We start from the raw sequence: 57,671 nt of genomic DNA on the forward strand, positions 1-57,671 counted from the left end.
GAGGAGGCAACACCATGGGGAACCAACCGGCATCAGAACAATTCTTTATTGAAAAGCTGGCGGAGTCGAAAGTTCATTTTGAACGTGCCCTGGATTGTAAACATACGGAATTCGATGACCTTTATCCCTATATGATTGAACATCCTCAATTTTTCTGGTACAAACGCTATGTTGCCTGGTCAGAGTTGCTGACAATTGTAGGCTTGTGCGAAGAGTTGTCCTTCTCTTGGAAAGAACAATTTACACCGCATCAAGTGGAGTACCTTGAAGAACGTGTGATGTCCGCCAAAGTGCTTGATTTTTGGTTCGAGAAGAACGACAGCAAAGAGCACGCGCAGCGGTAACTTTCAGTCGGGACATTTTTCGAATGACATGACAGTCCAATACAGTCACGTGAGACCTAAATGACTTTTCATTTAGGTCTCTTTTTGTAAATAAATTTGGAACATAGGAGCCATAGACATGATTAGTGATGCAGAATTGGATGCACTGCGCTTATCGGGTGAAAAAGTAAGAGTGATACGGGACGGGCTGGAATCCAACGATGTAACCGGGATTGTCGTTGCCTGGGATGGGGAACAGGTGCTCATCCGCCGCCAGAACAGACGCGTGGTCAAGTTGGATCGTAACTATCGTTATCAGCTCTTTAGCGAACCGCGTCAAAGCCCGCTCAGTGAATAAAAGAGACCCGGTCCGATGCATGGAATTACCATGGATGTTTTGGCATAATTGCACCACTCGGGAGAGAAGATAGGTACAGCGAGAAGGTAACATATCAGCTGAGAGGATGTGCAATAGCCATGACATTGATGAATGATAAGGTTCATGCTTATAAGGATCAGATTGGAGAATTAAGCAACGCGTTGCCTGGGGTGGTGAAATCGTACCATGAGTTTACCGGGGAATGCTTTCAGTCAGGTGCCATTGATGCCAAAACCAAGCAGCTGATTGCTCTCGGAATCGGATTGTTTGCCAATAACGAGGTATGTACGTTTTACCATGTGGAAGAGGCCCGTGCAAAGGGTGCAACCGACCAGGAAATTATGGAGACGGTAGCGGTAGCAGGAGCCGTTGGTGGCGGTCACGCGCTGTCACAAGGCGCAATGCGTGTACAAAAAGCATTGCACTAGGTTCTCCTTGAGAATGAGTAAGCATAGCAAGACAGAAAAACAGGCCCTGGATTGATCCGGAGCCTGTTTTTTGTCCAACTTATATTTTTCCGAGCATCTTGTTATACATAAATTGTCCAGTTACCCGGCGTGCGGTAACGTAACGTGTGTTAAAATACGGATTTGATAATTTGGTAATGCTGACACCTTTGCTGCTGGAGGCATGAGCGAACTGTCCGCCACCAATGTATACGCCTGTGTGTGAAATGCCTTTGCCTGAAGTGTTGAAAAACACCAGATCACCTGTCCGCAGATTCGCTTTGGATACCGGAGTACCTGCTTTGGCTTGCTGTTGTGATGTACGTGGTAATTCAATACTATATTTTTCAAAAATATATCTCATAAACCCAGAGCAATCAAAACCGGCCAGCGTCGTGCCGCCCCACTTGTAAGGTATGCCAGTCATGCTGTTAACGACGGTGTTGATACTGCTTGCCTCAGTGCTTGCTGCACCGGATGTAAATAGAATGGCTGCTCCAAAAATAGAAATGATAAGCTTTTTCAAAATCAATGTTCTCCCTTCGATGCCTACGGAGTTAGCTAAGGGTTCGGTAGAAGGTTCCCTATATTTCCTATGTATAAGAATAATTCACCCAAAATGGTTCCCCCGTTTTCAAACATGAAACTCGGCAATTGAATAATTAAGTTTTTGTAACCTTTTGAAACTATATTGCATAAATGCGTAATTGTCAAACGTTTCTTCCTCCTTCAATGTTAACGGAATTCAAGACTTTTTGCAGAATAGAGTAGTTCCGAATGATTATTTATGATGACAAAAAAGTAATTTGTGTTTCAACAGGGGAGAATTTGGACAAATATTTTGATTGGAGTAAAAAGAGAAGAGACGATTCGTTTCCGACATGTAAAGTGAGGTCATTCTGACTTCAGCGCTCTATATATGCCTTTGTGATATATCCATTTATTTTAAGTGTTGACACTATGAATTCCACATGATATATTATTTATTGTCGCCGCGATAGATTATCCCGGAGATATACCATATGCGGTCGTGGCGGAATTGGCAGACGCGCACGGTTCAGGTCCGTGTGGGCTAACCCCCCGTGGAGGTTCGAGTCCTCTCGACCGCATCATAAGAAAAGAAAAGGTTTCTCGTTAGGCTAACGCCTGCGAGAGACCTTTTTTTATGTCTTTTTTGAGGAACGGAACTCCCAACTCTATTGAGGATTTGCCACTTGATTGAGGCGTAACAAAAGATAATTCATTTTGGTCTATACCTGAGGTAAAAGGAAAAATGTCTGTTCTATGGCTGATTTGCCCCCGTAATCAAGGTGAAATGTACGCAAAATGCCGAATTGTACCTATCCCGGAAATAGTACATCCACTATTCTCTTCTCGTAAGGAAAGCGCTATCATGAATGGCTTGAATTCACATTTCAGAGGGGGTAGGGATGATTTGAAACGAATAGGGAAAAGGATGGCGATGGTTCTTCTGGTGTTCATCATGGCAGCAGTACAGTTTGGTTTTACAGGAACAAAAGATCACGTAGCCGAAGCGGCGGATGCAGCATTTGCCGAGAAACCGTATATGGGCTGGAGCAGTTACAGTATGCAGGTGTATGACCCTTCAGTGAAATGGATATCCGCAGAGAGCATTAAGAAGCAGTCGGATGCCATGCGCGAGAAGCTGCAGGCCCATGGCTATGAGTATATCAACATTGATGCGGGATGGAATGGAGACAATGACGAATACGGAAGACCGATCCCTAACGAAGCGCTGTATCCGAACGGATTCCAGGAGGTGATTGACTATGTTCATAACAATGGTCAGAAGATCGGGATCTATCTGATTCCTGGACTATCCATTGATGCGTACAATAAAAATTTGGAGATCTACGGGACGGGTGGAGCATGCCGGATGCAGGACATCGCATACCAGCCGCTCACGGTGATGGATGCCTGGAATGCCTATACCTATAAGATTGATTTCTCGAATCCGTGTGCTCAGAAATACATCGATTCCATCGCCGATCTTCTGGGCGAGTGGGGTATTAACTTTGTCAAATTCGACAGTGTGACCCCAGGTTCGGGAATCAACAATTTGAGCCGGGATGCACGAGGAGATGTGGAGGCCTGGTCCAAGGCTTTGGCAAGACATAATATCTGGTTCGAGCTTTCATGGGCACTGGACCACAACTACGTGGATTTCTGGAAAAAACACGCCAACGGCTGGCGTATCGACTGGGATGTCGAAGCATACGACAGTAATGTGGGTTTGACGCAGTGGGCTAATATTGCACGCCTGTTTCCAATCGCAGCGCTTTGGTGGCGGGATGCAGGCCCCGGCGGATGGAACGACTTTGATTCGTTAAACATTGGTAATGGCTCCATGGATGGGCTCACCAAGGATGAGCGGAAGACAGCGATGACGTTCTGGGCGATCTCTTCTGCACCCTTATATACAGGAAATGACATGACCAGACTGGACAGCTACGGACTGGAACTGCTGACGAACGATGAAGTGATTGCCGTTAATCAGGCTGGACGTCCGGCTCATCCGGTCTCGATCGATACGAAGCAGCAGGTATGGTATGCCAATAATGGAGATGGGACCTACAGTGTAGCCTTGTTTAATCTGGGCAACCGAAGTGTTGAGGTCAATGTCAACTGGAGTGATATTGGCCTGGAAGGTCCCGCATCGGTCCGTGATCTGTGGAGCCACTCTGAACTGGGTACATTTAACGAGGAATTCAGCAGCGGTTTATTGGAGCCTCATGCTTCACGGATGCTGAAAGTAACAGCGCTGAGTGGAACATCAACTGTGAATGACGATGATACGGGCATGCGCTATAACGGGGATTGGAAGCGCAATGGAGGCAAGGAACAATTAGAAGGTGCACAGGATTTGAGTATAGTCATTCAGGATTCTACGGGCACGGAACCCACGAATCCGGGTACGGCGAGCGATTCGAATGCTGCAGATGAACCAGCTGCGTCTTCCGTCTCCGGGAACAATGCCACGGTTACCGATGTGGTCTACGTTAACGATGACGACAGTGAGATCCAATACACGGGTTCATGGAACTCGAATTCCGGCAGAGGTTTTGGGGACTACAATGACGATGTGCATTATACGGAACAAGACGGGGATTATTTGGAGTACACGTTTACAGGTACAGGCATTGAGCTGCTGACAGAGAAACATGGAGAGCAGGGAGATATGAGCATCATTCTTGATAATGGAACGGCAGAACAAGTAAGTGCTTATACCGATGGAGAAAGGGAAGTTCAGCAGGTGCTGTACAGCAAAACGGATCTGCCCAGTGGCACACATACATTGAAGGTAGTTAAGGATTCGGGCCAGTACATGCTTTTGGATGCGCTCAAGGTATCGAAGGAGAAAGAGGCTGGAGGGCAGAACAGTACGATTAGTCCAACTACAGCAGACTTCGACAAGGTAACGGAGCAACAAGCGGATCTGAAAATCACGTTAAACTTGAACGGCAATGTATTGACAGGCTTGGAACAAGACGGGGTTCTTCTCGATGAGAATGACTACGAGGTCGTTGACAACACGTTAACGATCAAGAAGCAATACCTCGCGCAGCTGCCAGTGGGAACAACAGAGCTAAGTGTGGTATTTAGCTCGGCTGATCTGCAGACGCTGACAATCAAGGTGAGCGATACTTCAGGAATCCGGTTCGCGATGATCAATAACGACGATCCCGCCATCAAGTACAGCGGCAACTGGTCACGCAGTACGGGAAGAGCATTCGGTGACTATCAGGATGACGTGCATTACGCCGAGCAGAACGGCGATTATTTTGAGTATGAATTCCGCGGAACGGGCATCCAATTTTATACGGAAGTCGACCCTTCACAGGGAGATATGGATATCTACGTGGATGGTGAATTCAAGGAAACGGTAAGTGCTTACCGTGAAGGACGATTGGCACAGCAAAAGGTGTACAGTATTTCTGGACTACCGGATGGACAGCACACACTAAGAGCTGTGAAAAAGTCCGGACGGTTCATGCTGCTGGACTTTCTAAAAGTGGAAATCCCCAATATCATTCAGCCGGTGAGCGCCATTTTTGACAAAGCTGAATCTGCGCAGGCAGATATTGAAGTGAAGCTTTTACAGGAGCCGGAAAGTTTCAGCAAAATCATGAACGGATCACAAGAACTGGTTGTGGGGACCGATTATGAGGCAGCAGGTGATCGGGTAACATTGAAAAAGTCGTATCTTGCCCAGCAGCCGCTTGGCACGCTGAAACTTAGCTTTGTCTTTGACGGCGACTACCTCAACGATATTCATTATTCGACCGTAGATGGTGATTCATTTGAGTATGTCTTCAAAGGAACCGGCATAAGCATGATTTCACCTACCGGGCCGCAGCAGGGGGAAGTAGACATCTATATCGACGGAAACCTGGTCCAGACGGTAGACACATACAGCCAAGGTCGTAAAAATCAGCAGGAGATATACAGCATCTCGGGAATGACAAGTGGTGTACACACGCTGAAAGCCGTTAAGAAGTCTGGAGAACTTATGCTCACCGATCAACTGAAATTTACAATCGCTGCCGGGAACGGTGGGCCAACGAATCCGACAAATCCACCAGGACCGTCCGTACCTTCCAATCCAGGGGCACCATCAGCTCCCGTCACACAGCCTCCGGTAACTCCTTCGGAAGCTCCTGAAACAGGAACGGGAGAGGAACCTTCGGAAAACACGGATGATAAGACGATGCGGCATGAGGCCTACATTAACGGATATAAGGGCGGTTTGTTCAAACCGAATAACAAGATCACGCGTGCAGAAATGGCAACCATTTTAGCCCAGGTATATGAAAAAGATGCAGTACAATCGGATGTAACATACAGAGATGTGGATTCATCCCATTGGGGAGCAGAGGCCATTGACAAGGTAGCGAAGATGGGACTTATGAAAGGTTACAAGGATGGCACATTTAAACCAAACCAATCATTAACCCGTGCAGAGATGGCAAGTCTTGCAGTGAGTCTAAATCCGGATCCCGCCACAACGGGCAGCGGATTTAGCGATATCGGCAGGCATTGGGCAAAGGATGCAATTCTGAGAGCACAAAGCTTGGGAATCCTGACGGGTTACCGTGACGGCACTTTCCGGCCGAATGCGGAGTTGACACGGGCAGAAGCCGTTGTCGTCATTAACCGAGCGTTCAGCAGAGGCCCGCTTACAGGTGTTTCGCAGCCGAAGTGGAAAGATGTCTTACCTTCGCATTGGGCTTTTGGAGATATTGAAGAAGCTTCTGCTGATCATGTTTCGAAGCCTGCTGCAAATGGCGGGGAACAATGGGTGGAATAGTGTGGAAATAGCTTCAGTGAGAAGGGGACCCAAGTGGTCCCCTTCTTTATAATGATACGGAATAATCAAGAGAGAGGATGTTGGTGGTGAAAAAAACGAATACAGCTGCTGCATGACCAAGAAAACATTTGACTAAGTTAAAAAATGAGATAATCTGTGAGTATGATAGCGCTGCCAATATCTCGGTAAGGGAGGGGGTTACCCATTAAAAATTCCAGTGTTTTTCGGAAATTTCTCATTTCGTATGTGATCATTTTGGTTATACCCAGCATTGGTGGTTATATGTCTTATCTCACTTCGATTTCCGTAACACAGTCCATTTCCATTGAGAATGGGATTACCCAGCTTGAGAAGGGACAAGAAATATTGGAGCGCCGCATGGCTGAAGTCGAAGGTTTCACGAGACAGCTTGCCGTTAGTCAGGAACTGAACGTTCTTATGAATGAAAGGGATAACGAAACGAATGTATATGGCATATGGCGAGCCATGGAGAATGTACTGACGTTTGGACAGACAAATGATTTCCTGCAAAATTATTATATTTATCTGGCCAATTATGATTTGATCCTCACCCCGGGCTCTTCCTACAGGCCGAATCATTATTACACCGATTTTCATTATACCGATCTGTCACTGGAGGAGTGGATGAAGGAAGTATTAGATCAAACGCACCGGAGTGAGATCAAGCCGCTCAGTTCCTATGTCAGCAGAGGTCAGCAAACTTCGGTCATTACGTATATGCAGTCATTGCCTTTGGACAGCTTCAATAATTCTTCACCAGCGGTCGCCGTCGTTGTCATTGACGAGAAAATGATTGTTGGACTGCTGTCCAGTCTGACGGATCGATATGGTGGATGGGTTCATATCAGTGATGCGCAGGGAAACACCATCGCGCTGAAGGGCAGCGGAGTATCAGAGATGGCCAAGATGACATCCGATCCGGGTTTTGATCAGAGCAAGGTCAGTCAGTTTTATGAGAATGATCTAGTCATCACAACTCGATCCGATACGAATGGCTGGGTTTACCAGGCAGGGATTCCCAGGGATCTCCTTTTGGAAAATGCAAACAAGATCAAGAAGATGAGTATGCTCATTACAGGTGGTACATTGTTGATCGGCCTGGTTGTTGGACTTATATTGGCCTATCGCCACAGCGCACCGATTAATCGGCTGCTTAGTGTGATGAAGGAGCAGTTTGGGAGAGATGAGGGAGCTTCCAGGAACGAGTTTGATTTTCTTAGCGGGAATATCGCGGATATGATTACCAAGAATAAGCTGCTGGAATCGGAGCTGAATCGGCAGCTTCCACTCGTGAGAGATGCGTTTTTGAAACGACTGATCTCTGGTGAATTCAAATCGCGGGACGAAATTCATTCCGCTGCTGAACAGGCGGATATCCGTTTGCATCAGGGGACGGGGTATGCAGGCATCGTTCAGATTAACGGTTATGGCAGCATGGACAACGTTGAAGTCCTGAATGAGCTGAACGCTTCCCGGCTGCTGCTGAAGCAGGCTCTGAGTGATGTAGGTGTTGATATACTGATGACCGATTGGGGATCGGATAAAGTGGCTACGTTGTTTTTCTCCACGGAGGAGGAGGCTGGCAGTGACCAAACAGTAGAAGATATTACACAGACCATGGAGAATTTGGCACAGGTTATGTTTAATGAATACCGGATCACCATCCAGTCGGGATTTGGCAATTACTTCACTTCCGTGACGGAAGTCAGTCATTCCTTTGACCAAGCCAATCAGGCGCTGGAATACGCCATTTATACGAACCAAAGAGGCGTGATGTGGAATAGTGAAACCCAGATTGAAAATACGACCTATTATTATCCGCTCGACTCAGAGCAGCGCCTGATAACGACGATCCGGGCCGGAGAGCTTGAAGAAGCCAAGCGAATTGTCGAATCGATCATGATTCAGAACATGGAGCAGCGGGAGCTGTCCATGGAGATGAAGCATCAACTTATCGGCGAAATGAAGGGTACCTTTATCAAGCTGCTTGATCAGAAAGCATTTACGGAATACGATGCCATTGAAAATGTCAAACGGCGGGTCATCGAGATTGGATCTGCAGAGCCTCTGGAATCCGTCAAGTCTGATTTGTACGAAATCATGGAAGAACTGTGCGGACTCATTGCTAACAAGAAGAAGGATATCCATAGCCAGATCATTAAGCAAATCAAAGAATATACCGCGGAGATGTATTCGGATACCGAGCTTACGCTGTATCGTGTTGCCGAACAGGTTGAGCGGCCCGAGAAATACATTTCTCAACTGTTCAAGGAATATACCGGCGTTAATTTCTCCGATCATCTGATTAAGGTCCGAATGGATCAGGCGATAATTCTGCTAAAGAACAGTAATTATACGGTCGATGAAATTGCGACAAGAGTCGGTTACAACAGTTCGCATTCCTTCCGGCGCGCCTTTAAGCGATTGAACGGTATTTCTCCCAGCGTGTACAGACAATCGGACTACGAATAAATCATCCAGGTCCTGCGACCGTGTTGTCCCTACCGGAACAATGCGGTCTTTTTGTGTTTTATAGCGTTTCAAATGGAGAAATGGCCGTTCTGATGCTGGTTTGTTCCCTCCCAAAAGGGATAACTGTACGCTTTATCGCTCAAGTGTACCTGTTAAGTGGACAGCCAAATCCGCTATGATCAACTTGCAGAAAGCGCTATCATTCATTGCACATCACAGACTGTAGTCAGGGGGGGTTGTTCTGGAGAAAGAAGTTGTTGTGAATCACAGGTCATTGCCACAGAGAAAAGGAACGAGCATCTGGAGCAATGCCGGCAAGAAAATGAAGAAGCACTGGCAATTGCATCTGCTCGTTATTCCGCCATTGCTGTTTTTTCTCATTTTCAAGTATTACCCGATGATCAATGCGGTCCTTGCTTTTAAGGATTATAACGTCATTAAGGGAATATGGGGAAGTCCTTGGGTCGGTTTGCAAAACTTCCGTTTATTCTTTGAGAATCCATTATTCTGGACACTGGTCAAGAACACGATCATATTGAGCGGATATTTGCTGCTGGCGGGATTCCCGATTCCAATTATATTGGCACTTATGATTAATGAGGTTCGGAGCACAAAGTTCAAAAAATTCGTCCAGCTCGTATCCTTCGCACCCTATTTCATCTCGACGGTCGTAATGGTATCCATCATCATGCTGTTTCTGGCACCGCGGCTTGGCTTTGCGAACATTGCCCTTAACTTCTTTGGGCTTGAATCGGTCAATTTTCTGGGTGAACCAGGGATGTTCCGATCGATCTATGTCTGGTCGGATATATGGCAGACTGCGGGGTACAGTTCGGTCATTTATTTGGCAGCACTCGCTGGTATAGATCCGACGCTCTATGAAGCGGCCAAAGTGGACGGAGCTTCCCGCTTTCAGAAGATCAGGCATGTTGACCTGCCAGGCCTTGTGCCAACCATCGTTATCATTCTGATTCTCAATGTAGGGAATGTCATGGCCATCGGCTTTGAGAAGGTCTACCTGCTTCAGAATCCGCTCAACCTCGCCAACTCGGAAATCATTGCAACCTATGTTTATAGCATCGGCCTGCTGAATGCCAACTACAGCTTTGCGACGGCGGTCGGGCTTTTCAACTCGTTAATCAATCTCGTTTTATTGGTTACCGTGAACGGGTTGGCGAAACGAGTGACCAACAACAGTATCTGGTAGGAAAGGAGTGTCTTAAGTGGCAGCAACTATACAAAAAAGGATCAAGGAATCTGCCGCCGACAGAGCGTTCCTGATCACCATCTATGTTGTGCTCAGTCTCGTTGTGCTTGCGGTCATCTATCCTTTGATTTTTATTATCAGCAGCTCGTTAAGCAGTCCGGCAGCCGTCACTTCGGGCCGTGTATGGCTCTGGCCGGTAGATATTTCATTTAGTGGTTACAAGGCATTATTCAATACCCCTGAGATTCTAACAGGCTACGGTAACTCCATCTTTTATACAGTGGCTGGTACGCTCATCAGTGTGGTCCTGACCATCATGATCGCCTATCCGTTATCACGCAAAAGCTTTTTTGGCCGGAATGCCTTAATGATGATCATTACCTTTACGATGATATTCAGCGGGGGGTTAATTCCCACGTATATGGTGGTGAAGCAGCTTCACCTGATCGACACCCGGTGGGCTCTGCTGATTCCTAATGCCATTTGGGTCTGGCAGGTCATCATTGCTCGTTCATTCTTCAAATCCTCCATTCCCGAGGAATTGCTGGAAGCCAGTGAGATGGACGGATGCAGTGACATGCGGTTTATCTGGAGCATTGTCCTTCCTTTATCCAAGCCGATTATCGCCGTGCTGGTACTCATGTATGCGGTTGGACAATGGAATGCCTATTTCGATGCCCTTATTTATCTGAAATCGGCCGACTTGTTCCCATTGCAGCTGATCCTGCGCAGCATTATTATTCAGAACAACAGCGGAGGAGCGATGGATGCGGCGAAAATGGTGGAGAGACAGCAGCTTGCCGAGCTGCTAAAATATTCCTTGATTGTGGTCGCTACATTACCTGTACTTGTGATATATCCGTTTGTACAGCGCCATTTCGTACAGGGAATGCTGGTTGGTTCCATCAAGGGCTAATTCTCATCTTTGCACGTACAGAATCATTTTCTTACCCGGCAAACTACTAAAGGGAGTGATCCGATTTGAAGAAAAGCCTGATAACCATACTCATGCTGCTTATGGCGTTCACGATTGTAATGAGCGGATGTTCGAGCGACACCTCGTCCAGCCAGGAATCAGGAAACCCGGCTACAGGGGACAATCCAGTGAACATCAGCGTGTTTTCCGTACAGGAATCGGGGATTGATATCCCCACCAACCAATTCACCAAATTTGTGGAAGACAAGTTCAACATCAAATTCAACTGGCAGATCAATCCGTCAGATGGGGCCAAGGAAAAGCGCCAAATCTCGCTGGCGAGTGGTGACTATCCCGATGCCTACCTGCTTACTCATTACATTGATCAATTTTCACAAGCGGATCTGTTGAAATATGGCAAACAGGGCGTTCTCATGCCCCTGAATGATCTGATTGATCAATATGCTCCCAACATCAAAGCAGCCATGGAAAAGAATTCTAACTTGAAAACGCTTAACACGGCACCTGATGGCAATATTTATGGCCTGGTTGCCTATACGGAATGTTTCCATTGTTCGTACCCGAGCAAGATGTGGATGAATACCGAATGGTTGAAAAAGCTCAATCTGGAGATGCCAACCACGACAGAAGAGTTCAAAAATGTGCTGCAAGCATTCAAAACACAGGACCCGAACGGGAACGGCAAAGCCGATGAAGTCCCGCTCAGCGGCTCCATCGAGGAGTTCGGTGTGAGAATCATTCCTTTTCTAATGAATGCATTCGTGTATGACGATGACCGCAACTACCTGCAGATGGTTGGAGGAAAGGTTCAATCGGCAGCCATTACGCCGGAGTGGAAGGAAGGATTGACCTACATCAAGTCGTTGTTTGATGCGGGTCTGATTGATCCAGGAGCTTTTACACAGAACGCAGAAGCCTTCAAGAAAATTGGGGAAAACGCGGATGCGGAAATTCTCGGCGTCGGTGCTGGCATGCACCCGGCCATCTTCGTAAATATTGATCCTGGGAATACTCGCTCGGCACATTATAACCCTGTACCTCCAATTTCCGGACCGAGCGGAATATCCTATGCGACACATGACGGAGGCGGCGTATCTCCAGGAGCCAAATTCGTTATTACCAACAAAGCAAGCGAAGAGGCGCAAATCGCCCTGATCAAAATGGTTGACTACATGTTTACTGCCGAAGGTCAAACGAATGGAGGAAGCGGTCTGAAAGGAATCGATTGGACCGATCCGGTAGAGGGTGATGTGGCACTGGGCAAGGATTCCAAGCCAATGGTTAAACAAATCCCTATGGCTGAGGGCGAAGCGCCGCGTAATGCGGGCTGGAGCGGAATGGCTCATTTCTATATGCCCAAAGAATATCGTGATACCTTCGTTCAAGGCACGGATATCTATGCTTCGGACGGTTATGAGCGCAGACTTTATGATGCCACGCTCCTGTACGAAGGACATGAGCCTGAGGAGTTGTTCCCGATCTGGTCCGTATGGATTGATCCGGCCGAGATTGATGAAGCCAGTTTGCTGCAAACGAATATCAGAAACTACATCGAACAAAATCAGCTTCAATTCATCACGGGTAACAAGGATCTCAACAAGGATTGGGATACGTATGTAAAAGGATTGGAAAATCTGAAGTTGGACCGTTATCTCGAAATTTTGCAAAAAGCCTATGAGGCATCCAAGTAACAGGTGAGATCGACAATGAGGTGCTCAGGATGGACCGGGCACCTCATTGTCGTTGCATTCAGGAGAGGAACTCATTTTAACGAAGGGGAATTGCAATCCAGCATTGAAAACTTCGTTCATATTACAGCCTGTACGGAAGTTGACATTGGAGACAATGTATTCAGTGCCATTACTTAATGGGGAAGAAGGGAGAGAACACATGAAACTTCAATATGATAAACCCGCCAGTGTATGGACCGAAGGACTTCCCATAGGAAATGGCCGTCTGGGAGGCATGATCTTCGGAGGAGTGGAGCAGGAGAAGATCAGTCTGAATGAAGACACCTTATGGTCCGGATACCCTATGGAGGGCAACAATCCCGGGGCTAAAGAGGTTTTGCCTAAGGTCCGCAAGCTGATTCAGGAGGAGCGTTATCTGGAAGCAGATACGTTGACGAAAGAGATGCTGGGACCATACACTCAATCGTATTTGCCCTTTGGAGATTTGCTTCTGCGTTTCGAGCATGGGAGCATCCATCATTCCTACAAGCGGACGCTGGATGTGGAAAATGCACTACACAGCCTCGAATACCAGGTTGGAAATGTCACGTATAAACGAGAAATGTTTGCTTCCTATCCTCATCAGGTGCTTGCACTTCGACTGACGGCAAGTGATTCAGGAGCACTGAATGTGCACGCCACGCTGGACAGCCCGCTTCGATATACCCTTCACGTACAGGGGGATCGGTTCGTTCTGTCAGGAACTGCACCAGATCATGTGGAGCCCAGTTATGTTGCAAGTGATAATCCCATTAAATACGGCGAACCGGGTGACCCCAAGGGCATGGTTTTTGAAGGACAGCTGGCTGTGACAGCGGAGGATGGAGAGGTAACCGTGGATGGCCAAGGAATACATCTGTTGGGTGCAACGGCTGCCACTTTCTACTTCAGTGCGGCTACGAGTTTTAATGGTTATGACAAAATACCTGGAGTGGAAGGGAAAGACGCCTCGGCCATTGCGGGTTCATTTCTGAACGCTGCGACAAGCCAATCCTATGCAAGCTTGCGGGATTCACATATTTCGGATTATCGCTCACTGTTTGACAGAGTAAAACTTCAGCTCGGTACGCCGCTTGCTCCGGAAGGGATGTCTACCAGTCAGCGGATCACGACCTATGCAGCTGAAGATCCGGGACTTGTGGAGCTGCTCTTTCATTATGGACGTTACTTGCTGATCTCCAGTTCGCGCCCTGGAACACAGGCTGCCAATCTCCAGGGGATATGGAATGCATTTACCCGTCCACCTTGGAGCAGCAATTATACATTGAATATTAACACCGAGATGAATTACTGGCCGGCCGAAATCTGCAATTTGGCGGAATGCCATACACCCTTGCTGGATATGATCGGCAATCTGGCGAAGAAAGGTGCCGAGACTGCCCGAGTCAACTATGGTACCCGTGGCTGGACGGCGCATCATAATACGGATCTCTGGGCACAGACGGCCCCGGTTGGTAATTACGGAGACGGTGATCCAGGCTGGGCGTATTGGCCGATGGGTGGCGTATGGCTGACTCAGCATGTATGGGAGCATTACGCTTTTAACGGAAACGAAGCGTATTTGAGGACAACTGCCTATCCTGTTATGAAGGAGGCTGCACTGTTTGCACTGGACTGGCTCATTGAAGACGGCAGCGGAAGTTTTACGACTTCTCCGTCTACTTCCCCGGAGCATAAATTTCGTACACCGAGAGGCGCAGCAGCGGTCAGTTCGGGTTCAACCATGGATATCTCCCTGATCTGGGAGTTGTTCACCAACTGCATAGAAGCATCGGAACGGCTGGGTATTGACCCCGATTTCAGGATGGAACTGGAGAATGTCCGCAAACGTCTGCAGCCGCTGCAGGTCGGTAAATATGGACAACTGCAGGAATGGTCGAAGGATTTTGAAGACGAGGATACGTACCATCGGCATACCTCGCACCTCGTAGGCATATACCCCGGGCGGCAGTTGTCCCGGGAGGAAACACCGGCGCTGTATGCTGCTGCCAGAACCTCACTGGAGCGGCGCGGAGACGAGAGCACAGGCTGGAGTTTGGGGTGGCGAGTTGCCCTCTGGAGTCGTTTCGGAGATGGGAACCGTTCCCTGCGTCTGCTCTCCAACATGCTTCGTCTGGTCAAGGACGGGGAATCAGAGCAATACAACCATGGCGGCATATATGCCAATCTGCTTGGCGCGCATCCGCCTTTTCAGATCGATGGCAACTTTGCCGCGTCGGCCGGCATTGCCGAGATGCTGCTGCAATCTCATCGCCCGTACCTTGAATTGCTTCCGGCGTTACCGGATGCATGGCAGAAGGGCAGCGTCGCTGGACTGCGTGCCAGGGGTGGATTCGAAGTTAGCATTAGTTGGGACAGGGGAGAGCTCGCGGAAGCACATATCACTTCCCTGCTGGGTATGGATTGCACCCTTCGCAGTAATGTCCCGCTCATCGTCACCATGAATGGGAACCTGATGGATACGGCCCGCATTGATGCATTCACGATAAAATTTCCGACATCTGCCGGTCAGACATACCACGTTGCAGCGGACGATCAGCATTAAGGCCAAGAAGTGTGTTAAATCGCGATATGGATCGGAAGATCGGTGCATGGATTACGCCCTGGCCTGTCTTTATAATGAGGGCAGACTTGGGATGGCGAATAAAATAACCACTCCTACCAACTAACCATGCAATATGGAGGAGGCATATGAATGCTAACTAGCAATACAGCAGTGCGGGTGGAGCAGCAGGATGACACTTTGATCCGGGTGAGCAATAACCACGTAAGCCTGGAGATTCATCTTGGAAATGGTGAAGCTTCATGCAATGACAATTTCTCTGGCCATATTCAGAATTTCCGCAGTGCTTTTCGCTGGCAAGGTCGGGAGTACAGTACAGAACATTATCAGAGCCATGAGCTGAAGAGCAAGGAAACCATTGTCCGGGAAGGCTTTGGCAAAGGGGTGCATTTGGTGATCCTGCATCAGGCATCCATGCTGCCGAGGTTGGAACAACATTTCTATATATACGAATCATTACCGTTCGTATTGGTACAGAGCACCATTGATAGTGATGGCGAGATCAAGGTGAATCGCTTTGCGGTCATTCAAACCAAACAAATATCACTTGGCATCGGTGAAGCTCAACAGCAAGGACTCAGCATTCTGCGCGTGCCCTTTGACAACGATAAATGGGTCCGATATACGGTCGTAAAACCGCCACTGGACGTCGAAAGCTATGAAGCTGCAGCATTATTCGAGCCAGACAGCCGCCGTGGAATCATTATGGGCTCTCTCACCCATAAGGTGTGGAAAACAGGAATTCGGTTCAAAAGCGAACGGAGTGGGCACATCGACGAACTTGATCTTTACGGCGGTGCCGTCAGCGAGTTGACCCGCGATTTTCAGCCTCACGGTTATGTGAAGGGAAAGAGAATCGAATCACCGCTCGTATTTATCGGATTTTATGAAGACTACCGAGAGGGACTCGAAGCTTACGGCCGTGCCAATACCTGGATAGAGGCCCCACTGCAATGGGAAGGAGGAGTGCCGGTCGGCTGGAACAGTTGGTCTGCCGCAATGAGTGAACTGGACTACGATTTATATACGTCGACCAGTGATTTTTTGAAAAAGGAAGTACAGCCTTTGGGGTTTCAGAATGAAGGCACCCTGTACATCAACTTTGATGCCTTCTGGGATAACTTTACACCCGAAGAAATGAAGGATGCATTGGATCGGGTACGGCAAAACGGACACCGAGCTGGAACGTATTGGACGCCATTTGCCTTCTGGGGCAGCCCGGAACAATTCAGTCAAGTCGTGGAAGGGACGGATGGCCAGTATACCTACGGGGATATATTGCTGCGGGACAGTGAAGGTGAGGTTTTACCGGATGTGGATGGTGGTTTGGCCATTGACCCGACACATCCAGGGAACCGGTTAAGAATCGACTGGTTCGCGAACAAATTCATATCGGAAGGATTTGAGTATATCAAACTGGACTTCCTCGCTCACGGTGCATTGGAAGGACAGCATCATGACCCGGAGATCACGACAGGGATTGCAGCTTACCACTATGGCATGTCTTACTTGCAGCAGAAACTTTCACCGGAAGCCATTGGTCGGCCATTCTTCATTAACCTGTCCATTGCACCGCTGTTTCCGTACGCCTTCGCCCACAGTCGCCGCATTTCCTGCGATGTCTTCGGCACGCTTAAGGATACGGAATATTTATTAAACTCACTGACCCATGGATGGTGGATGAATAATACATTGTACCGATACAATGATCCGGATCATTCGGTACTGTACAAGAGCTTCAACCAGGAAGCGACTGGCTTGCAGGAAGGGAGAAGCCGCCTGACTGCTTCGGTGATTGCCGGTACGGTATTGCTGCTCGGAGATGATTTCCGTCAAGCGGAGGCTGGGGAACGGGCAAAAGAGTGGCTTGCAAACAACAAAATCATGAATGTTGCCCGACTGGGCCAAACCTTCCGTCCGGTTGAGGGAGATTGCGGCAAAGGGGCTTCAGACGTGTTTGTACTTGAATTGGTTGAAGAACAAAGCTTCTATCTGGCTGTTTTTAATTTCGATGCTGCACGTGTGGTACACAAAACAATATCTCTGAAACGAGCCGGACTTGATGCCAGTACCATTTACAGTTATGAGGAACTGTGGGAAGGAGTACAGGGAGAAAGCTCTGGTGATCTGAACGTAACATTGGAACAGGCAGAGTCCAAAATTTATAGATTGACGGTTAAAGGAAGCTGACAGTTACTTCAACTCTATCAAATAATATGCGCGCTTTTGTTCGATACAGACAGCGCGTTTTATTTGTTTTTCCAACGTATTAACAGCTTATCCATTTTTAAGAGGAGGGTATGAAATGGACGATTTTACATTGTGGTATTCCACCCCTGCAGTGAATTGGTCTCAGGGTCTGCCGCTGGGTAACGGGAGGATGGGTGCGGTTGTCATGGCATCACCACATCGTGAAGTATGGAGTATGAGTGAGGTTACCTACTGGTCAGGGCAAACAGACCCGGAGCCTGCTTTTGAAGGAGGAAAAGCAGCGCTGGAGGAGATGCGGCGTCATTTCTACGCGGGCAATTATGATGAAGGTGATCGTCTTGCCAAGCAGTATCTGCAGCCGAAAAAGCAAAATTTCGGAACGAATCTGGGGTTATGCGAGGTTGTTATCCATTTTGCCGAGAAGAGCCCGGACCACATGGAAGCGGAAAGCTTCCGGCGCGAGCTGGATTTGAACCAGGCACTGGTGAAGACAGTCTGGAGGAACAACAATGCAACGCTGAACCGTGAGGTTTTTGCATCCCATGTCGATGATCTGGTTGCCTCCAGGGTTTGGAGTGATGCCTCCGGAGGCGTATCCTTTACCCTCGGCTTGGAGGGAGGCACGGAATCGTTCCAATGTGCCGTTCTAAATGACGGCACACTGGAATTCAACGGTCAGGCAACAGAGAATGTCCATAGCAACGGCAAATGCGGTGTGTGGGCCGAAGGTTATGTGAAGGTTGTCGTGACTGGTGGTACGGTTACTGGAGAAAACGGAAAGTTGACTGTCGCTGGAGCGGATGAGGCCTGGATTTACTTCACAGTCAGCACGGATTATCACCGTGCTGAAGCGGCGTGGAAAAAGGAGAGCCTTCTCACGATGGAAAAGGCAGTGGACAAAGGCTATGCTCTGCTGAGAAGGGATCATATCGGGGACTACAGCGAGCAGTACGACAAGGTTAGCATTCATCTTGGGACGGCAAGCAAAGCCGATCTGCCTACGGATCAGCGCATCCAATTGCTCGCGAGGGGCGGAAGCGATGATCCACAGCTGTTTGCGATGTTCCTGCAATACGGCAGGTATCTGACCATTGCCGGTTCCCGCACCAATTCTCCGCTGCCGCTGCACCTTCAGGGAATATGGAATGACGGAGAGGCCTGTCGTATGGGATGGAGCTGTGATTATCACCTGGATATCAACACCCAAATGAACTATTATCCAACGGAGATTACGAATTTGGGAGACTGTCATCTACCGCTGACGAGATATATTGAAGATCTGGCAGCAGCGGGTAGATCAACGGCTCGTAACTTATATGGAAGCGAAGGCTGGGTTGCGCATGTATTCTCCAACGTCTGGGGATTCACACTTCCTGGATGGGATACTTCGTGGGGGTTGAATGTTACAGGCGGACTGTGGCTTGCCACTCAATTGATTGAGCATTATGAATATAGCCAAGACCTTGTTTTTCTGGAGAAAGCGGCCTATCCCGTGCTTAAAGAAGCCGCAGCCTTTTATCTGGATTATATGAGTGTTCATCCCCAATATGGCTGGCTGGTGACCGGTCCTTCCAACTCCCCAGAGAATCATTTCTATCCTGATCATTCTGGCAGTACCGTGCACCAGCTCTCGATGGGAACGACATTGGACCAGATTCTGGTACGTGAGCTGTTCGAATTTTGTCTGAAGTCGGTGGAACTGCTGGATCGGGATGAGGAACTTGGACGAAAATTGAAGGAAGCCATTGCCAAGCTGCCGCCGCTGCAGATTGGGAAGAAAGGACAGCTGCAGGAATGGCTGGAGGATTATGAGGAAGCACAGCCGGAGCATCGACATATGTCACATCTATTCGCCTTGTATCCAGGTCATCAGATCACACCGGACCGGACACCTGAACTCAGTTCGGCAGCAAGAGTGATGATGCAGAACCGGATGCAGCAGGAAGAATTGGAGGATGTGGAATTTACGGCGGCCCTGTTTGGGCTTGGCTTTGCCAGGCTGCATGACGGAGAGATGGCCTACAAACATATCTCCCACCTCATCAGTGGGCTGTGTTTCGATAATCTGTTGACCTATTCGAAGTCGGGCATTGCCGGCGCAGAAACCAATATTTTTGTCATTGATGGGAATTTTGGAGGAACCGCCGTTATTGCGGAAATGCTGCTGCAAAGTTATGATGGCGAGATTCATCTGCTGCCAGCTCTGCCGCAAGCTTGGAATAAGGGAGAGGTATCCGGGTTAAGAGCCAAAGGCAATGCCGAAGTTGATGCAGTCTGGGAGAACGGGGAGTTGAAGTCGGCTACAATTCGTACCTTTTCACCTGGAACATTTACGATTAGCAGAGGAGAGCTTAGAACGACCCTTCATGCCGAAGTGGGAGTAAATTACAAATTCAACGCTCAGCTGGAGTTGTTAGAACCCTAATTTCAAACTGATAAACACCTTCATAATAAATCGATCTGGTCGAACGGAGGGAAAAACATATAATAGAGAAACAGACAGATCAAATGGGAGGGGACTTCGATGTACAGCATTTTCCTCGTAGACGATGAAGAGCTTGGACTTGAGATGATGAGAGATTATATCCGCTGGGAAGAGATGGGGATCTACATTATTGGAACAGCAAGCAATGGCAGGGAGGCCTTGGAGAAGATCGAGGCCACTCAGCCTGATATTGTACTTACCGATGTTCAGATGCCAATTATGAATGGAATTGATTTGGCTAGAAAAATACATGAGTTGTACGACTCCATTCAAGTGATGTTTCTGACGGGACACGATGAATTCCATTATGTGAAATCGGCCCTTAATGTAGGAGCTGTCGGATATTTGCTAAAACCACTTGATCCAAGTGAAATTGAAAGCGTTATATCGAAGGTGAAGCAGCGCTGTGAGGAAGTTGGCATGAAAAGACGTTCCACAGAGGCGGCCAAAGCCAACCTTTTGAAGGAGCTGTCCTACGAAAAAGATGTGACTCGTGCTGCAGAACTGGCATCCGATTTTAGCCGGTTAACCCGTTTGCCCGCGACATCGCGTTATTCACTGGCCTTGTTCAGCATCGATCCCATTGAGGTGGAGGGGGAGCAGTTAAGTCTGGAGGATTGCACTGGCAGGCTGGTGTCTTATCTGAATTTCTACTTTAAAGCGAAGAATCTGGAGGTTATCTTTGTTGCTTACAAAGAAGGCGAGACAGGGCTATTTATAGAGGCAGATCTTCAGCCTGGATATTATGCCTGGGAAGACTTGGCGGCTGCCATGCGAAGTGCGCTGGATTTCACGGTGACTGCTGCTGTAGGCGGCCAAGAAATGGTATTATTCAATATTCATTGCCTATATGAGCAAATGCGTGTGATCTTGAGCGAACGTTTTTATGAAGGAACCGGAACGATGATTCATGCGGAAGGCGTAACGAGTCAATTGTACAGCGAAGATATGCCGTCCTTTGATAAGCAGGAGTGGTTTGAGGCTATTCATCGACTGGATTTTGAATGGACGGCACAGAAGCTGCACCGATATTTTGAGACCCTGGCTGCAATGCGTATGAAAAAGAAGATCATATGTGACTGGTCCATAGGCCTTGTGGATGAATTGCTGGAACAGGTTCAGGAACCGATTGCGAAGGGGGTTCAACGAGCGGAACTATTCCACTCCATTTATAATGCGCCCTCGCTGCATGAGATTGAGTGCCTGATCCTGGATGCGGCAGGAAATGCCGTGAGTCTGCTGGGCGAGCGGTTTATGGACAAAAATGAGAAACTGATTCATAAGGTGCGGACCCTTATTGATCAAAATTATAATCACCCCATTACCATCAACAGCCTGTCTGAACAGGTTTATCTGTCGCCAAACTATTTGCGATCCATTTTCAAAGATAAAACAGGAATGACCATCCATGATTATTTGACTCGTATCCGGCTTGGTAAAGCTAGGGAGATGCTGGCAGACGGCTCACTGAAGATTCATGATATTGCACAGAGAGTAGGTTACGAGAGCACATCTTATTTCATTTCCCTTTTTCTTAAAAATGAGGGGGTTACGCCAAATGAATATAGAAAAACAATCTGATCGTTCAAGATCTGATTCTTCTAATCAATGAAAGAGACATTCCGATACGAATTGTAAAATTGGGATATGGATCATTGCCATTTCTCTTTTTACAATTAGGCATGTAACCTAATCATTCAGCCCCAATAATAGGAATTCAGACAGCGGGCAATGCGAAACAAGGAACAAGGGTTCATGGAAAAACAGAGAAGGAGGATGAGCATTTTATAATAATTTGAAAGCGATTACAATAACAAGTGCTACTGCTTAAATGGACAAAGTAAACGCAGCGATAGCCCAATCATTATGAATTTGGAGGAATGTTATGTTTAAATGTGTCCTGAAAAAAGCCTTTGTGTTCCTCTTGATCTTCTCTCTCGTGACAGGCATTGGTCCGATTGCAGGCATGGTCCATGCGAACGACGCGAATAGCTATGAAGCCGAGGCGGAAGGAAATACGCTGAGTGGAAATGCCTCTGTCTCGGATAGCCCGTCTGCTTCAGGAGGCAAGAAGGTCGGAGGCATGTACCAAGGCAGCTCATTACAATTCAACAATGTAACGGTGAGCGAGTCGGGAAGTTATAAAGTCGATGTTTACTACATTTCGGGTGATCCCCGGCCGTTTAATATTAGTGCCAATGGTGGATCGAAGCAATTTGAGGAACCACCGAAGACTGTGGATTGGGATACCGTGGGAAGTTATACTGTGACGCTGCCCCTGAACGCAGGGAGTAACACGATCCTGATCGACGATAACAACTGGTACTCCCCTGACATCGACAAGATTGTCATTGTCGGATTGGAAGACAATGAAGAGGAACCCGGGAATCCTAACGAAGAAGACGACTTGGGGATACCAGGCGATACGCATCAATATGGAGCAATATCGGTAACGGATTATACGTACGGATTTCTCATATCCAATGAACATTATGAAGTATCTTATAATACCCAGACAGGCCTTGCCGGGTATAGCTGGGCGGACGGACAGAAGCTTCGAGGTGTATACAGCAGTATTAAAATGGGCGAAGCTCTCGTGGAGAGCAAAGATTATGAGAGTCATGCAAGTGCTGGTGCACCGAGGGAATTGGAAGACGAATTCGGCAAAGGGATTGAACTTGCATTTGTTCATACATCGGCTGGCAAACCGACATTGAAGCAGGTTTATCGTTTCTATGAAGATAAGACGTATTTTCTGACCAGCCTGAGTGCAATTAGCGAAATGGAGATCATGAGCAATTATATATCCCCGATTACCGTGAGCAATACGGGTGGGGTGGACATTGGGGATAGCGCAGATAATCGTGTCCTCACTGTGCCTTTTGACAATGATGCCTGGATTCGTTACAAATCCCAAACGATGAATCGCGCAGATACCAGTTATGAAATGACCGCCATCTTTAATAACGCAACACGCAACGGATTGGTGATTGGTTCTGTGACCCATGATACCTGGAAGACAGGTATTGATTGGAAAGGATCTGCTAATCGCCTTCATGAGCTTATCGTTTATGGAGGGGCTGCGAGTGATGTTACCCGTGATACGCAGCCACATGGCAGTCTGACTGGCACGGAGCTGTCCTCGCCGCTGATTATGGTGGGAGGGTTCAGTGATTACCGGACAGGACTTGAAGAGTATGGGAAGGCCAATGCAATTATAACTCCGCCGCTGAAATTGAATCCGCAGCTTCCGCAAGGCGTTCCAGTCGGCTGGAATAGCTGGGGAGCATATGGCAGCACACTGTCTTACCAGAACGTTGTGGATGTCTCCAACTACTTTAAGAACCATTTGAACAAATTCAACAATAACGGCAATGTCTTTATCAACATGGATTCCTACTGGGACAATTTGAGCGATGAAGAGCTTGCACAGGCTGTATCTGTAATTAAGGGCAACGGTCAGCAAGCAGGGATCTATTGGGCTCCTTTTGTGTACTGGGGTAACAATATGAGCCAGATCGTTGAAGGCACCAATAACCAGTATACGTATGGCGATATTGTGCTTAAGGACAATGCGGGTGATCCTCTGCCTACCTTGGATGGTGCCTATCCACTGGATGTAACGCATCCGGGAGCCAAAATGCGGATGAATTACTTCCTAGATAAGTTCAAGAATCTCGGGTTCACCTTCATCAAACTGGATTTTCTGACCCACGGCTCTCTGGAAGGAACACATGTTGACCCGAAAGTATCCACTGGCATCCAGGCGTACAATGAAGGCATGCGTTATGTTGAAGACCGGCTGGATGGAAAAATGTTCATTAGCGCATCCATTGCACCGATCTTTCCAAGCCAATATGCTCACAGCAGACGCATCTCCTGCGATACCTACGGCAATATCAATGAGACAGAATATATGCTGAATTCATTAACCTATGGCTTCTGGCAAAATGGAACCATTTATTCCTATACAGACCCTGACCATCTGGTATTAAGCCGTGCTTCAAGTTTGGCCGAAGCCCGCAGCCGGGTTAACTCTGGTGTAATTGCCGGGACTGTGATGATGGATTCCGATGATGTGAACGATCCAAAAGCTCAGGAATATATGACTGCCTTGTATAACAATATGGAGGTTCTGAATGTTGCGCTGAAGGGGAAGGCATTTAAGCCGCTTGAAGGTAATACCAACGCGAATGCTGCAGATACGTTTGTGCTCAAGGATGGCGAAGATTATTACCTTGCCATATTTAATTACAGTGCTGCCAATTCGACAGCCCGAACGGTTGACTTTGAACGCGCCGGACTGAATGCTTCCCAATCTTACTCGCTAACAGACCTATGGTCAGGAGAAGTTTCTTCCGTCTCGGGTTCATGGTCGGCAGCTCTTGAACCAGCTGAATCGAGATTGGTGAAGTTAACGAAAAACACGAATACCCCTGGAAACCCTGGAAATCCATCAAATCCGGAAAGCCCTGGGACTCCCGAAAACTCAGGCAGCCTTGGCAATAATCATAACAACACTACGTCTGGGAACATCCCGAACCAAGGTGTTGTCACTACAACCCTGACGATCACGGCAGATATGCTGCAAATCAACAGGGAGGCTGGAAAAGCTGTAGTGGAGATCAAGGCAGATACGAAGGAAGTGCAGTTATCTTCTGCTATTGTCCGCCAGCTCGGAAACTACACGTTGGCAGTGGAATCGGGTAAGCTAAGTCTCCACATCCCTGCTGAGGTGCTGCAGCAGCTTCTAAATAAGCTGCCAGAAGGGCAGCGGGAAGACAGCACGATTTCTCTCAAAATGGTTTCGCTTGGCAGTAGAGCCAATGAGGTCATTGCTGGAGTGCAGACCAGGTCACGTGCAAAGGTATCGCTGAAGGGAGGGATCTACGAGTTTAGTTTATCGGTTCAGAGTAAATCGGGCTTAAGCGAAACACTTTCCAATGTTGAAAAACCATTCGTCCTGGGTCTAAGTGCAATGGAAGGTTTCAATCCCACACAGGGCGGCATTTATGCTATTGCGGATCATGGCGGGCTTGATTTTATTCATGGGGAGTATGCAGCTAATGTACTCACTGGAGAAATCAGCGACTTCAGCACATATGCTGTTTTGGAGCTGGATCGCACCTTTACGGATGTCCCTGCCTACCACTGGGCGAGCCCCGTCATCAAGGAGTTGGCGGCCAAGCTGCTTGTTGAAGGTACAAGCGGAGACCTGTATGAACCAGGACGTGCGGTTACACGAGCCGAATTCACTTCCATGCTTGTACATTCCCTGGGATTGACATCAGCAGGTGAAGTGGAATTTCGTGATGTAACGGCTGATCGCTGGTATGCTTCGCCTATCTCCATCGCGTACAAGGCGGGAATTGTAAGCGGCAAAAGTCAGGATAAGTTCGAACCGGATAAACCAATTACTCGTGAGGAAATGGCGGTAATGCTGATGAAGGGATATGCCTTGGGAAGGAAACAAGGCCCTCTAGTTTCCAAGGATGCAGCATTCACGGATATGAATCTGATTTCATCATGGGCAAATGCATCAATAATGACAGCTGCCAATCTTGGCCTGATTCAAGGGAAAGGGCAGGGGCAGTTTGGACCCAAAGAGATCGCTTCCCGGGCAGAAGCGGCACAGGTCATCTATAACCTGATTTTGAAGTAATTCTGGGGGCTGCGGAGTGATCCGCAGCCTTATTTATGTATTTCAATTAAGAATTCGTGAGCTATCAGACCTGAACTTGATTCTGGGGAAGGATGATTCGTATGGTCGTCCCCGCACCCAGTCGGCTGTATACTTTTACACCGTAATATTCACCAAATTTCAGCTTAATCCGTCGATCTACGTTGGATATCCCATAACCTCGTCCTGGTTTGTCTTCAAGCAGTGATTGAAGGGTATCACGCGACATGCCCATGCCGTCATCTATGACGGAGAGAATAATTGAATTATTTTCGACGACCCCTTTGATGTGAATATTCAGTGGCCTTTCCTGATTCCAAATGGCATGAATAATCGCGTTCTCCACAAATGGCTGCAGAGCAAGCTTGACAGTGGAGTAAGGCAAAACCGTTTGATCGATAGTATAGATGAAATTCAGCTGTCCCTTGAACCGAATGAGCTGAATGGCATTGTAACTCTGAGTCAGTTTTACTTCCTCGTTAATGGTTAGAATGCTTTTACCTTTATTCAGTGATATCCGATAAAACTTGGCCAAATTCAGAACCATCTCCTGAATTTGGGGATCTTGATGTTTTATGGCGAGAGAAGAGATCGAGCCCAACGTGTTATACAGAAAATGAGGGTTGATCTGGGCTTGCAGAAGATCGAGTTCGGCCTCTTTACTCTGCAGCTCCTTCTGATATACCTCGGTAATGAGACTTCTCAAACGGGTTGTCATTTGCTGAAAAGCAAAATGAAGCTGGCCTATCTCATCACTGCCCAGTTGTTCTTCATGCGTTGGATTAAAGTCGCCGCGTTCGATCCGCCGAATCATCCGGATTAACGTCCTGATGCGTTTGCTGAACAGCGAAGCGGTAATATAGATCAGTAACAGGGCTACACCAATAAAGCCGAGAGAAATTTTGATAATGAGCTGTGACAATGATTTGGCATCCTTGATAATGCTGTCATAAGGAAAGATGGAAACCGTTTTCCAGCCATTTTTCAGCGTGTTATATACGGCGAGTGCCTTGACCCCCTGATAGGTCGTGTCAAATCTGCCGGAAAGAGATTCTCCGAAGTTTTGCTGAAGCAGTTCCGGCAAACGGGTATTGATTAACTTTTTGTCTGCAGATGATAAAATAATGCCTTGGTCATTCATGATAAAGATATCTTTGCCTCCGGCTTCCTTTTCCATTAACGAATAGATAACAGACTCGGAAATTTGGAATACGAGCATGCCATAGGGATATTGATTGCTATTATTGTTCAGCAGCCTCGCAAGGGTAAACATAGCGGGACCTTCCTCTGTTATCGGGGAGGAGAGGTGAACAATATTACCGTACGACTGCTGCAGTTTCTGGTATAGTTCGGTCTCTTGAACCTCAGGTGTAATGGGCTTGATATAATAATGATCTTTGGGTAGGGATGGGTTGTCCGAGTAAATGAATGCGCTATCAAAATCAGGGTAGGCAGCCATGATGGTATCGATGCGATTACCAATATAATTATAGACATCCAAATAGGAAGGATCATCCTGATATTCAGACGTCAGGTAATTGGCTAGTCGATTATCCAGATAAATAGAGGCTGAAATATGCTCATAGCTGTCCAATTTATTTTCCAAGTTTTTGGTAATCTGTGCGGTGGAATTCATCATATTGATGTAAATCTGCTCGGTCAGCTTGGATTTGGTGAGTTCAAACGAAAAATAAACCAACAGCATCATCGGAATAATGGTGACCAGAACAAATACCAGAAACAGTTTGGACCTGAAGCTTAGATTCACAAATGGCATATAGATGTATTTTTTGTAAAATGGACGCATGAAGGAGCCCTCTCTCCATTGAAGATTCATTACATAGAGTTCATCATAGCAGACCAAATATGGAAATCCAATAACGGTTTTCACCGAAAACATCGTTAAAAAGCGGCATTTTTCGGAGCATTGAAGTATGGTAAGCAAGCGCTATCAAAATTAAGATGAAAAGGTAAACAGTTGAATCAGGATCAGGCCAATCATGACTGTTATAAAGAAAAAGGGAGGGCATTTGATGCACAAGGTAAGCGCTATCAAAACAGTCAGGAGCAATAATCTGATGAGCAGACTAAAAGACCAAAAGTGGTTATTCGTGCTTATGCTACCTGCCTTCATTGCAACATTGTTATTTTCCTACGGCCCCATGTTCGGGCTATATATGGCATTTACCAATTATCAGCCGGGTGGGGAGTCATTTTTTCACCAGTTCTTTCATGCCGAGTTTGTAGGCTTCCGGTGGTTTGAGTATTTCTTCACCACGGGAGATTTCTACCGGGTCATGCGCAATACGCTTGCAACAAGCTTGCTGACATTGCTATTCGGGTTTCCTGCACCAATCATACTCGCGCTAGTACTGAACGAAGCCAGACAGGGATTTTTCAAGCGTTTTGTACAGACAGTATCGTATTTGCCCCATTTTATCTCATGGGTTATTGCCGCCAATATTGTGATTACGCTGCTTGCTTCAGACGGAATGCTGAATAATATTCTGGTTCTGCTGGGGATTGTTGATGATCCGATTGCTTTTATGCAAAACGGACCTTTGTTCTGGTGGATTATTGCCTTGTCCAACATGTGGAAAGAGATGGGCTTCAGTGCAATTATGTATCTTGCCGCCATTTCCTCAATCAATCCGGAGCTCTACGAAGCTGCCAGGGTGGATGGAGCGAGCAGATTTAAGCAAATGTGGCACATCACTCTTCCTGCGTTGCGCCCAACGATTGTGATCCTGGCTATTCTTGCGGTTGGTGGAATTTTGAATGCGGGCTTCGAACAGCAGTATCTGCTGCAAAATAACACCGTGCTCGAATATTCGGAAGTCATCGATATTTATGCTTACAAATATGGCTTGCAAAACAGTATGTTTTCATACGGAGCAGCCGTTGGAATGTTCAAATCCGTTGTCGCATTTATTCTCGTTGTCATTGTGAACCGTATCTCAAGAAAAGTAAACGACCAGGCGTTATTTTAAACAAGAAGGAAAGGAGTGCTCAGGATGTTATTGAACAGATTCGGCGATCAGATTTTTAAATTGGTTGTTTATCTCATTCTTATCATGGTGCTATTAGTTACATTCCTGCCCTTTTGGAATATACTCGTTCTCTCATTAAACAGCGCGGAGGATACGGTCCGTGGCGGCGTGTACTTGTGGCCTCGCGTCCCTACCTTGGACAGTTACAGCCAAATTTTGAAGGACAGTGAGATTCTGAACGGGCTGTGGGTCACGGTCAAACGAACGCTGATTGGTGCACCGCTGTCGGTGCTGGTCATCACGATGCTGGCCTATCCGCTAAGCCGGCGGAATTTGGTGGGGCGCAAGGGCTGGAATTTGTACTTCATCTTCACGATGTATTTCGGCGGCGGATTGATCCCCTATTACATGGTACTTAAAGCCCTGAACATGATTGATACGTTCTCCGTCTTCATTCTGCCCAGTCTGATGAATGTGTTTTACATGATTATCGTACGTACGTTCATGGAGCAGCTCCCCCATGAGATTGAGGAATCGGCCAAAGTGGACGGAGCCAACGATCTCACGATTTTTTTCCGGATTGTGATGCCGCTGACGACACCTGTACTTGCGACAGTGGGATTATTCCAGGCGATTGGCCATTGGAACGCGTGGTTTGACTCTTATGCCTTTACTTACAGCTCGGACCTGAAGACTTTGCAAGCTGTTCTGGTCAAAATCTTGAGTCAGTTTCAGACCGGTGGGATGGTATCGCAAACGCAGATGCTGGCCAACTCAGCCAAGCGAAATGCTGTTTCGAGTGACACCATCCGAATGGCAGCAACAATGGTTGCAACGTTACCAATTATTCTGGTATATCCGTTTTTGCAGAAATATTTTGTCAAGGGTATGACTTTGGGAGCCGTAAAGAGTTAATCTATTCGTTGGTCTGGTTGCCGGAGGAGAGTTATTCGGCGGCCGCTCCTGAGAGGGGGTGGTACAGCGTTAATTGGTTGCCCAAATAATTCAGTAAAGAACTTATTCATTGGGAGGAATTAGGGTGTCAATGAAAAAAACAAAAAAATGGATGGTCATGGGCATTACTGCTGCATTAGTCTTCGGTTTGCTGGCGGGCTGCTCCTCAAATGAGGAAAAAGAAAGTTCGGGTACAGACGAAAAGGGAACTGAACAAGGCCCTATTACATTAACCTGGTTTGATGGCAATACCAAAGGAGAGCCTTTCACCGATGCTGTAGCCCAGCAAATCACCGAAAAGACCGGTATAGAGATTTCCATCCAGCAGCCGACGGGAAATCCGACGGAAAAGCTGAGCTTGATGCTGGCGAGTGGTGATTACCCTGATGTGGTGGTCATGAGCCGTGGAGATGCCTCTTTGGATAAATACATCTCAAGCGGGGCCTTCATTCCACTTGATGAGTTAATTGAGAAATACGGATCGGATCTGAAAGATATGTATGGGGACACATTGACCAAGACACGTTATACGGACGGCAAAAATTATTACCTGGCAAATTGGTATGGCCTCGATAGTGATCCGGTGTTTGGCATGCTGATGAGGCAAAGCCTGCTGGAAGAACTTGCCCCGGACAAGGCGGATGGGTCTGAGCCGCTGACGACGGACGAGTTTGAATCACTTCTTAAACAGTTCAAAGAGAAATACAACACGATAGATGGCAAAGAGTCGGTCCCCATGACGATGAATGGGGAGAACATGGGGGCGAATCTGGGGACCTTCAAAGGGATGTGGGGTCTAAAAACCTATTACGATAATAACGGACGACTACAATATGATGTCAAGGATCCAAAGTATCGTGAGATGTTACTATATATGAATCGTCTGTATAGAGAAGGATTGATCGAGAAGGAATTCGCCATTAGCAAAACACAAACGTGGATTCAAAAGCTCACGACAGGAGCGGTATTCTCCACCCCAGGCGCGTATTGGGATCCAGGAAACGGAAATGCAGCGCTGAAAAAGGATGGCGGGGAGAAAAATCAGTTATTTGCTTATAAAGTTGTAGCTCCTGGCGTAGACCCGGGTCAAACCACTTTTGGACCAAGAAGCTCGCTCGGGTGGGATGCCATCGCCATTACCAAAAATAATAAACACCCCGAAGAAACGATGAAGCTGTTCAACTATCTGGCCAGTGATGAAGGACAGCACTTGCTCCTATGGGGCAAGGAAGGCGAACAATACACCATGGTGGATGGCAAGCGGCAGCCTGACCCAGCATTCCTGCAAAGCTTCAAGGATAATTGGGATGAGACTGTGAAGACAAGCGGGGTTCGGAAATGGCTGTGGTTTATCAAAAATGGTCTGGACCCGAATGGACAGCCGTATGATATGGCCGTTAAATACCAACGAAGTGAAGTCGATGAACTTGCGATCAAGACTTTGGGCGATTCGGTATGGGATACCGCAGAATATGACAACCTCAATCCAGACGGCGGAACACCGGAAGCGCTGACGGCCCAAAAGGTCAAGGATATTATGGACCAAAGCATTACGAGAGCCATTATTGCTCCAACCGAGGCAGAAGCGAATGCCATCTTCGACAAAATGCTTGAGGATATGAAAAAGGCCGGAGATGAGAAGGTGGAAGACATCATTAACCAGAAATACGTACAGCGCATGGAGCTGTGGGGTAACAAATAAGCTGGACTGATTCGTGTTTTAGTGAAGGGGATCTTCTCTCGGGGAGGTCCCCTTCTTTTTGACGGGAACAGGCTTTTTTTGTCTAACATATTCCTACTTCATTGTTCAAATAATGATGTAACAGAACAAAGGAGGGAACGAGGGATGAAAAAGGCTGAACGAACAGGGGCGTCCAGTCCATGGACGATTCGAATTTCTTTGATGCTGGTGTGTATGCTGGTTATCGTTTACGCAGGAGGGCCAATGATTTGCAGTGCAAGGTCACTTGCCGCAGAGGAAACACAACCAACCGTAATACCTCAATCCAAAACACAGCATAAACGAATGGCAATTATTATTGATGATGCGGGCAATGACATGAAAGGCACTGCGGAGATATTAAACATGCCAGTCAAACTTACCCTTGCCGTGATGCCATTTTTGCCAACCACGAAGAAAGACGCTGCGGCTGCACATGAAAAAGGAATGGATGCGATTGTGCACATGCCGATGGAGCCCAAAGTTGGAAGACCTGAGTGGCTGGGTCCCGGTGCGATCACATCCAATCTGACGGACAAGGAAGTCCGCGAACGAGTGGAGAAAGCCATTGATGATGTTCCCTACGCCATTGGCATGAACAATCACATGGGATCCAAAATTACTTCCGACAAACGCATCATGTCGATTGTGCTCGATGTATGCCGCGAGCGTGGGCTGTTTTTTGTGGACAGTCGCACCAATTTTCGTTCGGTTGTGGGTGAACTCGCTGTCTCCAAAAATATGCCTCCGGTTGGCAATGACATTTTCCTTGATGACCGAAATTCGAAGCCGCATATTCGTCAGCAGATGGATTTGGCTGCCAAGAGAGCCTTGGAGAAGAATATGTGTGTCGTCATTGGGCATGTGGGTCAGACGGGACTAAATACATCCAGCGTTGTGCGCGAATCTGTCACCCGCCTGCAGGATCAAATTGAGTTTGTCGGCATCGGAGATCTTGTTCGTGAAGTTTGGCACTGGCATGCTGCCCCTACACTGCCGACAAATAATAAATAATGCCATCTGCAATGGACTGGGCGATATGTTTCTGCTCTGCAGGATCACTCATCATGGCCCGGTCTTTTGCATTGCTCAGAAATCCCGTTTCAACGATAACTGCCGGCTGTTTCACCTGATTCAGCAGATAGAAAGGTTTACCCCACACTACACCGCGCTGTGTACCAAACAGATGATTAAGTTCGGTCTGGATGGACTCTGCGAGCAGGTAGCTGCGGCCTTCCTTTTGGTGGAGTACAATCGGTCCACGTGTAGCTGACTTTGGACTCCAGTTGGCATGGATACTGACAACGATATCGGTGCTTACTTCTTCACTGAGGCTCTTGCGCTGGGCCAGGTCCTTGCGATGACGAGACCTGCTGTTCAGCCAGCGATTCTCATCACTAAGTGCATAATCACCAAGCCGGTTGATGATGACAGCATACCCTTTGCTGCGAAGCAGAAGGTACACCTTTTGACTGATGGCCAGATTGATGTCTTTTTCCAGTACCCCGTGTTCTGTCGTCCCGCCGTCAATACCGCCATGTCCAACATCCAGCAAAATGACTGGAGCAGCAAATGCGTGGTGTGTGGAGCGATAGGCGTCCCCATCGGTAACAGGCAGCAGCGAGGGACTCACAGACTTAGGGATGGAATGTGGTGATGGAATAGCAGCGGAGATGGCTTGTGCAGGTGTCAAAAGCATAAAATTAATCCCGATCAGCCATGCCATCAATGCCGTCAGCAGCTTATTCATGAGTTATGCACGCTCCTTCTTATCATTGGCATCTTACCCACAAGGAATGGATGGATACCTTTGGCATTAGACTGTGCAATATTGGTTTTTTCATACTTCGTGAAGAAAAAAATTGTTTATCCATGGGCTGATCTGCGCACAATAGAGGTATCGTACCCGGGAGCAAATCGATGCGAATGATGCAAAATCTAAGGTACAAAGGAGGCAGAGGATTATGGCCAAAAGTGATGAGCTGGTGAAGTATATTACGCAGCGTGTCGTTCATTTTATGGATACACCAAAAGAAGAGCGCAAGGGGCGTACAAAAGCAAAAGAGCCTTGGGCAATGAAATGGTTTGGCATGCTTCCGTTTGCTGTATCCCTCTGGGTAGGGAAAAAGGAAAAAGCATTGGACTCAGGTGGGAAAATGCAAAAACGAAGTTCTTCTGGCAAAGGATAAGCGGTTAAACTGACGCAGCAGATTGAAATTAATAAGACGCATTCCTGATTCAGAATCAGAGGAAGGCGTCTTATTTGTGTTTTTGTTGTCTCCAGAAGGATCTCTATGGCTTAAAGGTATAAAAATGACCATCCTCGATTAGGGTATCCAGAGGAACAAATCGTCTTACCGAAGAATGTCCCCCGATCGCCACGTATTCCATTTGCTCCGATGTATTATGCTTTTGCCAAACCTGATATCCGCTGACAGGAAGAGGGCCGCCATATAACACATTACGATCATCGGCAGAAAATACGATATGTTGATGCTTTTTCCACTGCTTTATCAATGGCTCCAAACTTGTTGCAGGGATCGCTTTGGAAGTGATCCATGACAGATTGTCAGCCGGATCAAATACAGGTTGCAAATGGATAAAATCTGCTGTGAATGATGAGACATTCGATGATTCTTCCATTTTGAAACGAAGCTGTGCAGATACGGGGAGCACGGAAGATCGAATTTGCTCATCTCCAGAGCTGCGCTCATGGGCCTTCACGACGCTGTTTGGTAATGTGTCGCCGTTGGTTGCGTCAATATAGATTGCAGCAGTACCGGATTGCTCCACTTCCCAATACGCAAGCAGCGGGGAGGCATATCGTAAATGTATATCCACTCCGCGAGATAACTCCTCCAGATTCAGATCATGTCTTTTAAGGGATTGCTGGAGCAGAGAGATGTTGTAAGGATTTTCTTCTCCTTGTCCATATTCACTTAGGTGCAAATGCCCACTTCGGTCAGCTGTAATAATCATATATCCAATGGGTTTTCCATCAACATGGGCATTGACAAGCCAGCTGTGTGTACCCGGGCCAAGAGGGGAAAAATCGAGCTCTGCGTCATTCCAGCCTTGGTTGGAAGGTTGGATGGAGCCAAGGGATATGGTCTGTTGATGCGCAAACTGCTGGACAGCAGCAGGAGCGAGTGTCCCGGAACGAAGGGAAGCCTCGGTCATTGCATTTGTTAACTGAAAAGACAATAGCTCAGAGGCCGTTTCATCCAAACTCAAGGTTTCCTCTGCTTGCAACGATGTAGACAAGGTTGTTAAACCTAAGAGGCACATGGCACCAATACCTGCTGCCCGGCGAATACCATGCCACGGTCTATGGAAGATTCGTTTCATAATAACACCTTCTTTTCTAGGGTACATCATGACGAATGGAGCCGATTATTCGCTGCATGATCACTTCTAGGTTCATTCTAGTGGACAAGCCATGCAAAGGTTGCTGCAACCTGTCGGGCCGCCACTCATGAATAAACACTACTTTTGACGTCATTTGCTGGAAAAGTAGTGTCTGCGTCTATCTTAAATGAAACATGCCGCTGCTAATGGCAGTGACCTTCACTTTGGGCTCATACTGCCAGATCATTTCTGTTCGGCGCGTCTCATATTGCAGTTTCATCGCTTCACGGTCCATTACAGCCTGTCTGGTTTTCTCCTGTTCGGAATCCGTCTCTTCATCCAGCGGGACGATCGGCTCAGCAGCAAGCTCTGCATCGGTGCCAGGTTTCTTCCCCGCCGCTCCTATTGATATTCGATTCACAGGAGCAATACGGGAGTGATCTTCCGTAGTGGACTGAATTCCTTTGGTTGTCGTTTGTCCCTGTCCCTTGGAAGCAGTAAGGTGTTCCGCAACTGAGGTGTCGTCATTTACCTCGACTTCAGGTGTATCCTCTCTCAGAACTGCTTCATAGTAGGCATCCACTACACCAAGTTCCAGATCCAGTCTTGCTTTGGCCTGTTCAGCCCACCCGTAATCCAGTTCCAGCAAGCGTTGAGTGAGATGTGCTTCCAGGGCTGCTCCAGCATCAGATAGCGATACCTTGGCGGTCTGAACATGCATGTTCTCGGCCAGTCTTGGGCTAAGGTCTCGCCGGTTCAGCTTGGAGCCGAACTTTTCGATAATTTCACCTGTGCGAAGAGAGATACCAAGAAAATGAAGTTCCTCTCGTTTCAAATCGCAAGCAAATTCAACTTTGAAACAGACACCGAGCCAAGGCTCGTATACGGCCGGTGCGGCAGCACGCAGCTGACGTTTCGGGGCCTGCTCGAACAAATTCACAAATGCTCCGCCTTCACGGGCCGCATCGAAGATCTGCTGCAGTCTGCGACTGCCATAGACAACATCTTCACGCAAAATCCGGCCGGGACCGAGCTGCGGAAGTGCTGGAGTAATGCCGAAATAACGGCCAAGAATTGTATCTTTGGGTGCATCCGGAGTGGAACCGGAACCCGCATTCAATCCGCCGGAAGTATCTTGACTGGCAGAAGGAGGGGGTGAAGCTTGAGCAGCTCTGGCTTCTGCTGCCTCGATGGCTTGCTGATGGGCTGCAGGGTCAAATACGAACGTAAAGGACATCGTTTCAGCCGGAGCACCGGTTCGCTCCACAAACCCCCAATAATAGGGACGGTTGGTTAGAGCCTTATCCGCTTCAGGCGAGAGTTTCACTGTTATATGTGCAGGGGATCGCTCCATAATCTGACAATCCATCGCTTCGAGATAGGTAGTCACATAAGTTTGAACTTCATGAGATGACATGGTCATGGTTAGTGTCCTCCTTTGCCCAGATCCAGAAGGGAAACAGACGGAACTTCATCGGCGACTTCACGCTGAATGGAATTCAGCGATTGCCCAAGTGAATCCATTTTGCGACGAATGTCTTCTTCGTTTTGGGATTCGAGCATGATTTTATACAGACTCTTTTCGATGGATTCTTTTTTCTCGAGTCGTTCCAGAATGACATCCAGTCCGCCAATGACCATTTCGAACATATTGATCTTTTCATGCAGCAAATTCAGGATGTGTTCTTCAATGGTGCCTGTCGTTGACAGATTGTAGATATTCACATCATTTTGCTGTCCCAACCGGTGTACCCGTCCAATCCGCTGCTCCACCCGCATGGGATTCCAGGGCAGGTCGAAATTGATCATGTGATGGCAAAATTGGAGATTGATGCCCTCGCCGCCAGCCTCGGTTGCAATCATCGCTTGGACACGGCCGCGGAACAAGTCCATCATCCAGTCCTTTTTTCCCCGGTTCATACCGCCCCGATAGGGAACAGCGGTTAGTCCGTTGTTGCGGAAGTAATTCAGCAAATACTCCTGCGTGGCCCGGTACTCGGTGAAAATGATGACCTTCTCATTCATGTTGCGAATCAGTTCCATCGTTTTCTCGGCTTTTGTATTTTCCTTAATGGCCTTGATATGGGCAACCAGTTCCCAGATCTTGTCCCGGAGCGGGGAGTCCAGCGGGAGTTTCTTGGACAGATTGACCAGTGTAACGAAAACAGCATCCCGGCTGCTGCACACTTCCCGCTGTAACGTGACGAGAGAAAGCATGCTGCTCAAGTTTCCTCCGGCTTCCTGATACTGGTCTTTAACAAAAGAGGTCACACCATCATATAAAGCCTGTTCTTCAGGCGATAGCTGCAAATTCACGTTGGAGACGTTCCGTTTGGTGAACTGTACCGGACCTTCGCCGCGGCGATTGCGGATCATGACTTTGGACAATTCGTCCTTGAGCTGCTCCTGATTTTTCGGAACGCGTTTATCCACGACAAAGTTGGCTGCAAAGTCGCCCTGACGACCAAGCTGGCCCGGTTTCAGCAGATTAATCAGATTAAACAGCTCGCTCATGTCATTCTGAACGGGGGTTGCGGTCAGCAGCAGACAATATTTTTTGCGCAGTTTCAGCATGAACTGGTAGTTTGTCGTTTTTTTATTTTTGAGCTTATGGGCTTCATCAATAATAATCATGTCATAGTCCGTGTTCAGCAAAATGTCCTTATGTGGATCTCGCTTCGCAGTATCCATGGAAGCCACGACAACTTCATTTTGCCAGGAATAGGCCTTTTTCTGTGCAACTGCTGGAATGCCAAACTTCGAATTCAGCTCTCGAACCCACTGAAGTACAAGGGATGCAGGAACGAGAATGAGCACCTTGGATACGAGACCACGGACCATATATTCTTTTAAAATCAGACCTGCTTCTATCGTTTTTCCCAGTCCGACCTCATCGGCTAGAATGGCACGGCCTGACATTTCAAATAATACCTTGCGTGCAGTGTCCAGCTGGTGTGGAAGCGGGGTGAGCCCCTGCAAATGCTTCAAACACTGTATTTCATCAAAGTTGGGAATCAGATTGGTCTCTTCTGCCTGAATGCCAAGCTGAAAGAGTCTGTAATCCCCCCAAGGTCCACCCTTATCGAGTCGTGACTCCAGCTGTGTCAACCAGCTGCGATCGAATTCAAGCGGAACGGGCAGTTCAGCTGCAGGTTGATTCATGTGAAGCGGATGTTTCCGGTTCATGGTGATGCCTCCCCTGCCATACATGATGACGTTTTATTCGTAGGTTATAGTATGGACGAATGAGGGGCAGTTCATAACCAGGCTCCAAATAAGGTGCGAAATCTGCCTTTTATGCCCAAAAAATTCACAAATTCAGAATAACAGCGTCTGATGGCGTAAGAAAGAGCTTGTCCGAGTACATAGCAAATTGGAAGACTGACTATGACAAAAGTCACATGGAAAATCAATATATGGTGTACTATACTGGATATATATCACTATATGTGGTGTTAAGGCATATTTTATTGCATAGTGGAAAACGAAATGGGATTTATGGGGAGGCTGTCAATCATAATGACTACGAACAAATTGTCGCACAAGCTGGAAGGACTCAGTGAAAAAATATTTTTGGACCGATACGCCTGGAAGGATGCCGATCCGAACCATGCCAAGGCAGGGGATGTTGTACTCGTCCTGACCAAAGATGATCCCAAGTTTCCAACAAAAGAAGTAGGCGAAATCATCGAACGTCAAGGTCAGATGGTGAAGGTGAAAACCCGCAGCGGAGATATGATCCAGACGGAAGTGGAGAAGCTTACGTTGAATATAGAAAGAACACCGGAGGAGATGTGGGATCGGCTGGCGAAAGCGATGGCCTCGGTGGAGTCTACTCCTGAAGAGCAGCAAAAATGGGAATCCAAGTTCCGCGCTGTATTGGATGATTGGAAGCTGGTGCCTGGGGGCCGAATTGCTGCTGGTGCAGGTGCAAGCGACGAATTGACCCTTTTCAATTGTTACGTCATTCCATCTCCTGAGGACAGCAGAGGTGGCATCATGAAAACGTTGACTGAAATGACGGAGATTATGGCTCGCGGTGGCGGAGTAGGCATCAACCTGTCGTCACTCCGTCCGCGTCGTGCAGTTGTAAAAGGGGTGAATGGATCTTCCAGTGGTTCGGTATCCTGGGGCGGTTTGTTCAGTTATACCACGGGATTGATTGAGCAGGGTGGCAGCCGCCGCGGAGCGCTCATGCTGATGATGAACGATTGGCATCCGGATATCATGGACTTTATTACAGTCAAACAAACAATGGGCCAGGTCACCAATGCCAATCTCTCGGTATGTGTGAGCAACGCATTTATGGAGGCCGTCAAGCAGGACGGCGACTGGCAGCTTGTTTTTCCGGATACGAGCGACCCGGATTATGACACCGAGTGGAACGGGGACCTGCAGCAATGGAAAGAGGCCGGGCACCCGGTAATCCATTACCGTACAGTAAAAGCGAGGGAAATATGGCATACGATTATTGAATCGGCCTGGAAATCAGCGGAACCTGGGGTTGTATTTATGGAGTATTACAACCAGATGTCGAACAGTTGGTATTTTAATCCGATCATATGTACGAATCCATGCGGGGAACAGGGCCTGCCGGGATGGGGTGTGTGCAATCTGTCGGCCATTAACTTATCCAAATTTTACGATGAGGCCAGTCATGATGTGGCGTGGAGGGATCTGGCGGAGACAACACGCATCTCGGCGAGATTTTTGGACAATGTGATCGATGCAACGCCTTATCATTTTGAAGAAAATAAAAAGAATCAGCAGCGGGAGCGTCGGGTTGGACTTGGCACGATGGGACTGGCAGAGCTGATGATCAAGCTGCGCATCCGGTACGGCAGTCCGGAATCGCTTGAATTTTTGGATAAACTGTATGGTTTCATTGCGAGAGAGGCATATCTCGCATCAGCAGATATTGCGGCAGAGAAAGGCGCTTTCCCGGCCTTTGAGGTGGAACCGTACTTACAGAGCGGATTTATGAAAAAAATGGTCGAGACCTATCCAGAAGTGGGAGAGGCCATCCGCAAACAAGGCATTCGTAACGTAACACTGATCACGCAGGCCCCAACAGGGAGCACCGGAACGATGGTGGGTACGTCAACAGGGATTGAACCGTATTTTGCTTTTAAATATTTCCGCCAAAGCCGGCTCGGTTATGACGAGCAGTTTGTCCCGATTGCGCAGGAGTGGCTGAATGAACACCCTGGTGAGGAATTGCCCGATTATTATGTGACAGCGATGGATCTGTCAGCAGAAAATCACATCCGGGTACAGGCCGCGATTCAGCAATGGGTCGATAGCTCCATTTCAAAAACAGCCAACTGTCCGGCTGATTTTACCGTGGAGGATACGGCGCAGTTGTATGAGCTTGCTTTCGACTTGGGTTGTAAGGGTGTAACGATCTACCGGGATGGCAGCCGTGATGTACAGGTCCTGTCGACGACGAAGAAGGAAGAGGCGAAGAGTGAAGCCAGCAGCGAGACAAAAGGGGCAAAAGAGGAGACTACAGCAACGATGGCCAGCACCCTTCCTTCAGGGTCTGCGGTGACGGAGCCGGAAGGCAAGACATTCGTGAATTCCTCGTCTTCTGCTAAAGTGCTGGATAAACAATACAAGAGCCGTCCACAGGTGCTGCGCGGTGCAACGTATAAAATTAACACACCATTTGGCATGGCATACATTACGATTAACGACCTGGACGGCATTCCGGCGGAGATCTTCCTGAACGTGGGTAAAGCTGGATCAGATGTATTCGCCATGGCTGAAGCGCTCGGAAGAGTTTGCTCCCTGTTCCTGCGATACGGTGACCATGGACATAAAGTAGAGCTGTTGATCAAACATTTAAAAGGCATCGGAGGCTCGGGAGCAATCGGCTTCGGAGTGAACCGGGTCGAGTCCATCGCAGACGCAGTTGCCAAAGCGCTCGAGAGTCACGTACAGAGCACAGCTGAGGTACACGAGGCTGATTCAATTGAAGTCAATGATCCGTTTGCTATCGGGAGTTCGAAAGAAGGGGATGTTGGGCTGCAGGAGAAAAAGAATGGTGGCGAAGAACGAAGCACCTTTGGCGAGTCCAGGGATTTATGTCCTTCTTGCGGATCAGCATCTCTGATTAATATGGAAGGCTGCAAGACGTGCAGCAATTGTGGTTATAGCAAATGCAGCTGATGGAAGACATGCACATATCTTCAGTAAAAAAGCGGGCAGATTCTTGTCCGCTTTTTTGCCTGTTTGCTAAATGAGTACAAAGTCATGAAATAACCACTTGTATTCCGTACGTTCCAATATATCGCATACTTGATGATGGGACTGAAGAGAAGATTCATCCGTTCCACACCCAGGGTCCTAGGCACGCAGAAGCAATTATGAGCAAAACTTTCAATCGTCCTCGGGATAGGTTTATAATGGTTAGTGCTGCTGAGTAAGTGGGCAGCTTTTTTTGTTTTGATTTGCCAGTGAGGTAATATTACCCAGTCGAAGAAAAAGACTGTATTAAACGACAATTTTGGAGTATGATTTTACAGCTATATAAGCTGGCAGGAAAGGTTACATCGTTTCATCGCTTTGTAACTACTACTGTAATTTATCTCGCTGCGCTTGAGCGTATAATGCTAAGCGTGAGTGTTGAACGATATATTGGAAATGAATGACGAAAGGTGCAATACGTATGTTAATGACAACCAGAAACACAATGAGAAGCGTAGATGATTTGCAATCGCCCCATACACCAATGATGTCAACCAGCAACAAGGAGGGGCGCTCATGTCACAAACGTTGAAAAGCAGGCGTCATATGAACGGACTGGATGGCTTGCGGGCCATTGCCGTGCTTGCTGTAGTTGCGTATCATCTGAATTTGAGTTTTATTCCCGGCGGTTTGCTCGGTGTCGGCATCTTCTTTGTTTTATCAGGTTACCTGATTACGGATATTCTTGTGTCCCAATGGCAGGAACATGGGCGCATTTCACTCGGTGATTTTTGGATGCGCAGAATCAGGCGCTTGGTGCCTGGCATGCTCACCGTGACAGCAGTTGTAATGGTTTGGCTGCTCTTCACAGATCCTTCCCGGCTTGCTGCCCTGCGTGGGGACATTGTTTCGGGTGTTTTATACATAAGCAATTGGTGGTATATCTTTCATCACGTATCCTATTTTGAAAGTTTTGGTCCTCCATCCCCGTTCGGACATTTCTGGTCGCTCGCGGTGGAAGAACAATTCTACATGGTGTGGCCGTTAATTCTGATCGCTTCGATCATGGTGTTCAAAAGAAAGGGATGGCTCGTTGTCTTTATTGTAGTGGCTGCTGAATTATCTGCTGGTGCAATGGCGATCATGTACAATCCGGATCTGGATCCGAGCCGTGTATATTATGGTACGGATACCCGGGCGTTCGCGCTGCTGGCTGGTGCTGCACTCGCTGTAGTGTGGCCAAGCCGCAACCTGTCACCTTCCCTTGCGAGCCTTAATCGAGTCGTACTCGACGTATCGGGTGTGGCAGCACTGGCCCTGCTGATCTACATGATGCTGAACAGCAGTGAATATGAACCTTCGCTGTACCAAGGTGGGATGGTCCTTCAAGCCATAGCAACAACGCTGCTGGTCGCTGTGCTTGCACACCCTTCTTCCTTTTTGGCACGCCTAGTTGGTGCCAAGCCACTGCGATGGATTGGTGAACGCTCCTATGGACTTTATCTCTGGCATTACCCCGTGATCGTCCTGACGAGTCCGGCCGTTGATACGGGGGAATTCCACCCGGTTCGAATGATTTTGCAGGTGGCCGCAACGGTAGTCCTGGCATCACTGTCATTAAAGTATATTGAGAATCCGATCCGTCACAATGGATTCCGAGATACCTGGTCCCGGTTGTGGGAGAAAGGATGGAACGGGCATGGTACTCATCAAACCTGGCTGAAGCGGGCAGGACTGCTGATGTCTGTTCTGTTCATGTGCTTCACAGTGTCCCAAATGATGATCACATCTGCCGCGAATTCCGATTCACATTCCGTGTCCATGTCCACCACATTGAACAGCGAGCATTCTGTATATGAAGAGAAAGGGCAGGATGTGCTTCCGGCTCCTGTAGACACTTCTGGGTCCGGCCAAAAGACTGCTGAACCGCAGAAGAACGACAAACCTGCCGAGGATGCTGGCGACCAGCAAAGTCAACCCGAGCAGCAAACGTCGAAGCCGGATACATCTGCTCAGCCGGAAGTCTCAACACCCGATGAAGGAGAAGGCACCGCCGCGGATAACCCGAGCCAGGCGACTGAGAATTCTTCAGGAGAGACTGATCATCCAGGTGATGCCGGTATCGATAAATCGAAGGATCCGGATCAAACTGGAGATTCGTCCCAAGCGGATGGGGAAACAGCTCCTCCTGCTGAAGACGGAAAGGTTCACTATACCGTCATAGGGGACTCGGTCATTTTGGACGCCAAGCCTTACCTGGAACAGAATGTGTCGGGAGTTTACGTGGACGGTCATGTTGGGCGTCAGATGTGGGAGGCAGCCGATGTGCTGGACGGGCTCAAACGAAACGATCAATTGGGCGGTCAGGTGGTGCTGGAACTAGGAACCAATGGTTCATTCAATTCCAAAAGTCTGAAATCAGTGCTTGATTACCTTAAAGATGAAGATCATGTGTATCTGGTTACCGTGCGGGTTCCCCGTCCTTGGGAACGAACGGTTAACAAAGCACTGAATGAAGCAGCCTCAGCGTACAATAACGTTTCCCTCATTGACTGGCACAGTGCAAGTGAAGGACACGACGAATATTTTGAAAAAGACGGCGTGCATCTGACGAAAGAAGGCTCTGAAGCTTTTGCGACACTCATCCAAAGCAGTATGCAATAAATCAGAACTTATTCTCTTTCTTATTAAATAAACTTGGTTTCATAAGGAGCTCTCACATTCGAGAGCTTTTTTTGTTTAAAGGGAAGTGCTCCATCGGAACGGGCATCCGATATTTTTCACCCCTGCATCCGTGGATCGTCACCTTACGGTATGATAGCGTTACCATTTACAATAAGGATATTCAATCAGCCAAGGGGGAGATAGAGATGTTGAGAAAATGGCTTTCGGGATTCGTGGCAATTGCCTTGTTTTCGATGGTACTTGCAGCCTGCAGCGGCGGTGATGCATCGGAAGGAACGGGCAGCAAAGATAAAGTGACCGTGACACTTTGGCATAACTGGACCGGACAGGATGCAAAAGCGGTAGCGATGCGTAAAATCATCGAAGATTTCCGGGCAGCACATCCCGATATTGAAGTGGTGGATGAGGGGCTGCCCACAGATGGTCTCAAAACAAGGCTCCGCACCGTAGCAGCTGCGAATGAAATGCCGGACCTGTTTGTGATGTGGCCGGATGCGATGACAAAAGAATTTGTAAAAGGCGATCTGCTGCAGCCAATTAATGCGGAGCTGGACGCGAAACCGGAGTGGAAGGGCAACTTTATCCCGAACGCACTGGACGGATATACGGTTGACGGAAACATCTACTCCGTGCCGATGAATCTGGCGCCAAGTTCCTTCATTTATTACAACGAGGCACTGTTTAAACAGTATAACGTCAAAGTTCCTGAGACGTGGGCCGAGCTGGAGCAGGCGATTGCTACGTTTAACGAACACGAGGTTATTCCAATGGCACTGGGTAACAAGGCAAACTGGGTCGCCCAATCGACGATTTTCAGTACACTGGCTGACCGGATTACGGGCACAGATTGGTTCCTGAAGGCAGCAGCCCAGGATGGCGCAAGTTTTACCGATCCACAGTTCATCGAGGCGTTAAACAAGATGCAGCAGCTCGGGAACAGCAAAGCCTTCCAGGATGGTTTCAACAGTATTGACGAGACCCAGATGATGCAGCTGTACTTCCAGGGAAAAGCAGCGATGGTCATGAATGGTGGATGGGCTTTGGCGAACCTGGTGAATAACGCACCTGAAGAGGTGTTGAACAACACACATATCACCATTCTTCCCCCAGTGGACGGAGGACAGGGTGAGCCAAGAACAACCTCAGGCGTGGTTGGTACCGGTCTTGGTGTAAGCAAAAAGCTGAGCGGGGCCCAAAAAGAGGCAGCGATGGAGCTGTTCTACGCGCTGGCGGGTCCTGACGGTCAGAAGGCGACGCTGGACAGCAGTACTTTGGTCAGTTACAAGATTGATCTGGACAAATCCAAAGCACACCCTTTGTTCGTGGAATTATATGATTTGATGCAGGAAGTGAAGATTAATCCGGTTTACGATTCCAAGCTGGGATCTGCAACAGTAGAGGTCATCAATAATGGACTGCAGGAACTGCTGATGGGTGGGAAAGCAGAAGATATCGCCGCCAAAATTCAGGCTGCACAGGCCAACGCCGTTGGCAATTAACAAGTTAGATTTGAGGTCAGGATGAAACGTTAAATTGGTCCAATGATCCGAACTCATAATGATTGCAAAGAAGAGATTACCCCTTCCCGGCAGGGGAGGGGTTTTCCGTTTCCTTTGGCAAGAATCACATGTATTAGAGGTTAGGTAAGGCATTAATGAAGGGAAGTGACTGAATGAACGCTTTGCGCAGTCGTCGTTTTATCATGCTGGGGCTTGCTCCGGCAATCATCATATATGCGTTGTTTGTATTTGTGCCGGTTGTATGGTCAGCCTATTACGGTTTCTTCAACTGGTCCGGAATCGGAGAGTCCAATTATATTGGCCTGAACAACTATGTGGAGATATGGCACGACCCCGTATTCTGGCGGGCACTGAAAAACAACGTCATTTTTGTTCTGGCTTCCGTGTTTGGGCAAATCCCGTTAGCACTGATGCTTGCGGTCATATTACACAAAAGCAATCCGCTCCAGCGCTTCCTGCGCTCCGCTGTTTTTCTGCCAATGGTCTTATCTACTGTGGTCATCGGTATGATCTGGCAATATATCTATCATCCACAGATCGGAATTTTGAATTTCCTGCTGGATGCAATGGGGCTTGAGAGCTGGAAGCTGCAATGGCTGTCTGACGACAAGATTGCGATCTTCTCTCTCGTACCGCCGCTGCTCTGGAGTTTTGTTGGCCTGTACCTCATTATTTTCATCTCGGCGCTGCAAAACATCCCAGGTGAAATTCACGACGCTGCCAAAATGGACGGCGCATCAGGAATCCGTAAGCTGGTTTCGATTTCTCTTCCCATGATCTGGGGAACGGTGCAGGTTGCGATTATTCTGTGCATTTCAGGCAGTCTGAAATCCTTTGATCTGGTGTACATCATGACCAAAGGCGGTCCGGCTCATGCCACAGAACTGCTCGCTACGTATATGTATAACTCAACCTTCACGACTTATCGCTATGGTTTCGGGAGTGCCATCTCAACGACCATCGTGCTGATCTCCCTGCTGCTCATCGGAACAAGCCAGTGGGTGACCAGTCGTAAACGAAAAGAGAATTAAAGGAGAGGGGGAACTGTAATGAGTGTGACACCTGTAACGATGCCATCGCCTCGAAGTGATGGGGGCCATCCGGTTCGCCGCCTGCGCAGCGGAATTGTTTGGACGCTGCTGACGGTGTATGGTATTTTAACATTGTATCCGTTTTACTGGCTTGTGATCAGTGCGTTTAAAACGAATGAAGATTTCTACAGCAGGCCTTTTGGTTTGCCGGCACACTGGAACGTGGCCAATTTCAGCAATGCATGGGAAAGCTCCAGACTGGGAACGGCATTTGGCAATTCACTGGTTGTATCCGTGGGCTCACTAATTTTGACCCTGTTTATTGCAGCGCTTGCTTCATTTATATTGGCCCGGTTCCAGTTCCGCTGGAAGGGTCTGGTCATGACCTTTTTCGTCGTAGGTATGCTGATTCCCATTCACAGCACACTGGTTCCATTGTTCATTCTAATGAAACAGATGTCCCTGCTGAATACGTATTGGGCATTGATCTTGCCATATACGGCGTTTGCACTGCCAACTGCCATTTTTGTACTCACGGCCTATCTGACTAGTGTACCAAGGGATATTGAAGAAGCGGCGTTTATCGATGGAACAGGCCTGTGGGGACTGTTTACCCGGATCATGCTGCCCATGTCGGTGCCTGCCTTGTCCACAGTTACGATTCTGAGTTTTTTGCATGCGTGGAATGACTTTTCGTTTGCACTCGTGTTTATTAACAAAACGGGATTGAAAACGTTACCGCTGGCCATTGCAAATTTCGCTGATGGATACCAGACGGACTATGGACTAACATTGGCCGCCATGACGCTGTCGGTTATTCCGACCATTATTCTATATCTTGTCTTTCAGGAACAGGTGATGAAAGGCATGACGGCTGGTGCGGTTAAGGGATAAACGAAAGCGCATCCAGAGGAGGGAAAGAATTGAGAAGCTGGCTGACATCTTCGCTGCAGAGGAAGCTCTCGGTTGTCGTAACTGCCTCCATGATTGTGCCATTGGTGGCGCTGGGTCTGTTCGCGTTTCTGATCTCTTCCCGTATTACCGAGCAGAAAACGAAGCTGTCCGGCATGGATACGCTGAAACAGGTGGAAGCCAATCTTCGTTATATGCTGCAGGATGCCGAGAATATATCGATTTTCCTGATTGGGGAGCGGGATATTCAGCAGTATCTGAGCCGAAATGAAGATCATGAGCTGGACCGCGTAGATATCCTGGGCAGAATGACCAATCTGGCAGCCTCCAAAAAATATATTGCGAATATTGCGATTTATCCGGATCGGTTTGATGCTGTATTGACGACCGCAACCTGGTATGAACCGGGTACTTCCGATCCTCCAGCACCTAGTGGTGATGCGGTTAAAACATGGACCGGCGTCTACCCGGTCCGCAACTATGCAGGGATACAAAATGTCATTACGTTGGTGCGCCCGATCCGCAGCATCCATGATTACCGCCCCATTGGATGGCTCGCCATCAGCCTGGATGAAAAGGCCATCTCCAAAGACTGGGCTGCGCTGGGACTTGGCAGGGGTGAAGGACGATTGGAGCTGATCGGACGTTCGGGAGAAATCCTGTCTTCCATGGACAAATCCAGGCTTGGGAAGTCCCTGGAGCAGGTTGAACCAGAAGTGCAGACGCTGATTCGGCAAGGTGGGAGCGGTACGACAACGTATAGCAGTGGAGAAAATAAACGTACACTTCTCTATTACCCGGAACAGTTGACCGGATGGACGTTGACTGGAACGGTACCTTATGATCAGTATAAGTCGGAAAACGGTTATATTCTGATTCTCACGGCCGTAGCAGTCGTTGCTTCTGCTGTAATCTGCGCAGGACTTGTCTGGTTTACCGTCCGCCGAGTAACGAGACCGCTCCGTGTGCTCACCAGGCACCTGTCCCGTATTGACCCGGATCGGCCGCTGCCTTTGTTTCGATCGGAAAGCGACGACGAGATTGGCAAACTGGGAGAAAGTTATAATCTGCTAGGCACACATATCGAGAGTCTTAAGGAAGAAGTGATACGCGGTGAAGCCCGGAAGAAGGAAGCAGATCTGAGAGCACTTCAGGCACAGATCAATCCTCATTTTCTATATAACACCCTTTCGTCCATTCACTGGATCGCCTTGATGTCAAAAGAGAGTCGGATTGCAGACATGGTAGAAGGATTAAGTGATTTCCTGCGTATTAGCCTGAATAACGGCAAGGATTTTTGCCCTGTAGGACAGGAGATTGCCCACATCCAGCATTATGTACGTGTCCAGTCTATCCGTTTTCCCGATAAATTTGCAGTGCATTATATTGTGGATCCTGCACTGGAGCAGCGGATGATGCTGAAGCTGCTGCTGCAGCCGCTTGTCGAGAATGCCATGATCCACGGAATTCAGCCAAAGGTCGGCACAGGAACGATCACGATCATGATTCGTCAGGATCAGGAAGAGGAACGAATGAACATACTGGTGCTGGATGATGGCATTGGTATGGAACAAGAGAGGCTGGAACAGTTGAAGGAAAGACCGGATGTAAACCCGCCTGTTGGTGGTTACGGAATCCACAACGTGAATGAGCGATTGCTGCTCCATTACGGAGCGGCTTCACAACTAGAAATAGACAGCCGGGTCGGCGGCGGAACCCGTATCTCATTTTCCATACCCTTTCTGGAGGAATCGCCATGAGACTGCTTATTGTCGATGACGAAGTGATTATTCGGACCGGACTTGCCAGTGTAATTGCCTGGAACGAGCTGGGCATTGAACTTCTTGCACCCGCTGCCTCGGCTGAAGAGGCACTAACCCGGATGGCTGAGGAACGTCCGCACATTCTGATGACCGATATCCGCATGACTGGTAAAACGGGGCTTGAACTGGCAGATGAAGGGCTGCAATTGCTGCCTGAGCTGGAGGTCATTATTTTGTCCGGATATGATGACTTCGCTTATGCCCAACAGGCGATCCGCCAGGGAGTGACGGATTACCTGCTCAAAACAAGCAAACCGGAAGAGATCATCAAAACCGTTCTCCAGGCCAAACAACGAATTACAGATCGATGGGCAGAAAAGTCAAGAGAAGGTCGACTTTTACGGGAGAACAGACAGCGTTTATTTGAAAAATGGGTCATTGATGGTGATGTGAGTACAGGTCCTTGTCCTGCATTTCTGAAGCCGGGAGTAGTGGAGTTTGCTGATGTTTCTCTGGGTGGCGAGCAGGTATATCAACAGGTGTTCATTATTCAGGCGAAAGGATGGAGTCGTTCTTCAGCTGCGCTGTTGAGGTTTGCTGTACAGAACATGCTGGAGGATCTGCTGCCTGGTGCAATTGCCCATATTCAGAAAAAACAGATTATTGGAATTGTGCAGTTAACGGCGAACATAAAGCAGGAATTACAGTACACGTTGAAAGCGGTATTGAATCACATGGAGCAATTGCTGAAATGTTCGCTGCGTGCAGCGATAGGGCATCCTGTTTGCGGTGAGATGCATCTTCATGATAGTTACAAAACAGCATCTGCGGCATTCCAATATCTAGGTTTGTTGCAGGATAAAATATGGGGCATCGAGCAGGTGAGTCATCGCAAAGGCGGCAAAACGTTACTTACGCATGAAGAGGAAACTGCATTGGGGACACTGCTGCTCGACAACGATCCTGTAGTGCTGACCACATGGACACAAGAGCTTGTAAGAGAACTCATGATGGACCCCGAAGTGACGCCTGAATCGTTCCATGCCTGCTTGCAATCTGCGGTGATCGCCGGACATCGCTGGCTGGTTCGTACGATGCGTGCCATTGGAAGAGAGGAGCCTGCACGATATGAACCATGGCAACCGGAACCGGATGCAGATGCTGCGGATCTCCGGGATATGCTGTTTCACCATTTATATGGTCTGATGCATACATATTACAGCCAAATGGGCCAAGGGCAGGCTTCACATGTGCAAAAAGCCATTGCCTACATTGAATCCGGATTGGCACAAGACATCAGTCTGCAGCAGGTGGCGGGTCAGGTTCATTTGCATCCCGGGCATCTGAGCGAGCTATTTAAGAAAGAAACAGGCATCACTTTTGGGGATTTTGTTACGAATATGCGTATCCGGCGGGCAATGGAGATGCTGGCAGTCTCTCCTGCAAAAGTCAGTGAAGTGGCTGCCATTAGTGGATATGAAGACGTAAAATACTTTAGCAGGCTGTTTAAAAAACATACGGGAAAGACCCCGAGTGAATTTCGCGAAGAGGCATATTCATTCAAGCCTTCGGGAAGCTAGCAGACAACGCATGCTTTGACATGTTTCTGCAAACGTTTTCGGTGCATCATGACTCAGGGATCTGGGGAGCGAGGCAAATGATGAAGAGAGAATATTCAAGTCAGGATTTGTCGGGTCAATGGAAGATACAGCACTTTGAAGTCGGGGAAAAGCGGGCCATGGACATTGCTGCAGCTGCACTGGACGACCGCTTCTGGATTGGGGCGGAAGTGCCAGGTGATGTTCATTCAGCACTGATCCAGCGCAGCATTATTGATCCTCCGTATTTTGGGCATAACGATGCCAAGAGTCGCTGGATCGAGCAAAAGGAATGGTGGTATCGTACCAACTTTAATCTGGTCAAGGGTGAAGAGGAGCAGGAACATTTCGAGCTTGTCTTCGAAGGTTTGGATACATTCGCTACGGTGTATGTGAACGGACATGAAGTAGGGAAAACATCCAATATGCTCATGTCCCACGCATTCAATGTAACCTCACTGGTCCGTAATGGCTGGAACGCCATTGCAGTCCGGTTTGACCCTTTAACACTGCACAACTTGGACAAGGAGACATTCGACTGGTCATCTTATACCAAGGAACGGCCATGGCTCCGCAAGGCGGCGATGAATTTCGGCTGGGACTGGGGGCCGCGCATGGTTACCGTAGGCATCTGGGGCACGGTTCGATTGGAGAGACGGGTGATGGCGAAGCTGGAGAGTGTATATGCCAGAACCGAATCTGTCAGCAAGGAGCAGGCGGTTATCTACGTCACGGCAGATGTGAAATCGGTGATGTCATTCCGCAGCAGACAGCAACGTGAGCAACCTGTGGTCACGACATGTAATGTTCGGTTGATGGATGCTGGTGGTATTGAGGTGGTACGAGCTGATGGATTGGCTGTGGAAGGTGGAAAGGCAGATACAACGCTGGTGGTGTCGTCACCGCAATTGTGGTGGACGCATGATCTGGGTGAACCCTATTTGTATTCCCTGGAGGTTATTCTATATGCGGATGGAATTGAAGTGGACCGTTATAGTGAGCCTTACGGAATACGAACCATTGAGCTTGCCCTCCACAATGAGCGAGGAGAGGATGCGTTTGCTTTTATTTTGAATGGGATCAAGGTGTACGCCAAGGGAGCGAACTGGATACCGGCTGACCATCTGATCGGTGCGATCCCCGATTCAAGGTATCGTGAGCTCATCGAGTTAACCGTCGAAGGAAACATGAATATGCTGCGGGTCTGGGCAGGCGGCATTTATGAGAAGGAAGTCTTTTACGATGAGTGTGATCGGCAAGGAGTACTGGTATGGCAGGATTTTGCCTTTGCGAACGCATTATTTCCTGATTTCAATCATGATTTCATGGAAAATGTCAGATGCGAAGTTGAAAATAATGTGATCAGGCTGCGAAACCGGGCATCACTTGCACTTTGGTGCGGCAATAACGAGATTGACTGGCTGTATGATATGAAATCCGCCAGTGGAGATATTACCAGCCCATTCTATGGGGAATTGATCTATCATGAACTGATTCCTGAGGCGCTGGAGCGGCTGGATCTGTCACGTCCGTATTGGCCATCTTCCCCGTATGGAGACAAGGGCGGCAATGACGCCAATGACCCGGATGTCGGGGACCGCCACAACTGGCAGGTATGGCATGGTTCTGTGTATCCAAGGAAATACGGCGAACCACCGCTGCTGGATTACAGCATCGAAGGTGTAACGTTCAAAAATTACAAAAAGGATTATGCCTTGTTCAGCAGTGAATTCGGCATGCATGCGTCGGCAAACCGTTACACGCTGGAGAAAAACATGCCTGAAGGGCAGTTTTACTGGGGAAGTCCCGAGATGGCTTACCGCAACAAGGATACCAATCATCAAAAGGGCATTCTTCTGATGGAAGGATATACCGGGATTCCGCAAAATATAGAGGAGTATATGAACTTTTCTATGCTGACTCAAGCGGAAGGTTTACGGTACGGTATTGAACATTTCCGGCGGATCAATCACAGGAATAGCGGGGCACTTGTATGGCAGCTGAATGACAGCTGGCCGGGAACAAGCTGGTCCATGATTGATTACGAGCTGCTGCCCAAGGCATCCTTTTATTATGGTAAGACGTTCTTCCATCCGATCTTGCTATCCTTGGAACATGAGCCAGGCGAACCTCTTACATTATGGGTCGTCAACGATACATTGGAGTCCTTACGGGGACATCTCCGTATCAATGTATACCAACTGAATGGCGAGAAAGTCTATTCCGGTGCACTGCCTGTTGAAGCTCAACCCCAATCCGCTGCAAAGATTGGAGCATTAGTCGAAGCAGAAGTTTTGCAGGGGAGACGTGCTGAAGAAGTGATGATTGAATTGATCGCCGAAGGATTTGCTGCACCGTTTAACCGCTACTTTTTGCGTGATCCAAAGGACGTGTTGCTGCCGCAGTCTCAACTGAGTGTGCATGTAAATGAAGAGGAACAGTCTGTAACCGTTACGGCCAGCCGCGCAATCGCAAGATTGGTCAAGCTGGAGCTTCCTCTGGGACGTGTCCGTTTCAGCGACAACTATTTCGACTTGCTGCCAGGCGAGAGCCGGACGGTTCATCTGCGTCATCCGGAGAAGAAGTCACTGCCGCTGACGGAACTTCGGGTAAGTGCAATGAATGGCAGCGAAGTTTGATCGACTGGAGTCCTGAAGCTCCAAGTAACAGAAAATCTTAGTTGCATTCGTTGAACTTATCAGCATTCTTTGGATTCTTCGCTTGGCTATAGTTACAGATCAAAACAGCCGATGGCTTCTCTATATAGGAGCCGTCGGCTTGTTTGATTGAATGCGTAAGATTTCGGTACGTTTTTAGCGCAGGGATTCGTAACGCTGCTGAAAGGAAGACTCCATCTCGACCTGACGTGCAAGCTGCTGTTTCACCTTGTCGCCGCGAAGGATTTGCAGCTGCTGCAACGGCTCCGTAAATTTGAAGTGATCAGAAGCCATCCGGGTAAGGATCTCCGAAAGGGCATCAGCGTCTTCAAGCGCTGCATTCAGGCCAAAAGCTCCCGTAGGCGTCATGGTATGTGCAGCATCACCGAGCAGAACCACATTATCCTGTGTCCACGATTCGCTGTAACAGCTTTCTACGGACAACAGTACAAAATCACTCCATGTCTGGATATGTGCTGCAACCGAATCGGAGAGACATGGGAATGCAGCCACAAGTTTCTCCACAAAAGGGGCAAACGGCTGCTCGCGCAGACTGGAGAATGAACCTTGCGGAATGTTCCAGCCAATCTGCACATAGCCGCCATATTGGGAGAAAAGCGCCAGCTGCTGACCATCCATGCTCGCCATGCGCACGGCTGGTTCCCAGCCCACAGGTGCAGGAATTCGTGCCCATAACAGATCGTAGCCATGTTTACGGACATCCGGGGTGAGGCCCGAGTGTTTGCGCACAGCTGAATATCGTCCATCCGCACCAACAATGACAGATGCTTGTATGGAAGAGGGAACACCATTTTGCCGAATATGGATACCAATCGTTTTTCCTGTCTTATCCCTCAGCAGGCCGGTCATCACGGTATTAAACAGTACATGTTCGTGGCTGTGCGGCAGGTTTTGCGACTCTGAAACGATAAAATCCAGCAAATGGTTCTGAGGTATATGAATGCCCACATGCGATTCTCCCTCAGCGGGGTGGAACGTATGAATAATCTGTCCGTTCTCCCAGTATTGAATTTGCTCCAGAGGCAAGGCTCCAAGCTGGACTACGCCTGAAAACAAACCATGCTTGCTCAGCACAGCTTCACCATCTTGATTGAGCAATTCGCCGCGGAATGATTTGTGCAGATGAGGCTGTCGTTCGATCAATGCGGTTGATATTCCTTGGCGGTTCAACAAGTAAGAGAGAAGGGCCCCGCCTGGTCCTGCTCCAACAATACAGACATCTACATTTAATGGATTATTGTCATTCATACGTAAAATTCCCTTGCAATGTTATTATATTACTTTCTAACAACAGATTTATAAAAATTATTAAGTAACTAAAAGTAACTTTAAGTTATTATAAACAAACCTGCTGCGATTATGCAATAGGCAGTTGCAATATCACTTTGAAGAGGAGAGAAAACTCAAGCCTGCTGCTCTAGGCCATGATTGGTGGAGAAGGAATGCAGGCTTGAGAAAATGAGATACTTCAGTCAAATGAAACGGTTGTCAGGTAATCAGGCGATTGGTGATCCGGGCGACACGCTCACCCAGTGCTCTGCCAAGAGCTATACCCTGATCACTTAGCAGAACGTCACTATCTACCGGACAGGTAACACCGACACCATAATATGAACCATACAAGGCGTTGTCGGCAAAGTTCCCTGGCAGTCCGGTTATAATCATTCCCTGATGCAGCATGGGGGTCAGCAGATGCAGCAGTGCCGATTCAAGACCCCCATGTTCGGTGGCAATCGTACAGAAAACGGCACCTACCTTATCCACCAGTTTACCTTCAGCCCAGAGGTATCCCAGTTTATCAATCCACTTCTTCAGTCCAGAGCTAATCGAACCAAAATGACCCGGACAACCCCATATGATGGCATCCATCTCCACCAGTTTGTATACATCGGCTTCTTCAGTGGAGTGGAGATGTACGGTTGCTCCGTGCACACTGGCTGCTCCAGCTGCAATCGCCTCAGCCAGCGCTTGTGTATGTCCGCCCTCGCTGTCGAAAACAATATAAATGTTCAAGCTTCATGACCTCCTTCTAATGGTTCAATCATCATGCTATAAGGTAGCTTGTCACATGAAACGTGAAAATAAGCATGAATTTTACAAACAGGTACAAGAATATGAAGCAAGCGCATTTTTCACAAACAAAAAAGTGCAAATATGTTACAATGTAAGGTAGGTTATGATGAAAGGCAGGAGGAACGTTATGAGTCCGGATACGGAGCAAAACTCACAATTGGCAAACGTTGATCAATTGTTGGAGGCCTTCTTCAGATATAAGAATAAAGTATTGGATCAGCAGCAGAAGACGGAGACAAACTGCAAACTGAATCCGACTAAGAGTCATATATTGGGCATGATTTTAAGGGAACAGCGCTGTATGGCTGTCGATGTGGCAAGACAGCTCAGTTTATCATCTGGAGCTACCACGATTGTCTTAAACCAACTGGAGAGTGAAGGGTTGATCCAGCGGGTACGCAGTGAAGAGGATCGGAGAATTGTCTGGCTGTCCCTGACAGAGGATGGAGAGCAGCTCGCCCGAACCTTGAATGCCAACCGTGGACGCATGACGTGGGAATTACTACAAGCGCTTACGGAAGAAGAGCAGCAGCAGATGGTAGGGATGCTTAAGAAAATTGAACTGAAGCTGCTGGAGAAAATGAAAGCATTGGAACAAACACATCGTTGAATATAATCGGTTTGAAGCGTCAGAAGTCAAGGTTCTTCCCATTAATGGGACGGAACATTGACGACTGACGTTTTTCTTTTCAAGCAGGGTTGTCACAGATGGAAACGCTGAATATGTTCAGTCAATCCGGCCTCCATCAGTATTACTTTTTGCTTTTGCCCAAGCAAGTCGAAATGAGGGAAAGGTTCGCGCCGATGAATGTAGCGAGGATCAAGTCCGTGTTCAAAACACCATTGTTCAAGACGTTCCAGATTCGAGCAGCCTACTTTGGTCACACTAGTAATGCCGGGAAAACGCGGATCTATCCAGAAATGAGTAAGATAGGCAAGCTCGCCGTTTGATACGCGATCTTTCCATTCTGACAACTCCTGCCGATTAATGCCAAACGCCATAGATACCAAGTTCCTTTCCAATCGGGTATTGTCATGAGCATATTGTAACATCTTATAAACAGATTCAAACCGAATTTCTTCAATCTGCGCTATTCTTGACTTCACTTGCAGGGTAATGAATATGACAACATTTTTATAACAAAACCGGATATATGTTAAAATAAGACTACTCCGATTGGCTTTATCACATCAATAGCGAAAGGGATTATCATCATGGAACTGTTTATAGCGGTACTTGTATTGCTGGTGCTTATCGGGTTGTCGAACATCCTGAACCGATTTGTACCTTTCATTCCGGTTCCGCTTATTCAGATTGCCCTGGGGGTTGCGATTGCGCTTCTTCCTGCAGGGGTACATCTGCCGCTGAACCCGGAACTGTTTTTTGTGCTCTTTATAGCTCCTTTGTTATATAACGATGGCAAACGAACGCCAAGGCATGAATTGTGGAACCTGAGGGCTCCCATTCTACTGCTGGCGCTGGGACTTGTCTTTGTTACGGTGGTCGTGGCAGGCTACGCCATTCACTGGCTCATACCGACTATTCCGCTGCCTGCTGCTTTTGCCCTTGCAGCCATCCTGTCTCCGACAGATGCGGTAGCGGTTGGTGCCATGGCAGGGCGTGTACATCTGCCCAAAAGCATACATAGACTTCTTGAGGGAGAAGCATTGATGAATGATGCATCCGGTCTGGTTGCATTCAAATTTGCGATTGCTGCAACCGTAACAGGCGTGTTTTCTCTGGCGGAGGCATCATTCAGCTTTCTGATTATTGCGATTGGGGGATTGCTGGTTGGTGCAGTATTATCCTTTCTGCTCATTCGGCTGGGTGTCTGGATCCGGCGTCTTGGTATGGAAGATGTGACCATTCATATGCTGCTGCAAATTTTGACACCATTCGTTATTTATCTGGTGAGTGAAGAGATTGGGGTTTCAGGCATTTTGGCTGTTGTGGCAGGAGGTATCATCCATGCCATTGAACGTGACCGCACTGAATCGGTTCAGCTGAAGATGCAGGTGGTTTCTGCAAGCACGTGGTCGGTTATTTTATTTATTCTGAATGGATTGGTTTTTGTCATTCTGGGGGTACAGATTCCGGATGTGTTGAGCACAATCTTTGTGAATGTATCGTTTAATAATCTGCAGGTTTTGGGTTATGTCGGACTGATTTCCTTGTTGTTGCTATTGCTTCGTTTTGTCTGGATCTATCTGTTCTGGCAAGGGAATGAATGGTTCCGTAAAAAGTCACCGATAGGTAAGCCGAGACTGCAAGAAATATCGATTATCTCCCTGTCAGGTGTAAGAGGAGCCGTAACCCTTGCGGGTGCTTTCTCCATTCCGTATGTGCTTCAGGACGGATCTCCTTTTCCCGAACGGGATTTAATTATTTTCCTGGCAGCCGGAGTCATCCTGTTTACCTTAATTGCT

37 protein-coding genes, 1 tRNA gene and 1 riboswitch (1 of these 39 only partly in view) are annotated in these 57,671 nt (G+C 48.0%); of the genes, 29 read left to right on the forward strand and 9 right to left on the reverse strand.

Annotated features, from left to right (window positions below; translation table 11 throughout):
* Positions 1-14 precede the first annotated feature (14 nt).
* The 3 genes from HP552_RS34305 (at position 15) to HP552_RS34315 (ending at position 1,130) form a co-directional block, all read left to right on the forward strand.
* Complete coding sequence (locus tag HP552_RS34305; protein ID WP_175399771.1) at positions 15-344, forward strand: hypothetical protein; 330 nt, start codon at positions 15-17, stop codon at positions 342-344.
* Between the two features lie 118 nt (positions 345-462).
* Positions 463-681, forward strand: coding sequence for a hypothetical protein (locus tag HP552_RS34310; protein ID WP_175399772.1), 219 nt, complete (start codon positions 463-465; stop codon positions 679-681).
* Positions 682-800: 119 nt separating this feature from the next.
* On the forward strand, positions 801-1,130 hold the full coding sequence (locus HP552_RS34315; protein WP_175399773.1) for a carboxymuconolactone decarboxylase family protein: 330 nt from the start codon (positions 801-803) through the stop codon (positions 1,128-1,130).
* 79 nt (positions 1,131-1,209) lie between these two features.
* On the opposite strand, the gene HP552_RS34320 is transcribed toward HP552_RS34315, so the two are convergent.
* Positions 1,210-1,674, reverse strand: a complete 465-nt coding sequence (locus HP552_RS34320) for a C40 family peptidase (RefSeq protein WP_175399774.1) — start codon at positions 1,672-1,674, stop codon at positions 1,210-1,212.
* Between the two features lie 5 nt (positions 1,675-1,679).
* A riboswitch (cyclic di-AMP (ydaO/yuaA leader) is annotated at positions 1,680-1,811 on the reverse strand.
* 361 nt (positions 1,812-2,172) lie between these two features.
* On the opposite strand from HP552_RS34320, the gene HP552_RS34325 reads away from it, so the two are divergent.
* From HP552_RS34325 to HP552_RS34375, 11 genes are all read left to right on the forward strand, one after another.
* Positions 2,173-2,257: transfer RNA gene (locus HP552_RS34325), tRNA-Leu, on the forward strand.
* A gap of 326 nt (positions 2,258-2,583) precedes the next feature.
* Positions 2,584-6,477, forward strand: coding sequence for a X2-like carbohydrate binding domain-containing protein (locus HP552_RS34330; RefSeq protein ID WP_175399775.1), 3,894 nt, complete (start codon positions 2,584-2,586; stop codon positions 6,475-6,477).
* Between the two features lie 282 nt (positions 6,478-6,759).
* Entirely contained in the window at positions 6,760-8,970 is a 2,211-nt protein-coding gene (locus HP552_RS34335) for a helix-turn-helix domain-containing protein (RefSeq protein ID WP_175399776.1), read from the forward strand.
* A 322-nt stretch (positions 8,971-9,292) separates the two neighbouring features.
* Complete coding sequence (locus HP552_RS34340; protein ID WP_175399869.1) at positions 9,293-10,177, forward strand: ABC transporter permease; 885 nt, start codon at positions 9,293-9,295, stop codon at positions 10,175-10,177.
* A 16-nt stretch (positions 10,178-10,193) separates the two neighbouring features.
* Positions 10,194-11,093, forward strand: coding sequence for a carbohydrate ABC transporter permease (locus HP552_RS34345; RefSeq protein WP_175399777.1), 900 nt, complete (start codon positions 10,194-10,196; stop codon positions 11,091-11,093).
* A gap of 65 nt (positions 11,094-11,158) precedes the next feature.
* Positions 11,159-12,805 (forward strand): extracellular solute-binding protein, encoded by a 1,647-nt coding sequence (locus tag HP552_RS34350; protein WP_175399778.1) that lies wholly within the window; start codon positions 11,159-11,161, stop codon positions 12,803-12,805.
* Between the two features lie 199 nt (positions 12,806-13,004).
* Positions 13,005-15,389, forward strand: a complete 2,385-nt coding sequence (locus tag HP552_RS34355) for a glycoside hydrolase family 95 protein (protein ID WP_175399779.1) — start codon at positions 13,005-13,007, stop codon at positions 15,387-15,389.
* 150 nt (positions 15,390-15,539) lie between these two features.
* Entirely contained in the window at positions 15,540-17,597 is a 2,058-nt protein-coding gene (locus tag HP552_RS34360; protein ID WP_175399780.1) for an alpha-galactosidase, read from the forward strand.
* A 115-nt stretch (positions 17,598-17,712) separates the two neighbouring features.
* Positions 17,713-20,043: a glycoside hydrolase family 95 protein gene (locus HP552_RS34365; protein ID WP_175399781.1), complete on the forward strand. Its 2,331-nt coding sequence runs from the start codon at positions 17,713-17,715 to the stop codon at positions 20,041-20,043.
* 99 nt (positions 20,044-20,142) lie between these two features.
* Positions 20,143-21,684, forward strand: a complete 1,542-nt coding sequence (locus HP552_RS34370; RefSeq protein ID WP_175399782.1) for a response regulator — start codon at positions 20,143-20,145, stop codon at positions 21,682-21,684.
* A 304-nt stretch (positions 21,685-21,988) separates the two neighbouring features.
* Positions 21,989-25,765, forward strand: a complete 3,777-nt coding sequence (locus HP552_RS34375; RefSeq protein WP_175399783.1) for an S-layer homology domain-containing protein — start codon at positions 21,989-21,991, stop codon at positions 25,763-25,765.
* 64 nt (positions 25,766-25,829) lie between these two features.
* Here HP552_RS34375 and HP552_RS34380 read toward each other — a convergent pair whose 3' ends face one another.
* Positions 25,830-27,590 (reverse strand): cache domain-containing sensor histidine kinase, encoded by a 1,761-nt coding sequence (locus HP552_RS34380; protein WP_175399784.1) that lies wholly within the window; start codon positions 27,588-27,590, stop codon positions 25,830-25,832.
* Positions 27,591-27,861: 271 nt separating this feature from the next.
* Here HP552_RS34380 and HP552_RS34385 point away from each other — a divergent pair, with 271 nt between their 5' ends.
* The 4 genes from HP552_RS34385 (at position 27,862) to HP552_RS34400 (ending at position 32,461) form a co-directional block, all read left to right on the forward strand.
* Complete coding sequence (locus tag HP552_RS34385; protein WP_246311174.1) at positions 27,862-28,773, forward strand: ABC transporter permease; 912 nt, start codon at positions 27,862-27,864, stop codon at positions 28,771-28,773.
* Between the two features lie 24 nt (positions 28,774-28,797).
* On the forward strand, positions 28,798-29,688 hold the full coding sequence (locus tag HP552_RS34390) for a carbohydrate ABC transporter permease (protein ID WP_175399786.1): 891 nt from the start codon (positions 28,798-28,800) through the stop codon (positions 29,686-29,688).
* Between the two features lie 130 nt (positions 29,689-29,818).
* Positions 29,819-31,429 carry an extracellular solute-binding protein gene (locus tag HP552_RS34395; protein WP_175399787.1) on the forward strand — a complete coding sequence of 537 codons (1,611 nt, stop codon included), beginning with the start codon at positions 29,819-29,821 and terminating at the stop codon, positions 31,427-31,429.
* 144 nt (positions 31,430-31,573) lie between these two features.
* Positions 31,574-32,461 (forward strand): divergent polysaccharide deacetylase family protein, encoded by an 888-nt coding sequence (locus tag HP552_RS34400; RefSeq protein WP_175399788.1) that lies wholly within the window; start codon positions 31,574-31,576, stop codon positions 32,459-32,461.
* Here the strand turns inward: HP552_RS34400 and HP552_RS34405 are convergent.
* A complete protein-coding gene (locus HP552_RS34405; RefSeq protein ID WP_175399789.1) occupies positions 32,436-33,197 on the reverse strand; it encodes an N-acetylmuramoyl-L-alanine amidase family protein in 762 nt (253 codons plus the stop codon). The genes HP552_RS34400 and HP552_RS34405 overlap by 26 nt on opposite strands.
* A gap of 214 nt (positions 33,198-33,411) precedes the next feature.
* Here HP552_RS34405 and HP552_RS34410 point away from each other — a divergent pair, with 214 nt between their 5' ends.
* Positions 33,412-33,636: a YqzE family protein gene (locus HP552_RS34410; RefSeq protein WP_175399790.1), complete on the forward strand. Its 225-nt coding sequence runs from the start codon at positions 33,412-33,414 to the stop codon at positions 33,634-33,636.
* A gap of 103 nt (positions 33,637-33,739) precedes the next feature.
* Here the strand turns inward: HP552_RS34410 and HP552_RS34415 are convergent, their stop codons facing one another.
* From HP552_RS34415 to HP552_RS34425, 3 genes are all read right to left on the reverse strand, one after another.
* The gene (locus HP552_RS34415) at positions 33,740-34,795 is read right to left on the reverse strand and encodes a hypothetical protein (RefSeq protein WP_175399791.1); all 1,056 of its coding nucleotides are present in this window, start codon (positions 34,793-34,795) and stop codon (positions 33,740-33,742) included.
* Positions 34,796-34,973: 178 nt separating this feature from the next.
* Positions 34,974-36,218, reverse strand: coding sequence for a YqhG family protein (locus HP552_RS34420; RefSeq protein WP_246311182.1), 1,245 nt, complete (start codon positions 36,216-36,218; stop codon positions 34,974-34,976).
* 2 nt (positions 36,219-36,220) lie between these two features.
* Positions 36,221-37,981: a DEAD/DEAH box helicase gene (locus HP552_RS34425; RefSeq protein WP_175399792.1), complete on the reverse strand. Its 1,761-nt coding sequence runs from the start codon at positions 37,979-37,981 to the stop codon at positions 36,221-36,223.
* A gap of 333 nt (positions 37,982-38,314) precedes the next feature.
* On the opposite strand from HP552_RS34425, the gene HP552_RS34430 reads away from it, so the two are divergent.
* The 8 genes from HP552_RS34430 to HP552_RS34465 all read left to right on the forward strand — a co-directional run bounded on the left by HP552_RS34430 (position 38,315) and on the right by HP552_RS34465 (position 53,132).
* On the forward strand, positions 38,315-40,966 hold the full coding sequence (locus HP552_RS34430; RefSeq protein WP_175399793.1) for an adenosylcobalamin-dependent ribonucleoside-diphosphate reductase: 2,652 nt from the start codon (positions 38,315-38,317) through the stop codon (positions 40,964-40,966).
* Positions 40,967-41,560: 594 nt separating this feature from the next.
* Entirely contained in the window at positions 41,561-43,648 is a 2,088-nt protein-coding gene (locus HP552_RS34435) for an acyltransferase family protein (RefSeq protein WP_175399794.1), read from the forward strand.
* Between the two features lie 206 nt (positions 43,649-43,854).
* Positions 43,855-45,168 carry an extracellular solute-binding protein gene (locus HP552_RS34440; RefSeq protein ID WP_175399795.1) on the forward strand — a complete coding sequence of 438 codons (1,314 nt, stop codon included), beginning with the start codon at positions 43,855-43,857 and terminating at the stop codon, positions 45,166-45,168.
* A gap of 173 nt (positions 45,169-45,341) precedes the next feature.
* Positions 45,342-46,220 carry a carbohydrate ABC transporter permease gene (locus tag HP552_RS34445; RefSeq protein WP_175399796.1) on the forward strand — a complete coding sequence of 293 codons (879 nt, stop codon included), beginning with the start codon at positions 45,342-45,344 and terminating at the stop codon, positions 46,218-46,220.
* 18 nt (positions 46,221-46,238) lie between these two features.
* Positions 46,239-47,114, forward strand: a complete 876-nt coding sequence (locus tag HP552_RS34450; protein WP_175399797.1) for a carbohydrate ABC transporter permease — start codon at positions 46,239-46,241, stop codon at positions 47,112-47,114.
* A 29-nt stretch (positions 47,115-47,143) separates the two neighbouring features.
* On the forward strand, positions 47,144-48,892 hold the full coding sequence (locus HP552_RS34455; protein ID WP_175399798.1) for a sensor histidine kinase: 1,749 nt from the start codon (positions 47,144-47,146) through the stop codon (positions 48,890-48,892).
* Complete coding sequence (locus HP552_RS34460) at positions 48,889-50,475, forward strand: helix-turn-helix domain-containing protein (RefSeq protein ID WP_175399799.1); 1,587 nt, start codon at positions 48,889-48,891, stop codon at positions 50,473-50,475. The genes HP552_RS34455 and HP552_RS34460 overlap by 4 nt, the downstream gene beginning before the upstream one ends.
* An 80-nt stretch (positions 50,476-50,555) precedes the next feature.
* Entirely contained in the window at positions 50,556-53,132 is a 2,577-nt protein-coding gene (locus tag HP552_RS34465; RefSeq protein WP_175399870.1) for a beta-mannosidase, read from the forward strand.
* A gap of 174 nt (positions 53,133-53,306) precedes the next feature.
* On the opposite strand, the gene HP552_RS34470 is transcribed toward HP552_RS34465, so the two are convergent.
* The gene (locus tag HP552_RS34470; RefSeq protein ID WP_175399800.1) at positions 53,307-54,419 is read right to left on the reverse strand and encodes an FAD-dependent monooxygenase; all 1,113 of its coding nucleotides are present in this window, start codon (positions 54,417-54,419) and stop codon (positions 53,307-53,309) included.
* A gap of 240 nt (positions 54,420-54,659) precedes the next feature.
* Positions 54,660-55,184 carry an NAD(P)H-dependent oxidoreductase gene (locus HP552_RS34475; protein ID WP_175399801.1) on the reverse strand — a complete coding sequence of 175 codons (525 nt, stop codon included), beginning with the start codon at positions 55,182-55,184 and terminating at the stop codon, positions 54,660-54,662.
* Between the two features lie 187 nt (positions 55,185-55,371).
* Between HP552_RS34475 and HP552_RS34480 the strand changes: the two genes are divergently transcribed.
* Positions 55,372-55,854 carry a MarR family winged helix-turn-helix transcriptional regulator gene (locus HP552_RS34480; RefSeq protein ID WP_175399802.1) on the forward strand — a complete coding sequence of 161 codons (483 nt, stop codon included), beginning with the start codon at positions 55,372-55,374 and terminating at the stop codon, positions 55,852-55,854.
* Between the two features lie 92 nt (positions 55,855-55,946).
* Here HP552_RS34480 and HP552_RS34485 read toward each other — a convergent pair whose 3' ends face one another.
* On the reverse strand, positions 55,947-56,246 hold the full coding sequence (locus tag HP552_RS34485) for a hypothetical protein (protein ID WP_175399803.1): 300 nt from the start codon (positions 56,244-56,246) through the stop codon (positions 55,947-55,949).
* A 213-nt stretch (positions 56,247-56,459) separates the two neighbouring features.
* On the opposite strand from HP552_RS34485, the gene HP552_RS34490 reads away from it, so the two are divergent.
* Positions 56,460-57,671: the 5' portion of a Na+/H+ antiporter gene (locus tag HP552_RS34490; RefSeq protein WP_175399804.1), read on the forward strand. 813 nt of this gene lie beyond the right edge of the window; only the first 1,212 of its 2,025 coding nucleotides appear in the window; its start codon is at positions 56,460-56,462; its stop codon lies beyond the right edge, outside the window.

Source organism: Paenibacillus xylanilyticus, assembly GCF_013359935.1.
GTDB lineage: Bacteria > Bacillota > Bacilli > Paenibacillales > Paenibacillaceae > Paenibacillus > Paenibacillus xylanilyticus.

Bases quoted from the DNA above. Each gene is read 5' to 3' on its own strand.
- HP552_RS34305 (WP_175399771.1), top strand. From the start codon at position 15: ATGGGGAACCAACCGGCATCAGAACAATTCTTTATTGAAAAGCTGGCG.
- HP552_RS34310 (WP_175399772.1), top strand. From the start codon at position 463: ATGATTAGTGATGCAGAATTGGATGCACTGCGCTTATCGGGTGAAAAA.
- HP552_RS34315 (WP_175399773.1), top strand. From the start codon at position 801: ATGACATTGATGAATGATAAGGTTCATGCTTATAAGGATCAGATTGGA.
- HP552_RS34335 (WP_175399776.1), top strand. From the start codon at position 6,760: ATGTCTTATCTCACTTCGATTTCCGTAACACAGTCCATTTCCATTGAG.
- HP552_RS34340 (WP_175399869.1), top strand. From the start codon at position 9,293: ATGAAGAAGCACTGGCAATTGCATCTGCTCGTTATTCCGCCATTGCTG.
- HP552_RS34355 (WP_175399779.1), top strand. From the start codon at position 13,005: ATGAAACTTCAATATGATAAACCCGCCAGTGTATGGACCGAAGGACTT.
- HP552_RS34360 (WP_175399780.1), top strand. From the start codon at position 15,540: ATGCTAACTAGCAATACAGCAGTGCGGGTGGAGCAGCAGGATGACACT.
- HP552_RS34365 (WP_175399781.1), top strand. From the start codon at position 17,713: ATGGACGATTTTACATTGTGGTATTCCACCCCTGCAGTGAATTGGTCT.
- HP552_RS34370 (WP_175399782.1), top strand. From the start codon at position 20,143: ATGTACAGCATTTTCCTCGTAGACGATGAAGAGCTTGGACTTGAGATG.
- HP552_RS34375 (WP_175399783.1), top strand. From the start codon at position 21,989: ATGTTTAAATGTGTCCTGAAAAAAGCCTTTGTGTTCCTCTTGATCTTC.
- HP552_RS34380 (WP_175399784.1), bottom strand. From the start codon at position 27,590: ATGCGTCCATTTTACAAAAAATACATCTATATGCCATTTGTGAATCTA.
- HP552_RS34385 (WP_246311174.1), top strand. From the start codon at position 27,862: ATGAGCAGACTAAAAGACCAAAAGTGGTTATTCGTGCTTATGCTACCT.
- HP552_RS34390 (WP_175399786.1), top strand. From the start codon at position 28,798: ATGTTATTGAACAGATTCGGCGATCAGATTTTTAAATTGGTTGTTTAT.
- HP552_RS34395 (WP_175399787.1), top strand. From the start codon at position 29,819: ATGAAAAAAACAAAAAAATGGATGGTCATGGGCATTACTGCTGCATTA.
- HP552_RS34400 (WP_175399788.1), top strand. From the start codon at position 31,574: ATGAAAAAGGCTGAACGAACAGGGGCGTCCAGTCCATGGACGATTCGA.
- HP552_RS34405 (WP_175399789.1), bottom strand. From the start codon at position 33,197: ATGAATAAGCTGCTGACGGCATTGATGGCATGGCTGATCGGGATTAAT.
- HP552_RS34410 (WP_175399790.1), top strand. From the start codon at position 33,412: ATGGCCAAAAGTGATGAGCTGGTGAAGTATATTACGCAGCGTGTCGTT.
- HP552_RS34415 (WP_175399791.1), bottom strand. From the start codon at position 34,795: ATGAAACGAATCTTCCATAGACCGTGGCATGGTATTCGCCGGGCAGCA.
- HP552_RS34420 (WP_246311182.1), bottom strand. From the start codon at position 36,218: ATGACCATGTCATCTCATGAAGTTCAAACTTATGTGACTACCTATCTC.
- HP552_RS34425 (WP_175399792.1), bottom strand. From the start codon at position 37,981: ATGAACCGGAAACATCCGCTTCACATGAATCAACCTGCAGCTGAACTG.
- HP552_RS34430 (WP_175399793.1), top strand. From the start codon at position 38,315: ATGACTACGAACAAATTGTCGCACAAGCTGGAAGGACTCAGTGAAAAA.
- HP552_RS34435 (WP_175399794.1), top strand. From the start codon at position 41,561: ATGTCACAAACGTTGAAAAGCAGGCGTCATATGAACGGACTGGATGGC.
- HP552_RS34440 (WP_175399795.1), top strand. From the start codon at position 43,855: ATGTTGAGAAAATGGCTTTCGGGATTCGTGGCAATTGCCTTGTTTTCG.
- HP552_RS34445 (WP_175399796.1), top strand. From the start codon at position 45,342: ATGAACGCTTTGCGCAGTCGTCGTTTTATCATGCTGGGGCTTGCTCCG.
- HP552_RS34450 (WP_175399797.1), top strand. From the start codon at position 46,239: ATGAGTGTGACACCTGTAACGATGCCATCGCCTCGAAGTGATGGGGGC.
- HP552_RS34460 (WP_175399799.1), top strand. From the start codon at position 48,889: ATGAGACTGCTTATTGTCGATGACGAAGTGATTATTCGGACCGGACTT.
- HP552_RS34465 (WP_175399870.1), top strand. From the start codon at position 50,556: ATGAAGAGAGAATATTCAAGTCAGGATTTGTCGGGTCAATGGAAGATA.
- HP552_RS34470 (WP_175399800.1), bottom strand. From the start codon at position 54,419: ATGAATGACAATAATCCATTAAATGTAGATGTCTGTATTGTTGGAGCA.
- HP552_RS34480 (WP_175399802.1), top strand. From the start codon at position 55,372: ATGAGTCCGGATACGGAGCAAAACTCACAATTGGCAAACGTTGATCAA.
- HP552_RS34485 (WP_175399803.1), bottom strand. From the start codon at position 56,246: ATGGCGTTTGGCATTAATCGGCAGGAGTTGTCAGAATGGAAAGATCGC.